Annotated in this window: 41 protein-coding genes (1 of these 41 running past the window's edge); 19 read left to right on the forward strand and 22 right to left on the reverse strand. The window is 46.0% G+C overall.

Translation table 11 applies throughout. From position 1 onward, the window contains the following. Positions 1–142: 142 nt before the first annotated feature. Positions 143–775: a LysE family translocator gene (locus IQP38_RS01385; RefSeq protein ID WP_005375522.1), complete on the forward strand. Its 633-nt coding sequence runs from the start codon at positions 143–145 to the stop codon at positions 773–775. A 79-nt stretch (positions 776–854) separates the two neighbouring features. Beyond that, the gene (locus IQP38_RS01390) at positions 855–1,277 is read left to right on the forward strand and encodes a GNAT family N-acetyltransferase (RefSeq protein ID WP_054701313.1); all 423 of its coding nucleotides are present in this window, start codon (positions 855–857) and stop codon (positions 1,275–1,277) included. A gap of 98 nt (positions 1,278–1,375) precedes the next feature. On the opposite strand, the gene IQP38_RS01395 is transcribed toward IQP38_RS01390, so the two are convergent. Further along, entirely contained in the window at positions 1,376–3,070 is a 1,695-nt protein-coding gene (locus tag IQP38_RS01395) for a phospho-sugar mutase (RefSeq protein ID WP_171344123.1), read from the reverse strand. Between the two features lie 330 nt (positions 3,071–3,400). Here IQP38_RS01395 and coxB point away from each other — a divergent pair, with 330 nt between their 5' ends. From coxB to IQP38_RS01415, 4 genes are read left to right on the forward strand one after another with little or no spacing between them, the layout of a single operon-like run. Further along, the gene (gene coxB, locus IQP38_RS01400; protein ID WP_005385208.1) at positions 3,401–4,564 is read left to right on the forward strand and encodes a cytochrome c oxidase subunit II; all 1,164 of its coding nucleotides are present in this window, start codon (positions 3,401–3,403) and stop codon (positions 4,562–4,564) included. After that, entirely contained in the window at positions 4,561–6,192 is a 1,632-nt protein-coding gene (ctaD, locus tag IQP38_RS01405) for a cytochrome c oxidase subunit I (RefSeq protein ID WP_005375510.1), read from the forward strand. The genes coxB and ctaD overlap by 4 nt, the downstream gene beginning before the upstream one ends. 20 nt (positions 6,193–6,212) lie before the next feature. Continuing rightward, the gene (locus IQP38_RS01410; RefSeq protein WP_005385211.1) at positions 6,213–6,752 is read left to right on the forward strand and encodes a cytochrome c oxidase assembly protein; all 540 of its coding nucleotides are present in this window, start codon (positions 6,213–6,215) and stop codon (positions 6,750–6,752) included. 51 nt (positions 6,753–6,803) lie between these two features. Continuing rightward, entirely contained in the window at positions 6,804–7,688 is an 885-nt protein-coding gene (locus IQP38_RS01415) for a cytochrome c oxidase subunit 3 (RefSeq protein WP_005385214.1), read from the forward strand. Positions 7,689–7,712: 24 nt separating this feature from the next. On the opposite strand, the gene IQP38_RS01420 is transcribed toward IQP38_RS01415, so the two are convergent. Continuing rightward, positions 7,713–7,949 (reverse strand): DUF2909 family protein, encoded by a 237-nt coding sequence (locus IQP38_RS01420; RefSeq protein ID WP_005391169.1) that lies wholly within the window; start codon positions 7,947–7,949, stop codon positions 7,713–7,715. Here IQP38_RS01420 and IQP38_RS01425 point away from each other — a divergent pair. Genes IQP38_RS01425 through cyoE form a run of 4 tightly spaced genes read left to right on the forward strand, consistent with a single transcriptional unit; the run spans position 7,948 to position 11,188 of the window. Further along, positions 7,948–8,739, forward strand: a complete 792-nt coding sequence (locus IQP38_RS01425) for an SURF1 family protein (RefSeq protein WP_085569294.1) — start codon at positions 7,948–7,950, stop codon at positions 8,737–8,739. The two genes, IQP38_RS01420 and IQP38_RS01425, sit on opposite strands and share 2 nt — an antisense overlap. Next, positions 8,729–9,265, forward strand: coding sequence for a hypothetical protein (locus IQP38_RS01430; protein WP_017635864.1), 537 nt, complete (start codon positions 8,729–8,731; stop codon positions 9,263–9,265). Before IQP38_RS01425 ends, IQP38_RS01430 begins: the two co-directional genes overlap by 11 nt. An 11-nt stretch (positions 9,266–9,276) precedes the next feature. Beyond that, entirely contained in the window at positions 9,277–10,296 is a 1,020-nt protein-coding gene (locus tag IQP38_RS01435) for a COX15/CtaA family protein (RefSeq protein WP_193837219.1), read from the forward strand. Further along, positions 10,289–11,188, forward strand: a complete 900-nt coding sequence (gene cyoE, locus IQP38_RS01440; RefSeq protein WP_005385222.1) for a heme o synthase — start codon at positions 10,289–10,291, stop codon at positions 11,186–11,188. The genes IQP38_RS01435 and cyoE overlap by 8 nt, the downstream gene beginning before the upstream one ends. Positions 11,189–11,270: 82 nt before the next feature. Here the strand turns inward: cyoE and IQP38_RS01445 are convergent, their stop codons facing one another. Both IQP38_RS01445 and IQP38_RS01450 read right to left on the reverse strand, forming a co-directional pair. After that, complete coding sequence (locus IQP38_RS01445) at positions 11,271–11,744, reverse strand: FKBP-type peptidyl-prolyl cis-trans isomerase (protein WP_005375638.1); 474 nt, start codon at positions 11,742–11,744, stop codon at positions 11,271–11,273. Between the two features lie 13 nt (positions 11,745–11,757). After that, positions 11,758–12,390 (reverse strand): thiol:disulfide interchange protein DsbA/DsbL, encoded by a 633-nt coding sequence (locus tag IQP38_RS01450; RefSeq protein ID WP_042521488.1) that lies wholly within the window; start codon positions 12,388–12,390, stop codon positions 11,758–11,760. A gap of 282 nt (positions 12,391–12,672) precedes the next feature. Between IQP38_RS01450 and IQP38_RS01455 the strand changes: the two genes are divergently transcribed. Beyond that, positions 12,673–13,299: an OmpA family protein gene (locus IQP38_RS01455; protein ID WP_025768460.1), complete on the forward strand. Its 627-nt coding sequence runs from the start codon at positions 12,673–12,675 to the stop codon at positions 13,297–13,299. 191 nt (positions 13,300–13,490) lie between these two features. On the opposite strand, the gene IQP38_RS01460 is transcribed toward IQP38_RS01455, so the two are convergent. From IQP38_RS01460 to IQP38_RS01475, 4 genes are all read right to left on the reverse strand, one after another. Next, positions 13,491–13,850, reverse strand: coding sequence for a glutaredoxin family protein (locus IQP38_RS01460; RefSeq protein WP_005375631.1), 360 nt, complete (start codon positions 13,848–13,850; stop codon positions 13,491–13,493). A 111-nt stretch (positions 13,851–13,961) separates the two neighbouring features. Beyond that, entirely contained in the window at positions 13,962–14,504 is a 543-nt protein-coding gene (locus IQP38_RS01465; protein ID WP_017635869.1) for a hypothetical protein, read from the reverse strand. Continuing rightward, a complete protein-coding gene (locus IQP38_RS01470; protein ID WP_005375627.1) occupies positions 14,491–15,036 on the reverse strand; it encodes a YaeQ family protein in 546 nt (181 codons plus the stop codon). Before IQP38_RS01470 ends, IQP38_RS01465 begins: the two co-directional genes overlap by 14 nt. A gap of 89 nt (positions 15,037–15,125) precedes the next feature. Further along, complete coding sequence (locus tag IQP38_RS01475) at positions 15,126–15,335, reverse strand: cold-shock protein (protein ID WP_005375625.1); 210 nt, start codon at positions 15,333–15,335, stop codon at positions 15,126–15,128. A 365-nt stretch (positions 15,336–15,700) separates the two neighbouring features. Here IQP38_RS01475 and IQP38_RS01480 point away from each other — a divergent pair, with 365 nt between their 5' ends. The 3 genes from IQP38_RS01480 (at position 15,701) to IQP38_RS01490 (ending at position 18,911) form a co-directional block, all read left to right on the forward strand. Continuing rightward, positions 15,701–15,988: an alternative ribosome-rescue factor A gene (locus IQP38_RS01480; protein WP_017821594.1), complete on the forward strand. Its 288-nt coding sequence runs from the start codon at positions 15,701–15,703 to the stop codon at positions 15,986–15,988. 257 nt (positions 15,989–16,245) lie between these two features. Beyond that, a complete protein-coding gene (locus IQP38_RS01485) occupies positions 16,246–17,688 on the forward strand; it encodes a diguanylate cyclase domain-containing protein (protein ID WP_149191584.1) in 1,443 nt (480 codons plus the stop codon). Between the two features lie 332 nt (positions 17,689–18,020). Then, the gene (locus tag IQP38_RS01490) at positions 18,021–18,911 is read left to right on the forward strand and encodes a sigma-70 family RNA polymerase sigma factor (protein WP_017635872.1); all 891 of its coding nucleotides are present in this window, start codon (positions 18,021–18,023) and stop codon (positions 18,909–18,911) included. A 26-nt stretch (positions 18,912–18,937) separates the two neighbouring features. On the opposite strand, the gene IQP38_RS01495 is transcribed toward IQP38_RS01490, so the two are convergent. The 7 genes from IQP38_RS01495 to IQP38_RS01525 all read right to left on the reverse strand — a co-directional run bounded on the left by IQP38_RS01495 (position 18,938) and on the right by IQP38_RS01525 (position 28,490). After that, positions 18,938–19,312, reverse strand: a complete 375-nt coding sequence (locus IQP38_RS01495) for a hypothetical protein (protein WP_025768457.1) — start codon at positions 19,310–19,312, stop codon at positions 18,938–18,940. Positions 19,313–19,417: 105 nt separating this feature from the next. Then, positions 19,418–21,556, reverse strand: coding sequence for an ATP-binding cassette domain-containing protein (locus IQP38_RS01500; RefSeq protein WP_053303764.1), 2,139 nt, complete (start codon positions 21,554–21,556; stop codon positions 19,418–19,420). After that, a complete protein-coding gene (locus tag IQP38_RS01505) occupies positions 21,553–23,139 on the reverse strand; it encodes an ATP-binding cassette domain-containing protein (protein WP_193837220.1) in 1,587 nt (528 codons plus the stop codon). Before IQP38_RS01505 ends, IQP38_RS01500 begins: the two co-directional genes overlap by 4 nt. Continuing rightward, positions 23,129–24,553, reverse strand: a complete 1,425-nt coding sequence (locus tag IQP38_RS01510) for a TolC family protein (protein WP_193837221.1) — start codon at positions 24,551–24,553, stop codon at positions 23,129–23,131. Before IQP38_RS01510 ends, IQP38_RS01505 begins: the two co-directional genes overlap by 11 nt. Then, positions 24,528–26,759 carry a response regulator gene (locus tag IQP38_RS01515; RefSeq protein ID WP_193837222.1) on the reverse strand — a complete coding sequence of 744 codons (2,232 nt, stop codon included), beginning with the start codon at positions 26,757–26,759 and terminating at the stop codon, positions 24,528–24,530. Before IQP38_RS01515 ends, IQP38_RS01510 begins: the two co-directional genes overlap by 26 nt. 3 nt (positions 26,760–26,762) lie before the next feature. Next, positions 26,763–28,112 (reverse strand): HlyD family type I secretion periplasmic adaptor subunit, encoded by a 1,350-nt coding sequence (locus tag IQP38_RS01520; protein WP_005375593.1) that lies wholly within the window; start codon positions 28,110–28,112, stop codon positions 26,763–26,765. Positions 28,113–28,121: 9 nt separating this feature from the next. Then, positions 28,122–28,490, reverse strand: coding sequence for a hypothetical protein (locus IQP38_RS01525; protein WP_025998718.1), 369 nt, complete (start codon positions 28,488–28,490; stop codon positions 28,122–28,124). Between the two features lie 182 nt (positions 28,491–28,672). Between IQP38_RS01525 and IQP38_RS01530 the strand changes: the two genes are divergently transcribed. The 4 genes from IQP38_RS01530 (at position 28,673) to IQP38_RS01545 (ending at position 51,038) form a co-directional block, all read left to right on the forward strand. Then, complete coding sequence (locus tag IQP38_RS01530; RefSeq protein ID WP_193837223.1) at positions 28,673–47,350, forward strand: tandem-95 repeat protein; 18,678 nt, start codon at positions 28,673–28,675, stop codon at positions 47,348–47,350. A gap of 433 nt (positions 47,351–47,783) precedes the next feature. Beyond that, the gene (locus IQP38_RS01535; protein WP_005453713.1) at positions 47,784–48,137 is read left to right on the forward strand and encodes a hypothetical protein; all 354 of its coding nucleotides are present in this window, start codon (positions 47,784–47,786) and stop codon (positions 48,135–48,137) included. Between the two features lie 121 nt (positions 48,138–48,258). Next, positions 48,259–50,259, forward strand: coding sequence for a HAMP domain-containing methyl-accepting chemotaxis protein (locus IQP38_RS01540; protein WP_053303759.1), 2,001 nt, complete (start codon positions 48,259–48,261; stop codon positions 50,257–50,259). A gap of 299 nt (positions 50,260–50,558) precedes the next feature. Further along, complete coding sequence (locus IQP38_RS01545) at positions 50,559–51,038, forward strand: Dps family protein (RefSeq protein ID WP_005388254.1); 480 nt, start codon at positions 50,559–50,561, stop codon at positions 51,036–51,038. 108 nt (positions 51,039–51,146) lie between these two features. On the opposite strand, the gene IQP38_RS01550 is transcribed toward IQP38_RS01545, so the two are convergent. From IQP38_RS01550 to IQP38_RS01570, 5 genes are all read right to left on the reverse strand, one after another. Then, positions 51,147–51,761, reverse strand: a complete 615-nt coding sequence (locus IQP38_RS01550; RefSeq protein ID WP_005388252.1) for an HAD family hydrolase — start codon at positions 51,759–51,761, stop codon at positions 51,147–51,149. 142 nt (positions 51,762–51,903) lie between these two features. Further along, positions 51,904–52,980 carry a PQQ-dependent sugar dehydrogenase gene (locus IQP38_RS01555; protein WP_193837224.1) on the reverse strand — a complete coding sequence of 359 codons (1,077 nt, stop codon included), beginning with the start codon at positions 52,978–52,980 and terminating at the stop codon, positions 51,904–51,906. A 149-nt stretch (positions 52,981–53,129) separates the two neighbouring features. Further along, positions 53,130–54,278, reverse strand: a complete 1,149-nt coding sequence (yiaY, locus tag IQP38_RS01560) for an L-threonine dehydrogenase (protein WP_042521463.1) — start codon at positions 54,276–54,278, stop codon at positions 53,130–53,132. 333 nt (positions 54,279–54,611) lie between these two features. Further along, entirely contained in the window at positions 54,612–55,262 is a 651-nt protein-coding gene (gene elbB, locus IQP38_RS01565; RefSeq protein ID WP_154203939.1) for an isoprenoid biosynthesis glyoxalase ElbB, read from the reverse strand. A gap of 12 nt (positions 55,263–55,274) precedes the next feature. Next, a complete protein-coding gene (locus tag IQP38_RS01570; protein ID WP_017634379.1) occupies positions 55,275–55,424 on the reverse strand; it encodes a hypothetical protein in 150 nt (49 codons plus the stop codon). Positions 55,425–55,544: 120 nt separating this feature from the next. Between IQP38_RS01570 and yddG the strand changes: the two genes are divergently transcribed. Then, the gene (gene yddG, locus IQP38_RS01575; protein ID WP_005389394.1) at positions 55,545–56,447 is read left to right on the forward strand and encodes an aromatic amino acid DMT transporter YddG; all 903 of its coding nucleotides are present in this window, start codon (positions 55,545–55,547) and stop codon (positions 56,445–56,447) included. Positions 56,448–56,598: 151 nt separating this feature from the next. Here yddG and IQP38_RS01580 read toward each other — a convergent pair whose 3' ends face one another. Next, a complete protein-coding gene (locus IQP38_RS01580) occupies positions 56,599–57,492 on the reverse strand; it encodes a cation diffusion facilitator family transporter (protein WP_053303754.1) in 894 nt (297 codons plus the stop codon). 176 nt (positions 57,493–57,668) lie between these two features. After that, a protein-coding gene (locus tag IQP38_RS01585; RefSeq protein ID WP_005375568.1) for a LysR family transcriptional regulator crosses the window boundary here: on the reverse strand, positions 57,669–57,671 show its 3' portion. The gene runs 876 nt beyond the window's last position; the window shows 3 of its 879 coding nt (coding positions 877–879); its start codon lies beyond the right edge, outside the window — the gene reads right to left on this strand; the stop codon is at positions 57,669–57,671.

A 57,671-nucleotide genomic window follows, 5' to 3' on the forward strand; every position in this document is an offset into this window, starting at 1 on the left:
ATAAACAGGCGAATTGATTGCTATTTTTCAGCTGGGCAAACTATGATTTTTATTTTTTGATTTATCTTGGCTATTTTGGGCTGGATGATGTTATTTTGTTGGTATAACATTCGCCGCCTTGTTGTAGAAAAGCGGTTCCATCATGATTGATTTATCTGTACTTCCTGTTTATCTCACCGCAGTAGTGGCTTTGTTGCTGTTACCAGGGCCCGATATGTTGCTGATAGCGAGTTCTAGTATGAGTTACGGTAAGAAGGTCGGTCTTTTTGCTAGCTTAGGCAATGCGACGTCTGGTGTTATTCTTACTTTGCTTGCTGCGATGGGCGTATCTACCTTGATTGCCATGAGCCCAATAGCCCTTAAAGTCCTTCATCTATTAGGTGGCGCTTACTTGTTAAAAATGGGTTGGGACTGCTTACGAGCTGAGGCATCTTCGGCTCCAGAGCTTGATGGTCAAAACAAAATGGCATCAACTTATTATCAACGTGCTTTGATGAGTAATTTGCTCAACCCTAAAGCCTTGGTCTTTTTTGTGATGTTTTTGCCGCAGTTTGTCTCAAGCAATATCACGGCATCTTCTGGTGAGCAGATGCTAGCGCTAGGGTTATTGTTGAACGTTCTTGGCTTGTCATTCAATTTATTACTTGTTGGGTTAGCAGGCACATTGGGCAAAGGGCTGCTCGAGAACGAAAAATTCCGCACGTATCAACATAAACTAATGGGGTTAGTGTTTGTTATTCTGGCGTTGTGGATGCTGAGTAGTTTCGCCTTGTAAAGTTATCATATTCCATCAGAAAGCCAGTAATTGCTGGCTTTTTGTTTTAGGATATTGGTGTTTCCTAAGGAGAGGGTATATGAAGCTTGAATTTTGTTTAAATCCAGATCAAACAGACCTTGATTTTGTTCGTGAAGGTATTCGATCTTATAACCGACTGCATTTACCTGAAGGGGAAGTGCATGCTATAGGCTGTTTCGCAAAAGATGAGAATGGCAAGATCATGGGTGGCTTGACTGGCGAAATGTTTAAAAATACGGTGTTTGTTGAGTTTTTGTGGGTAGACGCTGAAAGTCGAACCTCTGGTCTCGGTAGTCAATTAATGTCGATGCTAGAACAAAAAGTAAAGCCTCATGGGGTTACCCATGTTTATTTGGATACCTACAGCTTTCAAGCTCTTGAGTTCTATCTCAAATTGGGTTTTGAGAAAGTGGGGCAGTACTCAGGCTATCCTGCAGAGGGCATCCACAAGTACTTTCTACAAAAGGAAATTGTAGGCTAGGGAAAGCACGGGTTAGCTTGACTTGTTCTAGTGAAAATCAAAAAAGAGGCGCGAATTTGCGCCTCTTGTTGTATCAAATATCTATGTTTCTCTTTGACTTACAAACTTTGCTGGTGCGCGTCGATAAGTTCGTTCATCTTCGCTTCTGCTGCTTGCTGTGCTTGTTCATAGCTCATATCCGCAGGGAAGAGGTTGATGACTTCGTAGTAACATTTTAGTTTTGGCTCAGTACCAGAAGGACGAACAATCACGCGAGATTGATCTTCTAGGTGATAAATCAATACGTCACTTGCTGGTAAGTCAATGGATTCTTCAGAGCCGTCGTCAAACATGCGAACCGATGTTTTAAGATCTTCGGTTACTGCAACTTTTTTACCAGCAATCTCTGTTGGTGGATTGGCTCGGAGTTTGTCGCCGATTGGTGGAGAGTTCGGGTCGAGAGCGATGCTGCGTTGTGCGTTGAAGTAGAAACCGTGCTCGCGGTACAGCTCTTCCAGTTTATCCCACAGTGTTTTGCCTTGCGCTTTAAGCTTGCCTGTTAGCTGTGAAAACGCGACGATTGCAGATAAACCATCTTTATCCCACACCTTGTTACCCACGGTATAACCGAGCGCTTCCTCATAAGCAAACAAGAATGGGTTGGTTTCTGTCTCTTGTTCCATGGCAACGTTAGTAAGCCATTTAAAGCCAGTTAATGTTTGATAGTATTGTGCGCCATGCGCCTTAGCGATGCTGCTCAGCATTCTTGAGGATACGATGGTGTTGCCAACCAAAGCGTTAGGTTGCTGTTCCAGCAAGTAATCGCCAAACAGTGAGCCCACCTGATCACCTGTTAGCATTTGATACTCGCCATCTGGGCGTTTAACTGCCACGGCAAAACGGTCCGCATCTGGATCGTTCGCGCAAGCGATATCGGCATCTACGGACTTACCTAATGCCATCACCATATCCATTGCACCGGCTTCTTCAGGGTTTGGGAAGTTGACGGTTGGGAAGCTTCCATCAGGTTCGCGCTGTTCCTTAACACTTGCCACTTTTTGGAAGCCTGCGTCGGCAAGTAGCGTTTCCGCCATATTCGCGCCAACGCCATGCATTGCGGTGTAAGCAATAGATATATCGGTATTGTTGTCAGGAGTAAGCAGCGCGTTTTCATTCATTGTCTTACGGTAAGTTTGGTAGTAGTCGTCTTCCAACCAAACTAACAAACCGTGCTGTTTTGCATCATCGAGAGACATTAAAGGTAATGGCTTCGTTGTTGCGTCATCAATTTTCGCTGCGATTCCAGAGTCGTGCGGAGGAATAATCTGTGCGCCATTTTCCCAATATACTTTAAAGCCATTGTATTCTGGTGGATTGTGGCTGGCAGTAACAACAACAGCGGCCGCAGCATTCAATGTACGGACACCAAACGCAACAATTGGGGTTGCCGCAACTTCATACGTTAGGTAAACCTTGATACCAAGGGCCGTCAGTACGGATGCGGTATCATGCGCGAATTGTTTTGAATCGGGACGACCGTCGTAGCCAATAACGACACCACGACTCGCGGCATCTTTGACTTGCTCAAGCAAATAGTTCCCTAAACCAGTGGCGGTCTCTTGAATCACCAAGCGGTTCATTCGGTTTGGACCTGCGCCCACTTTGCCACGTAAGCCTGCAGTACCAAAGGCAAGGCGTGAGCCAAAGCGATCAGTAAGTTCTTGTTCATTGTTCGTATCGACGAGGTGTTGTAGCTCTTCACGAGTCTTAGGATCAGGGTCTCGTTCTAGCCATTGCGTAATTAGTGCTGTCATATCAGTCATTCCTTAGTAGGGGGAGCCTACTTTCTTGGACACTTCGTTTGGTAAGTATCTCAATGTTTTCTTTTAAATCAATGTAAATGGTTCTCAATTACATTTCAAAGAGGGCAATCGATAAACCGAATTAATTTTTCTTATCCGCACAAAATTTAATCATATTTAATTTCTTGAAGAACCTTGGAACTATAACTAGCCTTTTAACATAAATATAACAAACCGTGTCGAAATCGTAGTTTTTGTGATTTTTAGTAAAGTTGTTCGATATTTGCATCGGGACGCAAGGAAGCTCGCGTAGGCGTAGCGGCTGAGCAGAGGAGAGATCTTTTGAAAAGATTAACGACTACTCTAGCCTTATCACTGAATGTGATTTTAATCACATTTTCCTCTTTTGGTTGGTCAAAGGAAAATGACTACAACATGACAAAAGGGGTCACAGAGATAAGTGGGCAAGTGTATGAATTACATATGCTGATTTTCTATATCTGCTGTGTAATTGCTTTGATTGTTTTTGGTGTGATGTTCTATTCCATCTTCCGTCATCGCAAGTCAAAAGGAGCAGTTGCCGCACATTTCCATGAAAGTACAAAAGTGGAAATTATTTGGACGGTCATACCCATCATCATTCTTGTCGCTATGGCGATTCCCGCAACAAAAACTCTAGTAGCAATGGAAGACACAAGCCAATCGGATATCACGGTCAAGATCACAGGCTCGCAATGGAAATGGCATTACAGCTATTTTGGCGAAGATGTTGAGTTTTTTAGTTTGCTTGCCACCAGCCAAAAACAAATTGATGGAATCGAAGCTAAAGGCGCACATTACTTACTGGAAGTAGATAACCCTTTGGTGTTGCCTGTGAATCGCAAAGTGCGTTTTTTGATGACTTCTGATGATGTCATTCACTCTTGGTGGGTACCGGACTTTGCCGTCAAGAAAGACACCATTCCAGGTTTTATTAATGAAGCATGGACAAGAATTGATGAGCCAGGCGTATATCGCGGCCAATGTGCGGAGCTATGTGGTCGTGCACACGGATTTATGCCAGTGGTGGTGCATGCGATGGAAGAAGAAAAGTTCGATGAATGGCTAGCGAGTAAGAAAGAAGAACTCGCACTTCAAAAAGCGGCGGCACAAGAAGCGCTCTCTCAAGACTTATCTATGGACGAATTGATGTCGCAAGGCGAATCGATATACACGGCGCGTTGCGCTGTGTGTCATCAGGCAAATGGTGAGGGGATTCCGGGTGCATTTCCCGCGATTAAAGGCAGTCCTATTGCAACCGGAGATGTTACTGAGCACATAGATATTATTGTCAACGGTCGCCCGGGCACCGCAATGCAGGCTTTTTCTAATCAGTTAAGTGACAAAGAAATTGGCGCGGTTATCACATATCAACGAAATGCATGGGGCAACGATACTGGCGATACAGTGCAAGCATCCGATGTGAATGCCTTTAAGGCACAAGGCAGTGCTAAGGAGGAAATATGAGTAAGCCAATAGATAAGGCAGTGAAGTCTGCGCCAGCAGAAGCCAGTGCGAACAGTACCATTGCGATTGATGATGGTCACGAGCATCATGCCCCCCAGGGCATCACTCGTTGGTTGTATTCTACAAGTCATAAAGACATAGGCACCCTCTACCTTTGGTTTAGCTTTGCGATGTTTCTAACAGGTGGTGCGATGGCTATGATCATTCGTGCCGAACTGTTCCAGCCAGGGCTACAGCTAGTCGATCCGCAGTTTTTTAATCAAATGACCACGGTACACGGTTTAGTAATGGTATTTGGTGCGGTGATGCCAGCATTTACGGGTCTTGCTAACTGGATGATCCCGATGATGATCGGCGCTCCAGATATGGCGCTACCGCGCATGAACAACTTGAGCTTTTGGATCTTACCTTTTGCATTTCTCATCTTGTTGAGCTCGTTGTTTTTACCTGGCGGCGGTCCTGATTTTGGTTGGACGTTTTATGCTCCGCTGTCCACGACTTATGGCCCGGATAGCACAGCGCTGTTTGTATTCTCTGTGCATATCATGGGTATCAGCTCCATTATGGGCGCGATTAACGTTATCGTGACGATCGTAAATATGCGAGCTCCGGGAATGACTTGGTTCAAGTTACCAATGTTTGTTTGGACTTGGCTAATCACCGCTTTCTTGTTGATCGCGGTTATGCCGGTACTAGCGGGTGCGGTGACCATGGTTCTTACTGACAAATATTTCGGGACTAGCTTCTTTGACGCAGCTGGTGGTGGTGACCCGGTAATGTTCCAACACATCTTTTGGTTCTTTGGTCACCCAGAAGTGTACATCATGATTTTACCGTCGTTTGGAATCATCTCCGCCATTCTGCCTGCTTTCAGTGGTAAGAAGCTGTTTGGTTATCATTCGATGGTTTACGCGACGTGCAGCATTGCATTGTTATCTTTCCTTGTGTGGGCGCACCACATGTTTACCACGGGGATGCCAGTTTTTGCTGAGCTCTTCTTCATGTATTGCACTATGCTGATTGCGGTACCAACGGGGGTTAAAGTCTTTAACTGGGTTGCCACCATGTGGCGTGGAGCTCTGACATTTGAAACGCCAATGTTGTTTGCCATTGCCTTTATTGTGCTGTTTACCATTGGTGGCTTCTCGGGACTGATGTTGGCGATTGTGCCGGCGGACTTCCAATATCATGACACTTACTTCGTGGTTGCCCATTTCCATTATGTGTTGGTATCTGGTGCGGTATTCTCGATCATGGCAGCGGCATACTACTGGCTACCTAAGTGGACGGGTAATATGTACGACCACAAGCTGAGTTTATGGCATTTCTGGTGCTCAATTATTTCCGTCAATGTCCTGTTTTTCCCAATGCACTTCCTAGGCTTAGCGGGCATGCCAAGACGCATACCGGATTACGCCATTCAGTTTGCTGATGTTAATCAAATAGTATCAATTGGTGGGTTTGCATTTGGGTTGTCACAACTGATCTTCTTATGGTTGGTGATCAAGTGTATTCGTGGCGGGGAAAAGGCTTCTGCAAAACCGTGGGAACGTGCGGAGGGCTTAGAGTGGACAGTGCCAAGCCCTGCGCCACATCATACGTTTACTACACCGCCTAAGATTGACTAGCAAAGAGTGGGGTGAGTGACATGAAACCGAATCCATCAAACAAGAAGCTCACAGTGAAGTTACTTTTGGCGACCCTGTTAATGTTTGGCTTCGGCTATGCACTGGTTCCACTTTATGACGTGATGTGCGACGCATTGGGAATCAATGGAAAGACAAGTGAAGTGGCCGCCATTCAACCGACAGGTATGCAACCGGACATGAGCAGAACTGTTCGCGTGGAGTTTATGGCGCATGTCAGCCCAGATATGCCTTGGGAGTTTAGACCCAAAGTGATTTCGATGGATGTTCACCCAGGTGAAGTCGTACAAACCGAATACCTTGCATTTAATGAAAGCGGGCAGAAGTTGGTGGGGCAAGCCGTTCCTTCTGTTTCTCCCGGGACTGGAGCTGCTTACTTCAATAAGATTGAGTGTTTTTGCTTTAACCAGCAGCCTCTGGATGGTAAACAGCAAGCTCAAATGCCGTTGATTTTTTATATCGAACCGGACTTGCCGGAGTCTATACACACGTTAACGCTGTCTTACACACTCTATAAACTTCCCCCTCCTACAGGCTCTTAGCCACTCAGGGAGAGAGATACAGACCAAGGTTGGTCAGTAAGGAGAGAAACTATGAGTAACAAGCCAGGAACATATTATGTTCCCGCTCAAAGTAGCTGGCCGATCATCGGTGCATTTGCTCTGTTTTTGGTTGCTGTTGGCGCAGGCATGACCGTCCAGGGGACACAAAGTGACGGTGCAGTGGGAACCATTGGTGGCATTGTGCTAGCGGTGGGCTTCTTGTTCTTGCTTTACATGTTGGCTGGTTGGTTTAGTAATGTGATTACTGAATCACTGAGTGGAAAATACAGCTCGCAAATTACTCGTTCTTTTCGCCAAGGAATGAGCTGGTTTATCTTTTCTGAAGTGATGTTTTTTGGTGCCTTTTTTGGTGCCTTGTTCTACGCCAGAATGATTTCTGTGCCTTGGTTAGGTGGGGCAGATAATAACTTCATGACTAACGAAGTCCTGTGGCCAACCTTCGAAGCGATGTGGCCACTCACACTGACGCCGGGAGGAGAAACAACACAAGCTATGCCGTGGCAGGGCATACCCCTTACCAACACTATCTTGCTGCTATTGTCGTCTATTACGCTACATATGGCGCATATAAGCCTTGAACAAGACAAAAGAACGGCACTGATTGTTTGGTTAGAGATAACCATCGTACTTGCTGGCTTTTTCCTATATTACCAAGCGGTTGAGTATGTTCATGCTTATCAAGACATAGGGCTCACGTTGCAGTCCGGTATTTACGGTAACACGTTCTTCATGTTGACGGGATTCCACGGTTTACACGTTTGTCTTGGGACTATCTTCTTAATCGTGCTGCTGTTCAGAATCGCTAAAGATCACTTTTCGCCAAAGAACCATTTTGCCTTTCAAGCGGGCAGCTGGTATTGGCATTTCGTGGATGTGGTTTGGTTATGTCTGTTTGTGTTTGTTTACGTACTTTAGGCTCATTGTGAACTCTTGGTCCGACTAATAAGGGCGAGGGTTTGGCGCTAGCCAACCCGAGCTGAGCGCAATAAGCAGAAGGATGACCACCAAAGCGGAGAACATGACTCGACGGCCTAAGTAATGACTCATGGGTTTGTCTCTTTTTTCAGGATTATCTGGGTCTTCACGAACCATTTCGATAAGCGCTTTTGCGAGGTTGAAGATAATGAAAAGCAGCAAAAGGACAAGCGTCAGTTTGAATAGAAATACGGTGGACATGGCACCTCCGGTTTCATCATTGTTGTTATCAAGACAATTATGGCTATCGAAACGGTTTTGGGTTGCAGTTGGTTTAACTGTGGTTGTGTTTTCTCTTTTGGTCAAACTGGGTTTTTGGCAGTTTGAGAGAGGGCAAGAAAAACAAGCATTGGAACAAGCCATTCTCGCGCGTGCGGATAGTGCGTACCAAGCACTAAGCGTCGTTCTTGAAGACAACGACTGGCGAGAGGAAAGTATCCTCGGGAAAAAAGTGGAAGTTAATGTTGTTCCTCAGGCGTTTCCCGTAATTTTGTTAGATAACCAAACGCATCAAGGCAGTGTGGGATATTTAGCATTTCAGATTGTATTGACGAGCGATGAGCCTAGTGCCTATGCGTTATTGGAGCTTGGTTTTGTCGAGGGAAGAGCAGAACGCTCAGTGTTACCAACGGTCACCAAACTCGATAATTCGACTTTCATCACAGGACGCCTGTACCGAAAATCTACTAATCCACTGAGCTCAGAGTTAATGCCGGAAGTTGGCGATGTTATTCGCGTGCAAAACCTAAACATCGCGCAATTGAATCAGCTACTGAATATTGAACTTATGCCCGCAGTCTTGCAGCCAGACAATTTAACTCGTTGGCCCTATGACTTTCCTTGGAATCCATTGCCACTCAATAGTGCCAAACATTTTGGCTATTCGATTCAATGGTTTTCGATGGCAGGTGTTTTCTTATTACTGACTTTAATTGTTTTTGTTCGTTGGCAAAAAAAGTTGCGTCACATGGAGGTGAAGCATGACATCTAAAGTAACCAAAGGACGACTAATGTTGATTGCGCTGGTTTGTACGTTCGCGCTTCCCGCTGTCATTGCAAAAGTCATTCTTACACAAGGGTGGTATCAAAGCGGAGTGACCAATAGAGGCGAGTTAGTCGAACCATACACGACGTTAGAGCAGCTTGGTCAAGAGTCACCTCTCAAAGACCATGGTTGGCAACTCGCTTATGTATTGCCTAACGAATGCACTGAACAGTGTAAACAGCAGCTTTACCTGCTTCAGCAAAGTCATGTTGCTTTAGGTAAGTATCAAGAGCGAGTAGTGCCAGTCGTTTGGCAGACTGAGCATTCAGATCCCATGGAAGTATCGATGTTAGCGATGCAAATGAATGAATTGGTTACCGCTAAAGTGAAACCTGGGCAAATGTTGATCGTTGATCCTCTTGGGCAACTGGTGATGTCTTACTCGCCGAAACCAAATGAGGACTTAGTCCTATTGAATAAAGGTATGTTGGCGGACTTACGCAAGCTCTTAAAACTGTCACGAGTCGGTTAGAGGAAGTGCATATGAAATTAATTCAGTTGGTTAGATTCAGTTTGCTCCTAACTTTCGTGGTGATCATGTTAGGGGCATATACTCGCCTTTCAGATGCAGGGTTAGGTTGCCCGGACTGGCCTGGTTGTTATGGGCACTTTTCTGTGCCGCATCAAGAAGAAGACGTCATACGTGCTAACCTGAACTTCCCCGAGCGGGCAGTAGAGCATGAGAAAGCATGGCTTGAGATGATTCATCGCTATTTTGCAGGAACGTTAGGTTTAGTCATTTTTGCGATGGCAGCGATATCAATAAGGTCTGAGCGTGTAAATTCAACCATTCCGATGTTGCTCAGCGTATTGGTGATTGGGCAGGCACTTTTGGGAATGTGGACAGTTACTCTTAAATTAATGCCCGTCATCGTGATGCTTCACTTGCTCGGTGGTTTTGTTTTATTGGCGTTACAGGCGATTTTTTACTGCCAATTAAAAGCGCAAAACAATCTCTATTTCTCTCCATCTTCTAGCTCTCTGAGAGGCTTTTCATTGTTGGTTTTTCTGGTTGTTTTGGTGCAAGTGCTCCTTGGAGGATGGACTTCGTCAAATTATGCAGCGCTGATGTGTACCACACTGCCGATTTGTGAGGGAGACTGGATGAGCCATCTCTCATGGAAAGAAGCGTTTTCTTTCTGGCAAACTGGATTCGAGAATTATGAATTTGGTGTCTTGGAGTATCCGGCAAGAATGACTATACACGTCACTCATCGTATAGGCGCTATTGTTACCGCCACCGTGGTATTGGCTTATAGTATTGGGCTTATGAGGCAAGATTCTCATCATTCACAGAGAATCGGAGGGTGGTTGTTATTCACTCTGGTGTGCCAAATTATGCTGGGTGTAAGCAACGTAGTATTTCAACTTCCTATCTATGTCGCGGTGGCGCACAACCTTGGTGCCGCTGTTATGTTGAGTCTCGTTTGTGTTAGCCAGTTTTACTTGTGGCAGGGTAAAACGGCTTGGAATTACACCGCGAAAGGAGTTCGCTATGAGTAAAGAAATCGCGCTGTCGTTAAATGGGCGAAAGCGACTAAGTTCCGTTTATTTGAAGTTAACGAAACCTAAAGTGGTGGCGTTAATGTTGGTGACGGCAGTAGTAGGGATGAGCTTAGCCCCGGTTGATGATTTCCCCTGGTTGCAGGCGGTAGTTGGCCTAACGGGGATTGGTCTGATGGCAGGGTCTGCGGCAGCGTTTAATCATCTAATTGACCGCCGAATTGATGCGAGAATGGCACGTACACACAAACGACCATTGCCATCGGGTGAGACTAAACCATCATCGGTGATAGCCTTCGCTACAGTTTTAGGTGTCTTAGGGTTTGTACTTCTCTATGCGATGGTCAACCCGCTGACGGCATGGTTGACTTTGATGAGTTTGCTCGGCTATGCGATGGTATACACAATGTACCTCAAACGTGCTACGCCCCAAAATATCGTCATTGCAGGGATTGCCGGTGCGATGCCGCCTCTTCTCGGTTGGACTGCTGTAACAGGGCAATTACATGCGAATGCTTGGCTGCTCGTAATGATCATTTTTATCTGGACGCCACCACATTTTTGGGCTCTGGCTATTCATCGTGTCGAGGATTACCGCAAGGTAGATATTCCCATGCTGCCAGTGACACACGGCATTGAGTACACCAAAACTTCTATTCTGTTGTATACGGTGCTATTGACTTTGGTTTGTGTCCTACCGGTTTTGGTTGGTATGGTCGGCGTGGTGTATCTTTTTGCCTCGCTACTACTCAATGCTGGCTTTATGTACCATGCATGGAAGCTAAAATATGCACCAGAGCCAAATACCGCGATGGAGACGTTTAAATTCTCTATCTATCATCTTTTGGCGTTGTTCATTGCATTGCTTTCGGATCACTATATTGGTTTTTAACCTCTCTTAAAACAGAAAACGCCGCGTGGTTCGCGGCGTTTTTGGTTTTGATACTTTGGCTTTAAGACAAAGCTTTCTAGATTTATTGAATTTCTAGCAGTTCAACATCAAAGATCAAAACACTTGCTGGTGGAATTGGGCCAGAGCCACTCTTACCATAGCCAAGCGTGCTTGGTACGAAAAGGCGGATTTTCTCACCTTCTACCATGTATTGTAGACCTTCTTGCCAGCCTTTAATGACTTGGTTAAGACCAAATGAAATAGGCTCACCACGATTAACAGAGCTATCGAATACCGTGCCATCAATCAAGGTGCCGTGGTAGTGTACTTTTACTTTACTTGTTGCCGTTGGGTGAACCTCACCTTCGCCTTTTTCAAGAACCATGTATTGAAGGCCACTTTCTGTTGTGATGACGCCTTCTTTTTTCGCATTTTCTAGTAAGAATGCTTGGCCTTTGGCAAAGTTTTCATCTGCTACTTTATGGTTTGTCCAAGTACGGTAAATGAAAAAGCCCGCCAAAATAAAAATAATAAGAGGAAACAAAAATTTAGACACGTAATCTCCTTGTCTATTTAGGTTGTTTTAGCAAAAAGTTGATGGTTTCTGCCATGGCTTCAACGCTGTCATGACCACCAGTAATTACTTGATATTTTCCGTTTACGATAAAGGCTGGAACGGAGTTAATTTGGCCTCGCGTGGTGATCGCTTCTGCCTTAGTGATGTACTCAAACAGCGCTTTTTGCTGTGCTTCATCTAAATGGTAAGGGCTGATAAGGTTGCGAGACTCAAAGGCTTTCTCAACAGCGATTTGGCGTTCCTCAGCCGTTGCATCGGCACCCATTTGCACAGCAGTAAAAAGATCTGCCATAAACGCTTTATCTGGTGTTGATTCAAGCTGCATTACGGCAGTATAAAAGATGATGGCGCTCACTTGTGCACTTTCATTGAACGTTACATGCATTTTTTCAACGCTTTGATCGGTCAATGATTCAATTTGAGGGACAAACTCTTCCATTGAGCGGCAGTGGCCACAAGTTAAAGAGAATGCTTCAGTCAGGGGAGCTAAATCATATTCTTCAAGGGATACTGGCAAAACTTCGTATTGTTTGCCTTGCTGAGGCTGACTCTTGCCGCTATCGCATGCCGACAAAGCCATTACGGCAACAACAACAGCAAAGCCTTTCGATATGGTTTTTAACATAGTAGTGCTCTAAATGAGAAATTTGCGTTAGTTTATCGGTTAACGATAGTGACTAAAACCATTAAATAACAATAAAGTGAGACCATTGGTAACAGACTTAGCCTGACGTATGGGCTGTAAGGGTAGGGTATTTTAGTGTTGCTTTTTATTTGAGAGATGATTTGGCATTGACTCCAGTGGCATGAACGCTGCATAGACAAACCAATCGGTGGACAAAAGCGCTAAAGATTCGGCGTGTTTTGTCGACACAATGAACAAGAGTTTTTCTACGTTGGTAATGGTATGAAGCATTGGTTTTTAATTGTTTGTGGCATTCTGGCCGGGTGCAGTAGCCTCGATCAAGATATGGTCCCAGGTGGGAACATTTTAGATACAGCTCCTAAATCAAACACTGAGCTGAGACACCCAGAATGGGGATACCCGAGCGCATCCAATGTGGCTTCTTCCCCTCGTTCATATCAAACGGCGAGGGCGTCAGTAAAAAAGTCGCAAAACGTGACCTCTCTGGAAATGTTCCTGAGCAGGCATAACATTCCTCACGAGACGCTCAGTGGTGGTCACCTGATGATACGTTTGAAAGAGCAAGTGCATTTTCAAACGGGCTCTGCACGGTTATCTGCTCAATCTCAAGACTGGATTCGAAACATTGGTCACTATCTGGCGGGAAGAACTGATGTTGATGTCGTGATTGATGGTCATGCGGATAGTACGGGAGCTGAAAGTTTCAACGACACGCTATCTGAAAAGCGAGCTCGTGAAGTAGAAAAACAACTATTGGCGACGAGTATTCCACGTCAACGAGTGTTTTCTAGAGGCTTCGGAGAGTATGTACCGAAGTGCAGCAATGCGACAGCGAGTGGTAAAGCTTGCAATCGGCGCGTAGAGCTAACATTGATCGTGGATGAATAACGCAGACGTTAGGCGGTAATCTTCGTTGTGTTGTTCTCACATACCCGTTATTTGCTTAGTGGAGTTTAAGTTCGGAGTTGAGCAAGAAGACTGAATAAGGAAAGCTCGCACGGCAACATTTAGCTAGAAAAAATAGAAAAGAGGCACCGTTAGGTGCCTCTTTTACATCCGCCAATGTTCATAGGGGGAACTTAGGCAAATTCTTTTTCAACGTAAGCGACGATGTCAGATGACTCGTATAACCACTGTGTTTCGCCATCTTTTTCGATACGAAGGCAAGGGACTTTAACTCGCCCACCACCTTGCTCTAGTTCAGCTCGATGAGTCGGGTTATTTTTTGCATCACGTAGCTCAATGTTCACCGATTGACGCTTCATTGCACGGCGGACCTTTACGCAAAAAGGGCAGGCTTCAAATTGGTAAAGTGCGTATTGTTTCGCTTTTTCATCAATACGTTGCTGTTCTTCTGCGGTGCGCTTAATACCACGAGGTGAGAACACCGCGTTCAGCAATAAGATAACCTTGCCTAAAATCCAACGGATAAACTTCATAATGATCCCTTGATGTTCATTGGGTAATTGTCCTTTAAGAATGCAATCATGATGCTTGTTGCACTGAGCGTGAAGTCTATCAGTTGTTTGAAATGGATAAAACCATGTATTTTATGCGGAAAATAGACGTTTAAACCAACCCCAAAAGCCACTTGCTGAAGCCGGACGGGCTTCTTTACCTTGATAAAAACTTTGCATGAGTTCGGTTCTGAATGCATCAACGTCCATGCGTTTCATGACAAGTTCGTGCTGCAATGTATTTTGAGTCTGCTCGGCATGATCGTGCGCCAAGCTGAAATCCATATTTAAATAGCCTTGCGTGTATAACCAAAGGTGGGTGACTAAGATTAGGTCTTCAGCAGATTGGTTAGTAAACTTATCCGCGTGCTCATTACCCAAGGAGTCAGTCAGAACTTGCTGCATACGCTGGGTAGAGTGAGCATGTTGCTCGTAGTTAGCACTTGCTTCAATATGTGATTTGGTCAAAAGGCCAAGCAGGTGAAGAGTAGGTGCTGTTGTGGGTTTGTTCTCACAAACTTTTGTAAATAGTTGTGACTGTTCTTTTAACCAACGTCGCTTTGCTGCTTTATGTTCTTTAACAAAGGGGATTTCTTCAAATCCCATCTCTTGACTCAGTTCACTAAGAGACGTCATGGTTTTTTAGTTCCTTCACCGTTACTTCGATATGTTGATCATTGATATCAACAAAAATTGAGCTGCCAGTAATCATAACAGAAAGGCTAGTACCTCGGTCAAGATGCTGACAAATCAAGTCGATAGCGTCATAGTCAAAGCTCTCTACGTTGACGGGAAGCATTGAGAACTTTCCTGACATTTTGTCCCACCAGACAGCCGCTTTGGTGTTATAAGTGTAAACTTTTACATGCTTTGCGAGGCGAGAAGCTTTCTTAATTCTGTCTGGTTCTGGTTCGCCAATTTCAATCCAGTGAGTAATGCTTTGATCATCGCCAACATGCCATAAATCAGGCTCTTCAATCGTAGAGAGTCCTTTTGTAAACTCTAGATTGCTTTGAGCATTTAAACAGTAAGCTAGAATGCGAGCCAACATTCGTTGCGGCTTTTCAGAAGGGTGAAGGGCGATAGTTAGATTTTTAGAATCGTAATAGTCATTATTCATATCGGAAATGGCGATACGAAATTTGTAAATGGTTGGTTTAAGAGCCATAGATTTATATCGTTTTGTTGGCAAAATAAGTTTTAGGCAAAAAAATAGCCAGCTTTAAAAGCTGGCTATCGTATCAAATTCTTTAAGAATTAAAGTACTTTGATTTGCTCTGCTTGAGGGCCTTTTTGACCTTGAGAGATAACAAATTCTACTTTCTGGCCTTCAACTAGAGTACGGAAGCCGTCACCAGTGATTGCAGAGAAGTGAGCAAATACGTCAGGACCGTTTTCTTGTTGAATGAAACCGAAGCCTTTAGTTTCGTTGAACCACTTAACTGTGCCAGTAGCTGTGTTAGACATGTCTATTTCCTAAATATCTAAATAATGTAATCTTTCGCCTCAACGGCGCTTATAGCGTGGAAAAATAAATTGCTATTGCGTACCACAGGACGACGGGTTACAAGTAATCCAACGAAATGTGAAAACAAAGAACTTTCTTTCTAGCCGTGTTTGAGTCTAGGTTAATTCCACGAAGAGTCAACATATATTAGTGCTTTATGGACAAATATTTGTATTTAGTCACTATTTAACCAGCATGTTTTTGATTAAATTTCAAATAAATGACGGTGATGTGAAGTTTTTTAGCATAAAATTCAACTAAATCTATAAATTTGACTTATTTACATAATTATTGTCCAATCTGGTTCGACCATTAAGGAGGATTTATGGCAAAGCGTAAAATCAGTCCTCAACCGAGTGGCTCACAACATGAGACCGACTTCGGCAGAGGTGAAATCAAAGACAACGCGTTAAAAGCGGTTGTTACCAGTCAGCTGTTCCAAACACGAGTCGTTAAAGCGAAAAAAGGTAAAGGTAGCTTCAGCCGTAAAATGAAGCATAGAGGCAAAGAGCCCTATTCAAAGTTCTCCCCAAGGTGGATTTTGAATAGGGCTTTTTTATTGGTACTAGGTGTTTGCAAAACTGATGATATTCAATTTTTTAGTACCAGATAAGTTTTCCTAATTTATTATGTACTGCTTCAACTGCTTCAACTGCTTCAACTGCTTCAACTGCTTCAACTGCTTCAACTGCTTCAACTGCTTCAACTGCTTCAGCGAACCAGGCGTTGAAAGTACCAATTAAGTACTAAAACTTACTAAGTTAGATTCATATCAATAAGCGTCACTTCCTGTCTTATGCAACTCTACTATATCTTTAGTCTAATCAAACAGCCGAGATTATGGTTTAAAAAGACTGGTGAGAAGTAGGTATGTCATCGACGAGTTATGGTACTTATGGTTGCAAATGTAAAAAAGCGTGTGCTTCTTTATTACTAGTGTGGCTGTCCATTTGTCCGATGGCGCATGCGCACAAATCAGAGTCTCATTCTTTAATTGTTGCTAACTCCAAAGCGTGGAAGCCGTTCTCTTACCTTAGCCCAGATGGTGAACCTAAAGGTATTTTAATCGACTTTTGGAAAGAGTACGCGGCGAACAACCAAATCGACGTTCAGTTTCTCCTTTTGGATTGGGATGCTTCTTTGCAAGCCGTAAAAGAGGGTAAGGCTGACTTTCACGGAGGACTTGTCTACTCGCCCGAAAGAGCGAAGTATATGGACTTTGGCGCCGTCATAATGCCTATCCAAACCAAATTGTACGTAAATAAAGATGTACTTTCGGTTGATATCAGGAGTGTTTTAACTGGAGAAATGACGCTGCCAATTGGCGTTGTTAAAGGAAGTTACGAGTCTGAGTTTGTTCAGACGAATTACCCGAATGTACCTATCGCAGAATACATTAACAATGATTCGATGATACAAGCCGCCGTCGATAAAAAGGTGCTGTACTTCGTTGCAGACCTGCAAGTTGCTAACTTTTATATGGCAACCACGCCGGGAGCGGGTATGTTTGTCCCGACAATTAGCTTATATAGTAAAGATCTTCGGATTGCAGCAGGAATGCACAGTGCAACTTCCATTTTAGAGGTATCACGAGCGTTTGAAAAAGTCATCGATACGGATCGTGAGCGGATCCTCACCCGTTGGAGTGTGGTGAAAACGGTTTATCCACTTTATCTTTTCCCTATTGCTATTTTCATTATGGCGGTCGCAACGCTTTATCATATTTTTGCTCTCAAACGTATGGTTGCTCTTCGGACAAGGCAATTAACGATTGCCAATCAGCAATTGCTGGAGATGACGTTGACGGATTCTCTCACAAAGCTATACAACCGTAGACACCTGATTGAGCAATTGGCGCTACTGAATCATTTGAAGCGAAACTTAACGGTGATGGTGTTTGATATTGATGATTTTAAATCAATCAATGATCGATATGGCCACCTTGCTGGAGACCGAGCAATAGTTGCCATCGCAGAAGCCGCTAAGTCGATGACTGATGACCGAATGACATTGGCGAGAATTGGAGGAGAAGAGTTCGCACTTGTTACGTCTTCTCTGTCAGAGCGAGAAGCGCTCAATTTTGCCAATATGCTTTGTAAAGCCGTTTACGATCAGCCTGTTATACTGGGCGGACAAGCAATTCATTTGAGTATCAGTTTGGGCTGTGCTTACTATCCTGAGTTTACCCACATCGTGAGCTTGCAAGATGCTGACGAGTTGATGTATCAAGGTAAGTCTGAAGGAAAGAATCGTGCAGTTTTCCAAGTTATAACAGACTGTCAGCTTCAACCTGCGCTTCGTCAAGTGAATTAGGTCTCGCTAATTCAACTGATACTTCAAACCATCCTCAAGCCTCAAAGGTTTAGTCAGAGTAACGTGGTAAGCGTTGACGATTACGTTGCGTTGTTTTCTTTGAGGCCAATTTGCGTACAAATATTCGCACTTTCATATATATAACCCCCGCCTGCTCACGTTTTTATCATAGAAGCAGTAATTGTTTTAAAGTGATAAGTGATTTCTTGGTAAAGATCAGAACCCCTGTCTACACTCAGTGTAAAGTAATGCATATAAAGCATGATGCATACAGTGTTGTACAAAAACAATTAAAGAAGATAAGAAATAAGTTGGCTTGAGAAGGACGGGGAATGAACAACGAATGCTTTGCTAGGTTCCGAGCTGTCACGGATGAACTGTCAATGAAAGAATCGTTGTCAGTTGGGAAAGACCCTTATGCTCACTATCTCAAAGATATTGTGGGCATTGATTTGTTGTCTCGTGAAGAGGAGTTGCATTACGCCAAACTTAATCGAGCTGGTGATGAAGAAGCGCGCGAAATGTTGATTGAGTCTAATCTTCGACTTGTTGTGAAAATCGCAAAAGGTTACCTCAAACGGCCAGGCAATAACTTTACTCTGCTCGATTTGATAGAAGAAGGTAACATTGGTTTGATAAAAGCGGTCGATAAGTTCGATCCTGAGCCAGGCTACCGTTTTTCTACTTATGCGGTATGGTGGATTCGCGAGAATATAGAAGCGGCATTAATGAACAATGGCCGCACAGTACGTTTACCTGCTCATGTGTGCAAAGAGATAAATAGCCTGGCTTTAAAAAAGCTCGATGCGTCAAAAAGTGAGAGCAAGGAGTTGTCTATTTCTGAACTCTCACGCTGCTCAGGGGTGAAAGCAGAGCGTATAGATGAACTTGTTGCTCTTAGTGGTTTTATTGATGTATCTACCACTGCGGACCTACATCGTGTTCCATTTGTTCTTGAACTGTGTGAAAGTGAGTATACGCCAGATCCACAACAAGACTGTGAAAACCAGTGCTTTACTCAAGCTATTGAAAATATTATTAAAACCTTGCCAACTAAGTTGCAGAAAGTCTTAATCCATCGATTCGGATTATTTGACCAGAGAGTGAAAACCTTGTCGGAAATAGGCCTGTTGTTAAACGTGTCTAACGAGCGTGTTCGTCAGATGCAGATAGAGGCGGTTGAACGCGTGCAGAAACGTCTCCGATTCGATGGTTGGGTTTAAGATTTTTAGCCCCTTATCCTAGCCGATTAATTTACTGGCTTGCTACTCTGTTCTTCCGTAAGTAACAGCAGCTCAAGCTGTGCTTTAGCTGCTGCCTCCAATCTCCATACACTCAATAATCGGTTAAGTGCTGCGCGATAAGCACGACTTTTGAGTAAAAAAGCGAGCGTACTTGTGTAGTTGTTTACGACTTGCGCTTGTGTCTCGACTAATGCGGTTTTGTTTTCGATGTCGATGTGTTGAAGGTTAAAGTCAGGAAGAAACGCACACTCATACCATACCTCTACAATTTCACGAATTTCGAGTTCTTCTTCAGGCACGTCGAAGTCTTGTAACTGGTAGTTTTCTGGTATCGTTGATAAATAAACCACATCCAATTTGTCTGCAACAAATGTATACATCGGATTCCTTAGTGTACGCGCTTACAGAGTAAATAGTCTCATCGTTTACATTTTTGTCAATGACCGTGCTCAAGTATGAATGATGAACCACACCACATTCCGAACTTAACTTAGACTTTTTAAGTACTTATCGGTTAACCCGAAATATTTCAGGTTGCCATCTGGCTCCAAGACTAAGCTCATGTTGGATGTAGAGATCATGCCCGGATCATTCGTTGAGAAAATAACGGTCTTATTGAGTAGTTTGTCGCTAAATAACCGCTTGAAGTAGTGCGAGTTTTCTTGCTCAGCACCATTAAATGGCTCGTCAATGATAATCAAAGATTGTTCGCAGTTACCTAGCCCTAATGCGAGCCGCAGTCTTTGTTGAATACCATTTGGTAAACTTTTACAGATATCAACGCTCAATTGAGTGTCCAGGCCTTGTGGCAACCATGTATCGAGCTCAAAGAAACTCACCATTTCACGCATTTTTTCTGTTGGGATTAACCCATTATGCAAGATGAAGTTAGTCTCCAAGGAGCCTTCAAAAATATGCAGGTTAAACGGGACGTAGTTAATCGAGGTTCGATAGCGGTAACTGTTGAATTGTTTGATGTTATAACCGTCCACCGAAACTGAGCCTTGATAGCGTTCCTCTAGCCCAGCGATAATAGAAATGAGCGTCGTTTTACCGCAACCTGTTGGTCCACAAATCACAACTTTTGCGCCCGGTGGAATTTTAAAACCAAGATTAGTTAAGCCTGTTGCCGCACCACTATAACGATGGCTCACACCAGAGCCGACGATACTACCTTGAAATAGGCGAATAGGGGGGCTTTTCTCTAACGTTAGCTTATCGTCATTCATCGCCATAAGGTTGTTGATTTGCGCAGAAGACGCCTTAATGGATTGGAACTTAGAAATAGAGTTGTAGATGCCCATAATAGGCCCCAACGCCTTCCAGACTAAAATTACGGTAGCAAGCATTGCACCTGCATCGGAGGTGCCGTCCATCACGCCGATAACGGCCGCGACGATACTTGCGGTACCAATAACCTGAATCAAACTCCCGCCTGCTGCCTGAACCCTGCTATTAGTCACTGAAACATGTTCTGCATCGTTGGTGCTTTGTAAATGCGATGCGCTAAAGCGGGACTGGATAACACGCAACAATGGCAAGCCTTGGATGGTTTTTATACCACGAAGAATCTCATTCCATTGGTAAGAAACCATGGCGTTGGCGCGAGAGCTCTTGGACGTGGCTTGCGAGTAGATGTAACGAGAATAAACACAGAACACCAACATTAGAATCAACCCCGCCATAACGACTAGCGCCGCGGTACCAGACATAAGAGCAATGGCAATAATGAATACGATAACAAACGGCATGTCGAAGTAGCTTAATGTTGACTCTGCGGTTACCAAACGGCGGAAAGTGTCGATGTCTTTCAAACGTGCTAACTGAGAAGAGACACCAGCGGTAGATGTCATCGAATAAGGAAGCCACAACAGTTTGGATATTACGTTTTGAGAAATATGCACCGCCAAATCCTTCCCTGATGTGGCGATGATGTTGACCCGCATTTTCTTGAAAAAGTATTCCGAAAACCCAACAATCACGGCAAACAACGTGAGCCAATAGAGCGTGGCTTGCGAGCTAGACGTCAAGGCGAAGTTGTACACACTCATAATAAAAAAGGGCTGGAGTGCGCCGAGAATACTGACCACGAAGCTGAGGATAATCAGGCTCTTGAGTTCATTGTTGTAGCGATAAAACGCGTATTTAATCCAGTTACTGCGGTCTTGAGATTCAGGTGGCGGCTCTCGGAACAAGCGCGAGTATTCGCTGATCGAGACCAACAAACATGGCTTCTTGCAGAGCGGGTATTCAATGGTGTTGTTATTGGTGTAATCAAACAGGATCAGTTTGCCGTCTTTGGTGCCCAAGAAAATCGCAGTGAGGTTTTCGATCTCGATAAAACAAGGATGAGGGTGCCCCTCGATGTGTTCCAACGTTTTTAATTTGGTGACGTCACAACGGTAACCAAGGCGTTCAATCGTGGCAACAAAACTGTCGCTGTCTTTTGGTTTAGGGATAAAAGCGTCACTGAGGATAGAAGGTGTGCCTTCCCATTCAAGCGCAATGAGGGTGTAAGCTAAACCACGAATCAAAGGTGACTGATTGTATCGCTCGTCATAACTGCGAGCCTCAAAGTCCAACAAGCGCTGAGGGACATTATTAAAATCAACCAAAATACTCATTGGTCACCTCCGGTAAGTTTGACGCGTTTGAGGCGATGATTGAGCCTGTCCATCTTATTGCTGACGATGATGAGTATTTTGTCGTTGGCGCGATAGGCAGTACTGGTCAAAACCAATCGAGCAAAGTCGTCATCATAAACACAGTCGATGTCGTCGAAGATCAACACACGTTTGTTCGCGAGTAAGGCACGCACCAACAACAGGGCATAAGCGACTTGGCGAGAGAATGGGTTGCGTAAATGTCCTTTAAGCTCGGTGTAAAAACCAGCGGGAAGGGCATCGATTTGTGCTTTGATGTTCATGGTTTCGCAAAGCGCAAATGCCGTGTTATTTAAGCTTGGGCGGAAACAAGTCAAGTTGTCGATGATGGTGCCTTCGACGAACGAACTGGTTTTGTCGACCATGAGCACGCTATTACGCCAGACGTTGTAGTTGACGTCATCGAGTGGTGTCTCGTTGATCTTAATGTCCAGTTTGTTGTCGGTGTTTTGCCGCGTAATGCAATTGGCAAGATGGGTTTTGCCTGCGCCGCTTTTCCCCGTCAGCAAGTAAGCCTGACCACGTTCAAACTCGATGCGTTGCTTTTCCGAATACTTCACCGAGATGCGCTCGACTTCTGTCGTATCATTTTGTTGTTCTACAGATGCCGCAAGCTCAAGCAGCTCGGCGATACGTTGAATATGAAGCTTGTTCAACTCCCATCGACTCACCGTGCGCATTACTTGCTGGTATGGCGCGAAGTAGCGGTTGGTAAGCATGATGATGGCAGCCATGATGCCTTGGCTCGATTGCATGTTGATAACTGCCGTTGCCAAAACTACCACCACACAAGCAATGGAGAGCTGTTGTATGAGCGACAAGATAAGGCTGAAGTTCGATTCAATTTGCTCGTATTTGATGTTCTCGACTTCACGCTCTTCCACCATTTGTGTCATGAGGCTCTCAACGCGATATTCCATATTGCGCGCTTTGATATCGAGTGGGCTAGAGATGATCTCGATGATTTTAGAAGTAGTTAAGCCTTCGATGTCGGATTTGTTTTCTAAGCTGTTGATTTTCTGCTTAGATAGGCTCAGTGCGAACACCGCCAAAATGATGGAGGCGAGCAAGATGGTCACTCCCGCCCAAATGTTGATCACACCGATAATCAGAATGGTCAGTATGCTGACGGCAAGGTTGATCAATGCCCGTACAGATTCTCCGCCAAAGAAGGATTTAATCTCGGGAATGGTGGCAATACGCTCTAAGTATTCACCGGGTTCTAGGCGACGAAACTTCGATATCTCAGCCAAACAGATGGATTGAAACACTTTGTTGGTTAAGTTGGTTTCGAATTGCTTCATGATCACCGACGAAATCTTCTCTTCCTGATTCTTTAAGTGATAGTCGAGGAAGATGGTGATCAAGATAATGGCAAACAGAAGAAACAGCGTGTCTTTAGCTTGGTTAGGTAAAACACGGTCAAAGATAATCAGAATCGAAAAGGGCAACACTAAACCAAACAGTGTTGAGATGACCGTTGAGAAAGTCAGATAACACTTGTCAGCAAAGTTAATCTTCTGGGAAAAATGCTCAGTTTGCATTGCGACCTCCTTTCTTAATCGATGGTTTGGAGAGAAGGTGTTTTGGAACTAAGTCTTGATTGCTTCTGCCTTCGATATCGCTCATCAACTGCATGATGCTTTCGATGGATTGCACCGACAGCATGCCTTTGATTTGCTCAAGATTGATCGATTCAATGATGTAGTCATAACGCGCGCTCTCGTAATCACGTAGCGCGCTAAACAGTTTACTTTCTGCTGCCAGTAAGTCGGTAATGGTTCGCGTACCAAGCTGGTAAGCGCGCTGAATGCCTTTGTAGGAGGCGTAGTTAGCTCGGATGATATTCTCGTAACTGCTAATAGCGCGGGAGAAGTCATTAATGTTGAGTACCGAGGTGTTAACGCTATTGCGCGTCGTGAACAATGAATCTTGGTACAGTAGCTCGGTTCGCTCGATGGCAGTCGACGATTTTTGATAACCGTAGTAATCCGAACCGCCGGAGAAAATCGGCACATTCAAGTTCAAACCGACGCTGGTGGAGTTACTGTCCCCTGTTGCGGTGGGGTCGGTTCGGTCATAGTTGTTCGCATCGTCATAACGGTAACTGGCAGAGAGTGACACGGTCGGCACAAAGTTTGAACCGCTTTCTTTCAACCCTCTTCGGCTGCGTTCTACGGTTTTCTTCGCAACCAATAAATCGTTATTGAGCTTCAAAGCTTGTTCAAGAATCGCGCGTTGTTCGGATTCGCTGATTTCCGCCAAGGGCACGCTTTCGTAGATGTCCTGCGATGGGGTGACTGGATATTGAACTTGAATCTCTAAACCGTTCAAAATCACACGTCGATCTTTCTCTAAGGTTCTTAAGCGGTTGGCAATGCCTTCTTTCTGAGCAATTACCTCATACAACTCGCTCGCCGCAGTGTTGCCAAGCTCCACGTTGCGACGCATTTGGCGCTCACGTGTTTCAGACGATTTAAGTTCTACTTTGGTGGCTTTGATTTGCGCGTTGTTTTTCAGGTACTCGAAATATTGCGTCGCGATTTCAGAAATGGTGCTCTGGATTTTGTTCTCGTGTTTGATTTCCTCAATGTTGAAATCCAGCTTAGCGGTGCCGTATTTGAAGATGTCGCCAAGGTTAAACACCGATTGCGATAAAGACACGCTGTAGCTATTTGAGTTGTAGCTTGAACGTTTATCTGGTGTTCCCGTTAATATGGTCTCGTTTTCATTCCATGTTGTATCAGCGGCACCGTTTAAAGAAGGCAGGAACTTAGAACGGCTAATGTCGATGTTGTATTCGTTTTCTTCCACGCCTTTGTCACTAGCGCGCAGAGATAAATTGTTTTCCAAGCCGAGTTTGACCGCCTCAAGCAAGGTGGTCGCCATTGCCGAAGGAGCATTGCTCAATGTAAGCGCTGCCAATACGCAGCTAGTTAAGTTTCTGTACCGCCACATACTTGTTGATCACCTTGATGATTTCGTCGTTTTTATAAGGTTTGCTGATCACGTAATCCATTCCAGCTTCGATACAAGCTTGGTGTTCATTACTGCTGGTCAATGCTGTCGCGCCTATGATGGTGCAAGGGTTTTGTCCGCTCTCTTGTTCGTATTGTCGAATGCGTTTGGTTGCTTCAATACCGCCCATGCCAGGCATGATGCAGTCCATAAAAATGATATCCGAGCGCTGATTCATGAAGTGCTGAACGGCGTCTGCGCCATCGCCAACGGTATCGGCTTCGTATTCTTGCTTGCTCAAAATACGTTTGAGTAGAATCTGTTGAACACGGTCATCCTCAACAATCAGGAATGAGCTGTTCTCCATCTGATCTTCTGAGGCTTCCGCTTCCATGATTGCTAAAAGATTGGGGATGAACTCATACGGAATCGCAGGAGAGTTCAGAATCTTGTCGACAAAGGTATGGCTCTCTTGTGCTTGCTGAGTGCTAGTGACTGAAAGCAGCAATTTAGTATTCGGGTGATTGCGCAGTTGCGATTTCACCGTTTTGCTCAGTGAGGGCAGCTTGTTTGGCTCGAACGTGTCGGTCAGCATGATGGCGTCGTATTCGCCAAAGGTTTTTGCAGTAGAGAAGAGCTCGTTCGGTGTGCGAATTGGCGTAATCTCTAAGCCCAAGTTGACGAGCATTTTGTTCATCACATCAATGCGCAGCTGAGAGTTGGCACACAGTAATAGGCGCTTATTGTCGAAGCGAGTTTTCTCGGTGTGGAAGCTCTTGGCTTTCAAATCGAGCTGAATTTGAAAACGTTCCTGATTGCCCGATTGATACCAATGGCTCTCGTAATAGCCGTAATCTTTCAGTACGCTTTTCGCCAAATCGTCTTTGGTTGCAGTGTGCTGTTTATGGTCGCTCCAGTGTAGAGTATTGAGCTTGGCAAACGGCACATCCAGTGTGGTTAAGAAGTTTAGATTGATGGTCAGGCGAGTGTTTTCAATGTCTGACGCCGCGCCCGATTCAATGGTGACAAACAGTTTCTTATCGGCTTTGAGTTGGATGGCATTCGATAGCTGTAGGAACAACACCCAGAATAAGCTGGTGGACTGTCCTTCAACACGATTTGGTAGGTTATCCGAGATAAAGCAGTCTATCTCACCTTCATTTCGCTGCACTTTTGAACTGATGTGAATCATCAATTCAGACAGTACATTCAGCAGTGAAAACTCTTTCGATTTGCTCTCGGTCCCTTGTGAAATGAGTCGGTTGTAGTTCTCTGCCAATTCAGACAGGGTATTGGCAGCCGAGGTTATATCTTGCGCCATCAACACGCCGCTCTCATCGGTCTCTTGAACGAGATATTGCACGCCGCCGTTAATGGTGTTGGTGATGCCACGAATCTCGTAACCAATCAGAGCATAGAGCTGCTTGTAGAGATCGTTATTGCGTTTTTGCTCTTCGAGGTTGCTGAAAATCAGTTTTAGGTGTGAGTAGATCTGACGCTGCTTAGGATTGATGCTCACTTCATTCAGCAACTCTTCCAACCTTTGCAAATCCAGTAGTTTGAGTTCTTGATAAAGCTCATCGAATTCTTGGTCAATGTCACGCTCATTCGAGCTGGATTTTTTCAGTTTAAGGATTGCCACCAAGTTCGATAGCACTGCGATACCAACCAGTACGACAACGACCACAAACAACCAAATGAAGAACTCGTTTTTCTCCATCATTAGGTCGCTCGCATGGTTGTTAAATATGGTCCGGTAGTTGTCGTCCATTTGTAGGTAGTTATTGGTGAGCGAGAGGTACAGTGCCAACACATCGTCGCGTGTTTTTTGGCTGTCTGAGAACCGATTGATTGCCAGTTCAAGCTGCGTGTATTCGGTCGCGCCCACCAAGCTAAACTCGGTTTTGTTGAGTGACGCGAGCGACTTAAATTGGTCAATTTCGTCTTTCAGAACCTCAAAATCAAGCTCTGTTGTACTGCAATAACGTGCGCTTAAACAGCGTTGAAGCGTTTGAATATCAAACTCGATAGTTTGGTTGAGCTGTTGAGCTTGAACCAAAAGAGGCGCATTTTGCACTTTCTCGACTGAATCCACTTTTTCCCAAGAGATATACAAATAAAAGGCGAGGGCAGCCAGCATCAAGCTGAAAGCAATGCTTAGGCGCATAACAGGAACGGAAATATTGTAAGAAGGTTTGCTACTCATCCATCACCTCTCATCGAATGCGTCTTCGATAGCCGACATAACCGGCTTCGCTGCGTATTCGATAACCCGGCGTGAACCTGTTTTCACGTCTGCGGTAAACTCCATATAAGGGGACAGCTTGTATTGTGTGCCTCCGCGCTCTAGATAGTTTTGACTGATTTGGATTTCCGCGAGGTAGAATTCAGCGTCTTCTTCTTCATAAGAAGAACGGCTGATCGATGCAATTCGACCTTCCAAAAATCCGTATTTGGCAAAGTTGTAGGTATCCATCTTCACTTTGACCGCTTGTCCGATTTCTACAAAACCCATGTCTTTACGCGGGATCTTCGCCTCTCCATGAAGGGCGTTATTGATCGGTGCAATGTCCGCGATGCTTTCACCTGGCGGTATCACAGCGGAGCGGAAGTTGAAGTGCACTTTATCTACTACACCGTCAATAGGGGCGTAAACCACGAGGCGATCCACTTTATCTGAGTGTTGAGGACGCAATATACGTTTCAACTTTAAGTCCTTGTTTGCTTGAATGATTTGCGCTTGATACTCGGCATTACGATTCTCCACCAAGTCTCGGTACTGCTTCTCTAATTTGTCGAGTTGGAAGCGCTCATTCATGACCGACTCATCAAGGTTTTCTATCTCACGCACCATGTTTGACTCTTGAACCTGCATATTCAGAACATCGACGTAAGACGCCATTTCCTCTTTGTACAAGGTGTTCTTAATATTGAGCTGCTTGCGTATCAAGGAGAGCTGGTTCTCGGAGCTTTTACGGCGCTTGAGCATTGAATCAATAAGCGAATTCTTATGTTGGATATCGTGAGTGATCAACTCTTCATTGGAACGGTTTTTAGAAAATTCTTGCTGCCAGGTATTCATGTTGACTTGCACTAATTCTGGGTACTTTTCGATGTAGGCAGAAAAATCGGGTTCCACCATATCGCGCAGGCTTTCGTAACGAATCTTGTCTAGCTCTAGCTGAATGATCTCTGTGTTTACCGTATCGAGTTGAGTGTTTCTATCCAGAGAGCGAAGGCGTGCAATAGGCTGACCTTCGTAAACTACTTCGCCTTTGCGCACTAGCATTTCTTCTAGAATACCGCCTTCAAGGTGTTGCACTTTTTCGATGTCAGATTCGAGCAATAGCTCACCGCGCACCGACACCACAATGTCGATACGAGCCTGAGATGCCACGGCGATAGCCACCATGGAAAGCAAAAAGATAACCAGCAAGGTTTTGTGTACGCTGGTCATTGCACTGGCTAGCACGATTGTATCGTCTGTTGTTACCTTCGAAGCTTCGTTGTTCGAAACGAGCGCCTTTTTGAGGTGATGTTCTATTTGCTTATTACTCATGAGCCACCCCTACGATTCACTACCTGTGCGGCTATCGATTGAATTTTCGATTTTTAACAGCTGGCTAATTTGTTTGTTTACGTTGTTAAGCTCGGTTTTAACGTCCTCGATCAATTCATTAGGAGCAGGGAAATGGTGTTTGTTTAAGTGTTCAATCTTTGCCAATTTTGGTGGTAAGTCGTCATCACATAACAAGACGAGAATGGTCTTTAGTCTTTTTGAATAACATCTGAGTGCTTCAAAACGGTTTTGTTTATGCAGCATCTCAATATCAATCCCTGCGTCACTGAAATCTTGGTAAAAATCGCCTAATAGCAATTGCAGCCCTTTATGGCTGTTGTCGACTGAGCGCAACAGATTTGTCATATTTATCATTATCCCACCGCACTAATTGCTTTAATGACAACAAGTAAGGATCTTTATACTGGGTTTTCAAATTTTTTTGTTTTTATGGAACTCGAAAGGTATGAAAAAAGTTGTATAAAAAAGTTGGTTTCTAAAAATGGTGTCCTTTACTGCCTCTAAATACGATCAGTTAGCTAAAAGCAACGGAGGCTGTAATGGCAGGCGACACTAATCAAGAAAAAGACAATGAAAAGCTTAACGATGCGGTAGAGCAAACAGAAACGAAGGATACGGGGACAAAAGAAGAAAAACAGCAGTCGACCGTCTCTTCGACTGTAGCGACTGGTGCTGAAAGTGCAGATGCTGTTGATGAAGCCAATCGTGCGATGGAAGAAAATCCTAGTGGCGCGGGTACGGAAGAAGAAGCAGTGAGCTCGGGTGGCGCAGTTCAAGAAGAGGATACTGAAAGTAGCAGCGACTCTGACGCTGCACAATCCAATGTTGTTGATAGTGTAGCTTCTAGCGGAGAATCAGGTGACGAGGCTCTGGGCAGCGGTGGTTCGGATTCTGGGGCGGGTGCCCAAGCGGTCGGTGGTGGTGATGCCTCTGGCTCTGAAGGTGGTTCGGACGCAGAAGGCAATGAAGCGCAAGGACAAGCGGTACAAACTTCATCTGCGCCAAGTGCTTCTTCAGACTCTGAAGGTTCTCAAGGTGGTGACGAGCTAGATTCAGAAACCACTGAAGAGAGCTTCGCGGTGGATGTACAAGACACCAGCGAAGAAACCACGACGCAAGTAGAAGACGATTTCGACTCCGAAACTACGAGCGAGACGTTCCAAATTAAAGTCGAAGGTGAAAATGACGCGCCAGAAGTAGGGCAAGATCTGGCATACATCATGGATGAAGATGGCACTATTACCTTCACTCAAGAACAACTTCTCGGGTACGCGAGTGATGTTGATGGCGATGATCTTGCCGCATTTAACGTGCAAGTGGGTGCTAATGCATCAGTTGTGGATAATGGTGATGGCACTTATACCGTCACACCTGAAGCTGATTTTAATGGTGAACTCGACTTAACGTTTGATATCAGTGATGGTCAAGAAACCATTTCTAGTTCGATTGATTTAACTGTTCGTCCAATCAATGACGCACCAGTGCCTGAAGATAAAACCTTTGAGGTGGAAGAGGACGGAACTCTGATCTTCACCGATGCTGACCTGCTTGCTGGCGCAACGGATATTGAAGGCGATAACCTAACAGTTGAGGGTGTGAGTTACGATGGTGGCGATGGCATCCTGACCGACAACGGTAACGGGACTTACACTTTTGCGCCAAATGAAAACTTCAATGGCGATGTAAACTTCAGCTTTGATGTGTCCGACGGCACGGATACGGTTTCTGCCAACATTGATGTCAGTGTTACGCCTGTCGATGACGCACCAGTATCTGGCAATCTTGCTTACTCGGTGGATGAAGATGGCTCGATTCGTTTGAGCCAAGAGCAGTTGTTGTCGCAAGCTTCCGATGTGGAAGGTGATGCACTGACGGCATCTAATCTTTCGGTAGATGGCAACGCGACGGTGACTCAAAACGACGATGGCAGCTTCACCATCACACCGGACGCAGATTTCAACGGTGACATCGACATCAGCTTCGATATTTCAGATGGCACGAATACCGTTCAAGCAACCGCTGATCTAACCGTTAACCCAATCAACGATTTGCCTGTTCCTCAAGACCAACAATTCAGTGTGGAAGAGGACGGCACGCTGCAATTTACTGATGCGGATCTGCTTGCTGGTGCGACCGACATTGAAGGCGATGACCTTTCTGTAACGGGAATCAGCTATGAAGGCACCGACGGCGTTCTAACTGACAATGGCGATGGCACGTATAGCTTTGCGCCAAATGAGAACTTCAATGGCGATGTAAACTTCAGCTTCGACGTATCTGATGGCACAGATACAGTTTCAGCGAATGTAGATGTGAGCGTTACGCCGGTGAATGATCCTCCGGTGGCAGGCTCAACGTCTTACACGGTTCACGAAGACAACTCTATTACCATTTCTGACGCGCAGCTGTTGGCAAACTCTTCGGATTTAGAAGGGGATGTCTCGATAGATAGCGTGAGCTACTCTGGCAGCGATGGTGTGTTGCAAATCAATGGTGACGGTACGTACACCTTCTCTCCAAATGAAAACTTTAATGGTGAAGTGACGCTTGATGTTGTCGTCGCTGATGAAGAAGGCGCAACGGATGCCACCACTGCTGGCATTACGGTGCTGGAAGTGAACGATCCACCAGTCGCAGGACCAACTTCTTACACCATTGATGAAGACTCAGTTCTGACCTTTAGTGAGTCGCAAGTGCTGTTGAATGCCTCTGATGTGGAAGGCGATGTAGAGCTTGTTGGCATTAGTTACGATGGTCCGGATGGCATTTTCACCGTTAACGATGATGGCACGTGCAGCTTCGCGCCAAACGAGAATTTTAACGGACAAGTTCAACTTGATGTGACCATTCGAGATGAAGATGGGGCAGAAGTTGATACCGTCATCAATGTGAATGTATTGCCAATCAATGATGCGCCAGTATCGGGTGATTTGGCTTACAGCGTTGATGAAGACGGTGCGATTACACTCAGCCAAGAACAGCTTCTTTCTCAAGCGTCTGATATTGAGGGAGATGGTCTGACTGCTAGCGATTTGAGTGTAGATGGAAACGCAACCGTCACAGCGAACGACGATGGCAGCTTCACGATTACGCCAGATGCGGACTTTAATGGTGACATTGATATCCAATTCAACATTACGGACGGCACAGACACTATCCAAGCAACGGCGGATCTAACGGTTAATCCGGTTAACGATCTTCCTGTTCCTCAAGACCAGCAGTTTAGTGTTGAAGAAGACGGCACGCTTCAGTTTACTGACGCAGACTTGCTTGCTGGCGCGACCGACATCGATGGCGATAACTTAACGGTTGATGGCATTAGCTACACAGGCAGCGATGGTGTGCTGACTGACCACGGTGATGGTACTTACACCTTTGCACCAAATGAAAACTTCAACGGCGATGTCAGCTTTAGCTTTGGTGTTTCTGACGGCACTGAGACCGTACCAGCCAATGTGGACGTGAGCGTCACTCCAGTGAACGATCCTCCGGTTGCGGGTTCTACGTCTTACACGGTTGATGAAGATAATGCGATTACCATTTCCGACGAGCAGCTTCTGGCTAACTCTTCGGATGTGGAAGGCGCAGTGTCCATCGATAGCGTGACCTATTCAGGCACCGATGGCGTATTCCAAGACAACGGTGACGGTACTTACACCTTCATGCCGAATGAGAACTTCAATGGTGATATCAGCCTTGATGTGATTGTGGCGGATGAGCAAGGTGCGATTGACGAAACGACCGCAGGCATTACGGTCATTGAAGTGAATGATCCTCCAGTTGCCGGTCCAACGTCTTACACGATTGATGAAGATTCAGTACTGACATTCAGTGAGTCACAAATTCTTGCCAACGCATCTGATATCGAGGGTGATGTAGAGCTTGTTGGCATCAGCTATGAAGGCTCGGATGGTATCTTTACCGTCAATGGCGATGGTACTTGTAGCTTTGCGCCAAACGAGAACTTCAATGGTCAAGTTCAGTTGGATGTGACCATTCAAGATGAGAATGGGGCAACCGTTGATACGCACATCAATGTCGACGTATTGCCAATCAACGATCCACCAGTATCGGGCGATTTGGCTTACACCATCAACGAAGACAGCTCAATTACGCTAAGCCAAGAGCAACTGCTTGCCAAAGCGGGCGATATTGATAGCGAGAACCTTGAAGCCATCAATCTATCGACAGATGACAACGCGACGATTCAATACAACGATGATGGCAGTTACACCATCACACCGGATGAAAACTACAACGGCGACCTAGATCTGACCTTCGATATCATTGATAACGATGGTGGCTCGGTACAAGTTGGTCTGGATATTACAGTTAATCCTGTGAATGACTTGCCACAAGCGCAAGATCAACAGTTCACGGTAGAAGAAGATGGCACCTTGCTGTTCACGGATGCAGACCTATTGGAAGGCGCATCGGATATTGACGGCGATGATCTGTCTATCGAAAACGTACTCTACACAGGTGCGGATGGTGTGCTTACCGACAATGGCGATGGCACTTACAGCTTCGCGCCGAATGAAAACTTCAACGGTGATGTTCAGTTCACATTCGATGTGTCTGACGGCACAGGTTCAACACCAGCATTCATTGATGTCAGCGTGACACCAGTTAACGATCCACCGGTTGCAGGTTCAACGTCGTACACGGTTCAAGAAGACGGTCAAGTCACCATTAGTGACGAGCAGTTGTTAGCCAACTCTTCTGATGTGGAAGGTGACGTAGCCTTGGCGAATGTTAGCTACTCTGGTAACGACGGTAGCTTCGTGGACAATGGCGACGGCACATATACCTTCACGCCAAATGAAAACTTTGACGGTAACATTTCTCTCGACGTTACGGTTATCGACCAAGATGGTGCAACGGATACAACAACCGCAGGCATCGATGTTATCGCGGTGAACGACGCACCAGAAACGTCAGGCATTCAAGCTGAGGTGGATGAAGATAATGCCATCACCATCACACAAGAACAGTTGCTTGCGAATGCGACAGACATTGAAGGTGATGACCTTGTTGCTAGCAATCTACAAACCAATGACCCAGATGCGACGATCGTAGCCAACGACGATGGTTCATTCACCATTACGCATACGGAAAACTTTAACGGTGAGTTGGACTTCACTTATAACATCAGCGATGGCGAAAATGATGTTCTTACCACGCTGGATCTGACCGTTAATCCTGTCAACGATGCGCCAGAAGCGGGCGACGAGATCTTTATTCAAGCAGAAGAAGACCAAACCGTAGGTGTTTCTCTGCGTGAAGAGCCTGCGTTACGTCTCGACCAAGCCCCTGAAAACGGCATCATTGAAGCAAATCTAAATGACGAATGGGTACAGCTAGAAGTCGGGCAGGAGGTTCCTGCAGACACGGAAGTGCGCTTCATTCCAAATGATGATGCATTGGCAAACGGTACGCATACGAGTCAAATTGGTACCTTTGACGACAACGCCAGCCTTGATGATTGGGGTACTGCTGTTGACCCTTACACACGTGAGTTTGTTGATGGTGATTTGAAAGTTACCGTTCAAAGTAATGATGACCCACTCGGTGCGTGGAATGGTAAAACACACATCGGTCACGGTATTGGTGATACTGACCGCCAAGGCTTGAGCGGTGATGAAAAACTGACTGTGACTGTTGAAGGTCAAGACATCAACGAAATCAGCTTCCACCTTGATGGTCTAGGCGGCTGGTTTATGGAAGAGTCTCGCCACTTTACCGAAGTCGAAATTCGCGCCTTCAACTCCGATGGTGACTTGATCGACTCGATGACTTACCACAAAGAAGATCGTGGTAGCTATGAGACGGATTACACCCTAACGGTGAACGAGCCAGTGTCTTACTTTGAGTTAGGTACGATTCAAGGTAACGGTACATACGTGGTTCAAAACATGACGGTTTCGCAAACTTGTCATGATGAAGCGGTGTTCACATCTATTGGCGTGGACGGCACGGAAATCACGGAAACGGTAGAACTGAATATCCGAGAAGGTGACAGTGAAATCGAACTGACGGCTGATCTGCCAAATGTGACCATCGATACCGAAGGTTCTACGCAGTTTGCCTCTGTGGTAATCACAGAAGAGCAGCTTCTCGCACAAGCGAGTGATATCGATAGTGATGTACTTGATATTCAAAGCCTAGAGCTGGTGGGGGATAACGCGGAGCACGCTACGTTAACCGACAACGGCGATGGTACATGGACAGTCACACCAGATGAGAACTTCTACGGTGAGATTGAGCTGGGTTACCAAGTTACGGATGGTGAACTCACTGACGACAACATCATCAACATCAACTTCGAAGCAGTAAACGATGCGCCAATCGTTTCTGGTCCGATTGTGTTATCGACTGATGAGGATGTGGGCATTACGTTTAGCGCGGACGATCTGCTTGCCAATGCAAGTGATGTGGAAGGCGATGCGCTGTCTATCTCTGATATCTCTTACAGCGGTGATAACGGTGAGCTTGTCGATAATGGCGACGGCACTTACACCTTTATGCCGAATGAAAACTTCCATGGTGAAGTCGACATCGATTACAAAGTCTTTGATGGCACCGATGAGGTCGATACCCATCTAGATCTGACCGTTATTCCGGTCAACGATGTGCCAGTTCCTGGTGCGCCGCTGCATACTCAAATGCTAGAAAACGGCACGATCATCATCGAAGCAAAAGACCTGTTATCAGGTGCGACCGATGTTGATGGCGACATTCTGCATATCGAGAATCTGCTGCTTGTTGACCAGTCACAAGGTACGTTGACAGACAACGGCGACAACACCTTTACCTTCGAACCAACTTCGAACTTCTATGGTGAAGTGAACCTGACCTTCGACATCAGCGATGGTCAAGCAAGTGCACCAAGCACTGCGAAGATCGATGTTGAGATCGTCAACGAAGGTCCGGAGGTCAGCGGCCCGGTTGATGCGGTCGTCGATGAAGATGGCTCAATTACCATCACTCAAGAAGACTTGTTAGCGAACGCGACGGACGTGGATGGTGACAACCTTGAAGCGGTGAACCTATCGACCAACGATCCTAATGCAACCATCGTTGAGAACGCTGATGGTAGCTTCACGATTACGCCGAGTGAAAACTTCTTTGGTGAAATCGAGTTTACTTATGACGTAACTGACGCGATTGAAACCGTCGCCGCGGATCTAAACCTCACCGTTAACCCAGTGAACGACCTACCAGATGTGCCTGATTTGTCCTTCACCACAGAAGACGGCGAAGCTATCACGATTACTGAAGCAGAGCTGCTGGCTCAAGCAACGGACATCGAAGGCGATGATTTATCTGTTGTGAACGTGACGAGCTTAAGCGATACGGTTCAAGTAACAGACAATGGCGATGGCACTTACACGTTAACGCCAGAGCAGGGCTTCTTTGGTAATGTTGACCTTACGTTTGATGTGAGCGATGGCACCGATGTGGTGGCGGCAAACATCGACTTGAAAGTTGAGTTCGTCAACGATGCACCAGAAGCAGCACCAATCGTGGCAGGCGTGGACGAGGATGGTTCTATTCTCGTGACACAAGAAATGCTGCTTGAAAATGCCAGCGATCAAGATGGTGATGACCTATACGCAACGGCACTAGAAACCAATGATCCGAATGCCTCTATCGTGGATAACGGCGACGGCACCTTTACCGTTACGCCTTCACAGCACTTCAATGGAGACATCGAGTTTACTTATGAAGTGAGCGACGGTGAATTGAGTGTTGCCAATGAAATGACATTGACGGTGAACCCAGTTAATGACATTCCAATTGTTGCGCCTGGCATGTACCACATTGAAGAGGATGGCAGCATCCTGTTCACGCAAGAAGATCTGCTAAGTGGTGCGATTGATATTGATGGTGATGACCTCACCGTTACCAGCATTAACTACTCGGGTGATGGAGGTACTGTAACGGACAACGGTGACGGTACATTTAGCTTCGTACCAGAAGAGCACTTCAGTGGTGACTTGCAATTCAGCTTTACGGTTTCTGACGGTACGGATGAAGTTGAGCAAGACATTAATGTCCATATCGAAGCCGTGGCAGATGCGCCAGACCTAGTCATCACTGATGGCGACGGTCGAAACGTGGATGATCAAGCAATCTTGGTTGAGCCAGGCGGTGTTGTTGAAGTGAACATCGCCGCAGCATTGGTTGACCAAGACTTGTCAGAAACGCTGACTGTGACCGTTGATGGTGTTCCAGAAGGTTCGGTGATCAGCTACGACAACGAAGGGGTACTTAACGATCAAGACAACGGTATCACCAGTTTCAACGATACTGAAATCACGGTTACGTTTGAAGGTGAAACCGCGGGTTACCAAAACACAGCGGGTTACTACAAAGTCGATGAAGATGGCAACATCACGGGTGTTGAAGTGGTGTACGAAAACGCTTCTCAAGTTGGCGGCGGCGGTGACCTCGTACCGGGACAAGATCAGTTCAGCTTCCAAATCTCGGAAGGGGAAAGCTTCAACCTATTCTTGATTCCTAACGGTCACAACTTCAATGACTTTGCGTCCATGCAAGATGGTCAGTATGAGTTCCGTGCGGCAGATGGCTCTCCTGCGAACATGGATACGGTCGACCCACAACTCGTGTTTGTGGGTGCTGATGGTTCTGAAACCGTGATTCAAAGCCAATTTGGTGATGCAGTCTTCCATGGCGGCACAAGCTCAGAGCTCAACCAAGATGGCATTGAACATACTCGAACTACTGTGAACGAAGACGGTGAACTGGTTTACGGCTTTGAAGATCTCTACGGTGGCGGCGATGCCGATTATAGTGACTTCAACTTCACCATTGATGTAGGTGAAGTGAACAGCCAGATCTACAGCGGTGAAGTAACAGTCGGTCCAGATGGTTCTGTAACGCTTCCAACCACAGCAATTGAACAAGAGCTACAGATTCAATTGCCAGAAGACTTTAACCAACAGCTAGAAATCAATGTAACGGCAACGGCGACAGAGCTATCAAATAATGATTCTGAAACCGTTTCTCAAACCATCTACGTCAATGCAACGGGTGCTCACATTGAACATACGCCTGAAGCATTGCCTGTTTCTGCTGTGGTTGAAGAAGATGGTTCAATCCTAATCACGCAAGAAGATTTGCTCGCTAATGCGCGTGACTTGGATGGAGACCAACTGACAGCACTGAACTTGGCAACGGATGATGAAAACATCACCATCACAGACAATGGTGACGGTACTTACACCTTAACGCCAGATGCGGACTTTAATGGTGACATCACCTTTACGTTCGATGTGTCTGATGGCGATGATGTTGTCTCAACCAACCTTGAGTTATTGGTGTCACCAGTTAACGATGCGCCTGAACCACAAGATCAAGCGTTCACCATTGGTGAAGATGGTGTGCTGACCTTTACTGATGCGGATCTCCTAACAGGCGCTACCGATATTGAAGGGGATGACTTATCTGTTGAGGGCGTCACTTACACAGGCGCGGACGGTGTTCTTACTGACAATGGTGATGGCACATATAGCTTCGCACCAAACGAGAACTTTAATGGCGACGTGAACTTCACTTTCGATGTTTCCGATGGCACGGATACCGTGACGGCGAATATCGACGTAAGCGTGACGCCGGAGAACGATCCACCAGTTGCAGGCAGCACGGCTTACACCGTTCATGAAGACAATTCGATTACCATTAGTAACGAACAGCTGTTGGCTAACTCGTCTGATATAGAAGGCGAAGTGGCGATTGATAGCGTGAGCTACAGCGGTAACGATGGCGTGCTGGAAATCAACGGTGATGGTACGTACACCTTCTCACCAAACGAAAATTTCAGCGGCGAGGTGAGCCTAGATGTTGTCGTTGTCGATGAAGATGGTGCAACGGACTCGACCACTGCAGGCATTACTGTGATTGAGGTAAATGACCCACCAATCGCAGGTCCTACCGCATACACTATCGATGAAGACCAAGTTCTAACCTTCAGTGAATCGCAAGTGCTACTGAATGCTTCGGATGTTGAAGGGGATGTTGAGCTAGTAGGCATCAGCTACGACGGTCCAGATGGCATCTTCTCAGTAAACGGTGATGGTACTTGTAGCTTTGCACCGAATGAAAACTTCAATGGCCAAGTACAGTTGGATGTGACCATTCGCGATGAAGATGGTGCAGAGGTCGATACTTACATCACAGTCGATGTCTTACCAATCAATGATGCACCAGTATCGGGTAACTTGGCGTACAGCGTTGACGAAGACAACTCAATCACACTGAGCCAAGAGCAGCTTCTTGCTCAAGCATCGGATGTAGAAGGTGATGCGCTGACTGCGTCTAACCTAGTGGTTGATGGCGATGCAACGGTTACGGTAAACGACGATGGTAGCTTCACTATCACGCCAGATGCGAACTTTAATGGCGACATTGATATCACGTTCGATATCAACGACGGCAGCGATACTATTGTTGCAACGGCGGACCTAACGGTTAACCCAGTTAATGACTTGCCGCAGCCAGAAGATCAAGCGTTCACCATTGGTGAAGATGGTGTGTTGACCTTCACTGACCAAGATCTGCTTGATGGTGCAACGGACATCGATGGCGATGACCTATCGGTAGAAGGTGTGAGCTACACTGGCGCAGATGGTGTCCTAACCGACAACGGTGACGGCACATACAGCTTCGCTCCAAACGAAAACTTCAATGGCGACGTGAACTTCACCTTCGATGTTTCCGATGGCACGGACACCGTGACCGCGAATATCGATGTGACAGTCACGCCAGAGAACGATCCACCGGTGGCAGGCAGCACGTCTTACACAGTGCATGAAGACAACTCGATCACCATTAGTGACGAGCAGTTACTGGCGAATTCATCAGACGTCGAAGGAGATGTCGCAGTTGATAGCGTTAGCTACAGCGGCACAGATGGTGTGTTCCAAGACAATGGTGACGGTACGTACACCTTCTCGCCAAACGAGAACTTCAATGGCGAAGTGAGCCTAGACGTTGTCGTGGTCGATGAAGACGGTGCGACGGATTCAACTACCGCGGGTATTACAGTACTTGAGGTGAACGATCCACCAATCGCAGGCGCGACCAGCTACTCAGTGAACGAAGACGAAGTCATCACCATTAGCTCTGAACAGCTGTTGGCGAACGCTTCTGACGTTGAAGGTGAAGTTGCGATTGATAGCGTGAGCTACAGCGGCTCCGACGGTATCTTTACCGATAACGGTGACGGTACATTCAGCTTCGCACCAAACGCCAACTTCGATGGCGATGTGAGCCTAGATGTTGTGGTTGTTGATGAAGACGGTGCAACTGCGGCAACTAACGCAAACATCGATGTCTTGCCAATCAACGATGCGCCAGTATCGGGCAACTTGGCTTACAGTGTCGATGAAGACAATTCAATTACGCTAAGCCAAGAGCAGCTTCTTGCCCAAGCATCGGATGTAGAAGGCGACGCGCTAACCGCATCTAACCTAGTTGTTGACGGTGATGCAACGGTCACGGCAAACGATGATGGCAGCTTCACCATCACGCCTGATGCGAACTTCAATGGTGACATTGATATCACGTTCGATATCAACGACGGCAGCGACACTATTGTTGCAACAGCTGACCTAACGGTTAATCCAGTTAACGACCTACCACAGCCAGAAGATCAAGCGTTCACCATTGGTGAAGATGGCGTCTTGTTGTTCACTGATGAAGATCTGCTTGATGGTGCAACGGATATCGATGGCGATAGTCTTTCGGTAGAAGGTGTGAGCTACACTGGTGCAGATGGTGTCCTAACCGACAACGGTGACGGTACTTACAGCTTCGCGCCAAACGAAAACTTCAATGGCGACGTGAACTTTACCTTCGATGTTTCTGACGGCACGGATACCGTGACCGCAAATATCGACGTAAGTGTGACGCCAGAGAACGATCCACCAGTGGCAGGCAGCACGTCTTACACGGTGCATGAAGATAATTCGATCACCATCAGTAACGAACAACTATTGGCTAACTCATCTGACGTAGAAGGCGAAGTAGCAATCGACAGCGTGAGCTACAGTGGCGCAGATGGCGTGTTCCAAGACAATGGTGATGGTACTTACACCTTCTCGCCAAACGATAACTTCAATGGTGAAGTCAGCCTAGATGTTGTCGTGGTAGATGAAGACGGTGCGACGGATTCAACCACCGCTGGCATTACTGTTCTTGAGGTGAATGATCCGCCAATTGCCGGTGCAACTAGCTACTCAGTCAACGAAGACGAAGTCATCACCATTAGCTCTGAGCAGCTGTTGGCGAATGCTTCTGACGTTGAAGGTGACGTCGCGATTGATAGCGTCAGCTACAGTGGCTCCGACGGTATCTTTACCGATAACGGCGATGGCACATTCAGCTTCGCACCAAACGAAAACTTCAACGGTGATGTCAGCCTAGATGTAGTCGTGACCGATGAAGATGGTGCGACGGTAGCAACCAATGCAAACATCGATGTTCTTCCAGTCAATGATGCTCCGGTATCAGGTGATTTGGCATACAGCGTTGATGAAGATGGTTCTATCACTCTCAGCCAAGAGCAACTTCTTGCTCAAGCCGGCGACGTGGATGGCGATGAACTAACCGCATCCAACCTGACAGTTGATGGCAATGCGACCGTTGTTGCGAACGATGACGGCAGCTTCACAATCACCCCGGATGCAGACTTCAATGGCGACATTGATCTGAGCTTCAACATTACGGACGGCGATGCCACCATTCAAGCCACTGCCGATCTGACTGTGAACCCAGTAAACGACCTACCAACGGTTGGTCAGCCACAGTTCGTCACGCAAGAAGACACCAGCTTCACCTTTACCGAAGAGCAACTGCTGCAAAATGCAGGTGATATCGATGGTGATAACCTAACGGTTGAAAACGTTGCTTCTGACAGCGGTACTTTAGTCGACAACGGTGACGGCACGTACACCTTTGCGCCGAATGAAAACTTCGATGGCAACGTGAACGTGACGTTTGATGTCAACGATGGCACCGCAACCGTGCCAGCAGAAGCGAACATTGATGTTCAATCTGTGGTTGATATGCCAGAGCTTTCGATTGCTTCGGACTTGGTGATTGCTTCGGACAACTTCGAGTCTGGCTCGAACGGTTGGAACGTGAGCACTGAAAGTTCACAAGGCTTCGAAACGGGCGACATGCTGGGTCGTATTGGTGGCACTGGCGGTGATGAAGCGGTCAGCAAAACCTACGATATTCCAAGCGATGTCAACGAAGTTAATATCTCGTTTAGCTTCTACGAAATCGATTCATGGGATGGCGAGTCGTTCCAAATCTTTGTGGGCGGTGAACAGCTAACGACGTTAGAGAACTCAGCGTTCCGTACTCAAGATGGTACGACAACGCTATACGACTCTGACGGTAACGAAGTGGGTGAAGTGATTCATGGAGCCTCTCAACGTGAAGGCTTCAGTGGTTGGAATGACCAAGCACACCAAGTGAACTTAACCGTTCCGGTGGAAGACGGTCAGCTTCAGTTAGGCTTTGGTTCTACGCTAAACCAAAGTATTCCTGACGAGTCATTCGGCATCGACAACATCGAAATCACGGTAGCGGACGCGGATTACCAAATCATTGGTACCGAAGATACACCAGTGCCGCTTGATATTGATGCCGCATTGACCGATACCGATGGTTCAGAAAACCTCGCTATCTTGATTGAAGATGTGCCAGAAGGCAGCGCACTATCAGCAGGTGTTGATAATGGCGACGGCACTTGGTCACTACAACCAGGCGAGCTAGAAGGACTAGAGTTTATCCCTTCTGCGGACTTCAACGGCGATGTGACGCTAACCGTGAATGCAACCTCTACAGATGTTGATACTGGAACCACAGCGACAGCGACGCAAGATGTGACGATTCATATCTCGCCGACCAATGACGCACCAGAAGTGACGGGCGATATCACGGCAGTCACCGCCGAAGACAACAGCATCACGCTGACTCAAGAACAGTTACTGGAGCACGCTGTTGATATCGATGGCGATGACTTAAGTGCAATCAACCTAAGCACCAATGATGAAAATGCGACGGTTGAAATGAACGAGGATGGCAGCTTCACCATTACTCCAAGCGAGAACTTCTACGGTGATATCGAGTTTAGTTACGATGTCACGGATGGTGAAGAAGTGGTTGCGGCTGGTCTCGATCTAACAGTAACACCAGTGAATGACGCACCAGAGCCACAAGATCAAGTGTTCACTGTGGGTGAGGACGGTCTTCTTACCTTCACAGATGCAGACTTGTTAACAGGCGCGACGGATGTAGAAGGTGACAACCTAACAGTTGAAGGCGTGACTTATACAGGCGCGGACGGTGTCCTAACTGACAATGGCGATGGTACGTATAGCTTCGCTCCAAACGAAAACTTCAATGGCGACGTAAACTTTACCTTCGATGTTTCCGATGGCACGGATACAGTGACGGCAAATATCGATGTAACAGTTACGCCAGAGAACGATCCTCCGGTGGCGGGCAGCACGTCTTACACAGTACATGAAGACAACTCGATCACCATCAGTGACGAGCAACTACTGGCTAATTCGTCTGATATCGAGGGTGATGTTGCGATCAGCAGCGTGAGCTATAGCGGTAACGACGGTGTGCTCGAAATTAATGGCGATGGTACTTACACCTTCTCACCAAACGAAAACTTTACAGGCGATGTTAGCCTAGATGTTGTCGTGGTTGACGAGGACGGCGCGGTTGATACAACAACAGCGGGCATTACCGTTCTTGAGGTGAACGATCCACCAATCGCAGGCACAACCAGTTACACCATTGATGAAGATGAAGTCATTACCATCAGTGCAGAACAGTTGTTGGCAAACTCTTCCGATATTGAAGGTGAGGTAGCACTAGATAGCGTGAGCTACAGTGGCAGCGAAGGTATCTTTACCGACAATGGTGATGGTACGTTCAGCTTTGCACCAAACCAAAACTTCAATGGTGAAGTGAACCTTGATGTTGTAGTCGTGGACGAAGATGGTGCGACCGCTTCGACGACGGCAAACATTGATGTTCTGCCAATCAATGATGCCCCAGTATCGGGTGACTTGGCTTACAGTGTCGACGAAGACAACTCAATCACGCTAAGCCAAGAGCAGCTTCTCGCTCAAGCAACGGATGTAGAAGGTGATGCACTAACCGCTTCCAACCTAGTGGTTGACGGTGATGCGACGGTTACGGCTAATGACGATGGTAGCTTTACCATTACGCCCGACGCGAACTTCAATGGCGACATTGATATCACGTTTGATATCAGTGATGGTTCTGACACCTTGGTCGCGACGGCAGATCTAACGGTTAATCCAGTTAACGACCTACCACAGCCAGAAGATCAAGCGTTCACCATTGGTGAAGATGGCGTGTTGACCTTTACTGATCAAGACCTGTTGGATGGTGCAACCGATATCGATGGCGATGACCTATCGGTAGAAGGTGTCACATACACTGGCGCGGACGGTGTTCTTACTGACAATGGCGATGGCACATACAGCTTCGCACCGAACGAAAACTTCAATGGCGACGTAAACTTTACCTTCGATGTTTCCGATGGCACGGACACCGTGACCGCGAATATCGATGTGAGTGTGACGCCAGAGAATGATCCACCAGTGGCAGGCAGCACGTCTTACACGGTGCATGAAGACAATTCGATCACCATCAGTAACGAGCAGTTATTGGCTAACTCATCTGACGTCGAAGGCGAAGTCGCGATTGATAGTGTCAGCTACAGCGGCGCAGATGGCGTGTTCCAAGACAATGGTGATGGTACGTACACCTTCTCTCCAAACGAGAACTTCAATGGCGAGGTCAGCCTAGACGTTGTAGTTGTCGATGAAGAGGGTGCGACAGACTCAACCACTGCGGGTATTACCGTTCTTGAGGTGAACGATCCACCAATCGCAGGTGCGACAAGTTACTCTGTCAATGAAGACGAAGTCATTATCTTCACGGAAGAGCAACTGCTAGCGCAATCAAGCGATGTGGAAGGCGACGTGAGCCTAGAAAGCGTCTCTTACAGTGGTAACGACGGCATTCTAACGGCGAATGACGATGGCACTTACAGCTTCGCACCAAATGAAAACTTCAACGGTGGCGTAAGCCTAGACGTAGTCGTCGCTGATGAAGACGGTGCAACAGCGACAACCAACGCGAACATTGATGTATTGCCAGTCAACGATGCTCCGGTATCTGGCGACTTGGCTTACAGCGTCGATGAAGACGGTTCAATCACATTGAGTCAAGAGCAGTTACTGGCTCAAGCGGGTGACGTAGACAGCGATAATCTAGAAGCAGTGAACTTAACCGCGGTAGCCAATGCAACCGTTGTTGAGAACCAAGATGGTAGCTTTACGATTACGCCTGATGCGAACTTCAATGGCGATATCGACCTAAGCTTCGACTTGATTGATAACGATGGTGCGAGCGTGGAAGTGGGCGTCGACCTAACGGTGAACCCAATTAACGATGCGCCGCAATCAACGCCAGTGAATATTGCTGGCACCGAAGATACCACCATTCTTATCACGCAGGACATGTTGCTTGTTAACGCGACAGACATCGATAACACCTACGACGAACTGTCTGCTGTCGACTTAGTGATTGATGAGCAATACGGTGACTTGCTAGACAACGGTGATGGTACTTGGTCATTCACTCCGGCTGAGAACTTCAATGGTGATGTGCCAATGTCGTTCGGCGTCAGCGATGGTGATTTAGTTACGCCGGTTGAAGGCAATCTAAACGTCGAAGCGGTTAACGATGCACCAGAAGCGCCAACCATCCAGATGCAAGGCGAAGAAGATGTGGTCATGGTGATTGACCCAGCTTACATCGCTGATCAAGTTACGGATCTTGATGGTGACGAAATCAGCGTAGAAAGCATCACGGTTCGTGCTCCTGCAAACGCGACATTAACCCAACAACCAGATGGTATGTACCACTTGGTGACCACTCAAGACTTCAATGGTTTGGTGGAACTGGGCTACACCGCGACGGATGGTGAAGAAGTGGTTGAAGGCTCGTTGAATGTGGATGTCATTCCAGTCAACGATGCTCCATTCAATGTGGGTAATGCCTTTATGGCAACCGACGAGGATGGCGCATTCACCTTCGACGCTGGCGACCTGATGAACTTGTTCGGCGATATCGATACTGAAAACCTAGTCGTATCACGCATTATCACCGCAGAAGGTGAAGATGGTGGTGAGGTAACAGACAACGGTGACGGTACTTGGACATTCACACCGACTGGCGATTTTGCAGGGGTTTCTGACTTGCAAGTTGTGGTAAGTGACGGTGAGTTTGAGACGGTACTTGATGTACCAGTGTTTGTTCGCCCTGTTGCGGATGGCGCAGTCATCACAACCGACCATGATGGTCCGTTAGTGTTCGGTGAGGACGAAACGGGTCACCTAGGCTTGAATGTCGGTCTAATCGACGATTCAGAAACGCTAAGTAACCTAGTGATGACTGGTTTCCCTGTTGGCTTCGAAGTTACGGATGGTGTGAACACCATTACCATTACGGAACCGGGTCAATACATCGACTTGAACGAGTGGGATATCTCAGACCTGCAAATGACGCCTCCGGCTGACTTTAATGGCGAGTTCTTCGTAACCGTGACCGCAACAACGGTGGATTATGGTGACGAGCCAGAAGAGTTCGAAGATGGTATCGATTCAGGTGACTTCGAAACCCTAGCGGGTGAACCCGTTATCCTAACCGCTGATGACCTAATCGGATTGGCAGAAAACGTAGACGCTGACGCGGGTGATGAAGTGAAATTCGTTCACCTAGCTGATCGCAGCCAAGGTGAGATAGTCGATAACGGTGATGGCACATGGACATTCAATCCAGCACCAGGCTTTACTGGTGAAGCGGATATCGCTTACGTGATTGATAAAGACGGTGTGCTTCATGATGAGCAAACAGGCGTGGTCGTGAAAGAAGACGCACCGCAAGAGAATGCTTCTCCAGAAATCGACAGTATTTCTACCACAGAAATGGCAGCGGATGGCACCTTGTCGTTCACCAATGATGACATGCTATCGACCTTGAGCGATGCTGAAGGCGACACCTTGAGCATTGAGTCAGTGAGCCTAATGGAAGGTCAAGGTGTGATAGAGACCGATAACCAAGGTAACTACCAATTCACACCAGCAGAAGGCTACACCGGAGATGTTCAAGTTGGCTTTATTGCAACTGACGGTGAAAACCGCATTGAGAGCTTCTTTAATGTCGACATCCAAGGTGAGGGTGAAACCACAACTAGCGAAGGCTACGCACTGGCTGATGATGGTTCACTAACCCTAACGGAAGCACAGTTGATTGATGAGCTTGGCATTAGCCCTTCAGCAGAAGTGTTGGATGTAGCCGATGCAAACGATGCTGGTTTCTTCGCGAAATCAGGTGATGAAGAGTGGACATACTGGCCGAACGATGACTTCGATGGCAATTTGGCTATGGATGTTCAGGTCAACGACAACGGTGAAGTATCGACTCAGAATCTGAGCATCCAAGTTGCGGACGATTCAGCGCAAAGTGACGAGCCACAAATTCAAACTGCTCAAGCATCATCAGAGCAGCAAGTTGGCGAAGCGCAACAGCCTGAAGAGCAAGCAGCAAACGGTGCAGACAGTGAAGAGGAGAGCGCAGCTGATGTGACTGCAGCACCAGGCGATACCATTTCTATCTCGGTTCCAGATGAGGTCAGTGGTAACGAATCGGTGGATTATGCAGAAATGTCCGGTCTACCTGATGGTGCATCAGTAAGCAACGCACTAGATAATGGCGATGGCAGCTTCACATTAAGTGGCAACCTGAACCAACCAGTATCGGTTGACCTACCAGAAGGTTACGAAGGTACGAGCGAAATCCAATTCCAAGGTTACGACGAATTGGGCAGCGCAGTAGAAGGTGCGAGTGGTACAGTTGAAGTTGAAGTCGATGATCAATACACCATGCAAAGTTCTGCTCAAGATCAGCAACCAGATATGGCGGGTATGGAATCTGGCGGCAGCGACTGGACAAGTGCGGGAGGTCAAGATCAAGGTGTTGACTTCACGGATGACTCTGGCAGCTTCGACTCGGATACTCAAACGGGTACTGACCAAGGCAACGATTTCGATCAAAGCTCAATGTAACCGGTCCTAGACGAGGTCAGTGTCATTGCTGCCCAAACCAAAGCCATGCAGGGCCTACTTTGCATGGCTTTTTTGTTGGGTTTCTTTCTATGAGCTGTAGAAAAAAAACTTGGAAATTGAAAAAAGTATTCTTAGCTAGTTTATACCCAAGTAACCTCGAGATGTTAGGTTCAGCGAGAATGGCTTGGTTTGTAGACGCGGCGGCGATTTAAAGGTCTAGTGGGTCTAAATCAAGAATCGACAACAAAGTATACAAACCAAGACAGCTCGCCCTTCGGGAGCGTGTCATTGACTCGGCTTCTGTATCAAACAACTTGGAAAGAGCTGACTATTACGCTGCGTTGTTTTCCTTGACCCCGAATCAATGACAACGCTCTGAATCCTGCATCTTGAAGTCACTTGGGTATAAGAGTCATTTACAAGGAGGAGCGACATGTACCGTTATGTCAGTTCACCAAAAGCGTCAAAGTACATAGTACCGCCGCCACTGCATCGTGAGTTGTCGTGTATGGATGTGCCGGAGTCAGAACTTGAGATGCGTGAAATTCTGAACAATTGGTTTGCCGATGGATTGGCGCCCATCATTCAGAATGAAGACAATTACATCTCTGCTAATGAGCAACAGCGCTTTGAGCAGCTCAGTCGCACGGTGGGCGTGTTACTGCGTAATAAAGATTACTACTTCGCCACTAAGCGGATTCTTTCGTTGTGGGAGCAAGACTGCTTAGAAACGACTTACGTTAATTATCTGATTTTACGTAGTGAGCGCATACCATACTTCGAATAAGCCCTATTTATAAGCTTAAAATAGTGGTTTACATGGTTTTCTTAGTAACTTTTGACACCTGTATTTAACATTTTTGTAAACATCGTTATATTTAAGGCTCATCGTTGTCAGGAGTTTATGGATGAACCTTACGATATCAGGGAAGTTGCAGCTCAGTTTTGTGCTGCTAGCCGTACTTTTTATGGCATCAGCGGTATTCACGTATCGCAACGTCACTACCGTAGAGCAATACGCCTCTTCGTTACTTAAATCCGATTTACCGACCGTCGACACCAGTCGCGGTATCCAACAGTCCGTTCAAGCGTCGCTGTCCTCGATTCGAGCCTACATGTTGCTAGGTGGCGATGAAGAGGCGAGCGCACGTCTGAGTGAGGACGTGCGTAATATCATGGCATCTACAGACGAGTCGCTTCCAACGTTGCAGGCGTTGATCTCTGAACAGGATTTTCAAGCGATCCAAAGCCAGTGGGACGCGGTAAAAGTTTCTCTAAACAAGCTGATTGAACTTAGCCACAGTGATGAGAACTTACCCGCACACAACCTCTTTATTAACGAAGCGGCACCCATTGCAGAAGTGGCACTTGACCAGCTTCAAAGCTTAATCAACGAAGAGTCAGGAAACCCATTCGGTGGAGACAGAAAACGTCTGTTCAAAGTTTATGCCGACAGCTATACCTCGCTCGCCAATGCACTGTCTGCACTGCGAGATTTCCTGTTATACGGGCAGCAAGATCACCTAGACAAATACCACGACTTGATTAAATACCACAATCAATCTGTGGCGGAAATCGATAGCAAACTCGACAGACTTACTGATAACGACCAATCTTTGTGGTCACTGTTTAAAGAAATGCAGCAACTGTACTTTCCTTTAGCAGAGCAGGTAATTGCATTGCGTCAATCGCCAGAGTGGAACGAATCAAACTTGTTAATGGCGAATGAACTGTTGCCAGCAGCGGATGCACTAGACCAAAGCTTAGAAACGATCGTATTGGCTCAGCAAAGTCGTGCAGATCAAAGTGGACAGGGCATTAATCAGTCGATCAAAAACGTACTCACCACCATGCTGATTGCCGCGGCATTGGTTTTGTTTGCCGCAGTAGCGATTTCAAAATACATGGGCAACACCATTGGTCGCCGAGTGAAAAACTTATCGGAGCGTGCAAAGACGATCGCTTCAGGGGACGTTTCTCAGCCTCCGTTAACTGTTGTTGGGAAAGATGAATTGGCAGACCTTACCGATTCGATTAACCGCATGAACCAATCGTTAGCGAGCATCGTGGCAGGGGTGAGTGAGAAAGCGCACCAAGTGGATACCAGTATGGGGGCTTTGTTGGAATCGGCGCAAGTCACTTCATCGAATGTAGAACAGCAACAGACCAGCATTGTTGAAATGGGAAGCCAATTGGATGAAATCGCTTTAGCCGCGCGTAACACCCTAGATCAAGCCAACCAATCAGTGCAGAAGCTTTCTGATTCAAAAGGCGAGATTGAACAAGGTCGTGATGCTTTAGAGCAAAACAAAGTCACTATGGAAAGTTTGCACGGCAGCATTGAAACCGCGAGTACGCAGGTGACGCAGTTAAGCAAAGAGAGCGAAGCCATTGGCCGAGTTACAGAGGTGATTGAAGGCTTAGCAGAACAAACTAACTTACTGGCATTGAATGCCGCGATAGAAGCAGCGCGTGCGGGTGACCAAGGACGAGGCTTTGCGGTTGTGGCGGATGAAGTACGTATGTTAGCGACTCGCACTACTCAATCGACGACAGAAATCAACGGTATCATCAATGCGATTCAACGCTCGACCAATTCGGTGGTAGAGGAGATTGAACACAGTCAATCACTTGCGGAGCAGGGCGCTGAGCACATTGAAAAAGCGGTAACTCGTTTGCTTGTTACTACTGAGCAAATAGGTTCCTTGAATGAGCAAATGGCAGAACTTGCAGCAGCGGCAGAGCAGCAATCTCATGCGACCAATTCGATCACTGGATTGATGTCCGGTATTACTCAATCAGTGGATGAAGTTTCGAATAACAGCCAACGTGCATCAGAGACATCATTGCAAGTAAAAGAGCAAGTTACTGAGCTGAATCAACAGATGGCAACTTTCAAAACGGCGTAGATAAGGTTTACATCTTTCATCGACTTTTGAACGTTAACCAAATAGTAAAAAAGCCCCAATCCTTTTTACACAAAAAGGGTTGGGGCTTTTTGTTGGATGATACGCCGATATTCGTCTGCTTGCTCATTGGATTTGGCTATTTAAATCATAGCTAAAACCAAATTCTCTTCGCCGAGCCGGAGTCGTAATATGACTCCATCGGCAGCAAATACTGCAAAAGAATTTTTAAACTTTATACCAATCCCGGTAAGAGAATCGTTCGTTACTACGATTGGTATCATCCTTCTAGGAGCAAGATTATGAACAAACAAGTAAGCCTAATTGGTCTAGACAGCGAACAATCAGCACAACTAGCTCAACAGCTAAATCAACTGCTAGCGCATTACCAAGTGTTGTACATGAACTCTCGCGGTTACCACTGGAACATTAAAGGTGCGCAATTCTTCGAACTGCACGTAAAATTTGAAGAGATCTACACTGATCTACAAACAAAAATCGATGAGCTTGCAGAGCGTATTCTAACTTTGGGTCATACGCCAGCGCACGCATTCAGCAACTACTTGGAAGCAAGTGAAATTAAAGAACATCAAAACGCGACTTCTGGTGAGGAGTGTGTACAAGGTCTGGTTCAAGGCTTTAGCGTTCTACTTCTAAAACAGCGTGAGATTCTACAAAACGCGGGTGAAGCAGATGACGAAGGTACAGCGGCATTGATGGGTGACTACATCCGTGAGCAAGAAAAATTAATGTGGATGCTTAACGCTTACCTACAAGGCTAAGCAGCGCATTACCCAAGCAATCCTTGGGAACGCATGAAACAATCGGGAATAAGTCATAAGGGGCACGTTGGTGCCCCTTTTTTTGTTTGCGTATTTTATATGTGTGCTTTATTTGCGTGGTAAGGATTCGAAACGGCTCAATAAATCACTGAGTTCATTAAGCGCCAACGAGGCTGAGTCATTGAAGGTTTCTTGATTACCATGATGCACAAGACAAGACGGCATCTGAGCGTTATACGCTGCCTGTAAGTCGTAAAGGTAATCGCCGACATAAAGCACTTCGTCCGGCATCAAACGCCACTCTTTCGCTAATACCTGCAGAGACAAAGGGTCTGGCTTGGGCGGGAAGCATTCACGAGTGATGACTCGTTCCACTGAGATTTGGTTGTGTTCTAGTTTGCGCTGCGTGGCGATTTGACAGTTGCGCGTCACGATAGCGGTTTTGATTTCATTTTGATGCAAGTGGGCGAGCAATTCATGGCAGCCAATCATTGGAGCAGACTGCTCAGCATCAGAAATCTCGTAATCAAATATCACGTTATGAGCGTGCTCTCGATGATGAGGATGCTCAAGTGCGTCGACAAAATCCAATAGATCTTCACTCTGCGGACAACCTAGCTGTTGTCGCAATTCGCCGAAGTTCATATCAGAACTCACCAAGGTGTTGTCTAAATCAAACACCACGGCTTTAATTTTATCGAGCTGTAAAGGGAATGGAATCATAATGACCTCGTACAACTTAACCGAACTATCGTTTTAAAAAACAAAAGGTTATTGTTAAGTTTAGATTCTTCTGCTTAGATTGTACGAAAATAAATCACTAGTACGTCACAAATTAAATAGTCTTAACGATTTTAGTGTTTGATTACCTTTCCTCAAGACGAAAGATTTTGCCGCTGTCGGTAGAAAAATAGATATAGCCATCGGGGCTGATGGTTATATCTCTTACTCGCTCTCCAAGACTCTCCATCAATCTTTTTGATTCGGTGAGCTTGCCATTATCAATAGAAACCACGTTGATGTGCGCCAGTTTTAATGCACCTGCGAGGATTTTCCCGTCCAATTCTGGGTATTTATCGCCTCGGTACAAAATCATGTTACTGGGTGCGATAGAAGGGATGTATACCAGCTTGGGATCTTCCATTCCCGGTAACGACTTAGCTTCCCCAACGTCCAACGGTCCCCAATATTCTTTACCATGAGAGACTTTAGCCCAACCGTAGTTCGCGCCTTTCTTGATTAGATTAATTTCATCGCCGCCGCGTGGTCCATGCTCAATCGACCACAGCTGTTTTGTTGCTTCGTCGTAAAACATACCTTGTGGGTTGCGGTGCCCGTAACTCCATATCTCAGGACGAGCTTGGGAAGGTTTGAATGGGTTGTCTTGCGGAACCGAACCATCAAGGTTAAGGCGCACAATACTGCCAGCATGGGTTTGACTGTCTTGCCCATTATCACGTTCGCCACGGTCACCGATTGAGAAGTAAACTTTATCGTCTACAAATGAAATTCGACTGCCGTAGTGGCGACCCGTGTCGGTGATGGCATCAGCAACAAAGAGATCGTTCCAACCCACAAGTTGATTGTTTTGCAATTGCGCCGTCGCTAACGCCACCGTATTACCTTTGCTCGTACGCTTGCTGTAGGTAAAGAAGAGTTGCGGGTTTTGCTTATCGGCATTCGGTGCGAGCGCAACATCCAATAAGCCGGCTTGTCCACTGGTGTTCACATCGGGAACGTTAAACAGCTTTTGAGGTTTGCCTTTGGTGATATCCAGCAACGAAACCGTACCGTTCTTTTCATTGACGATAACGCGTTGGTTATCTAAGAACTCGATCCCCCAAGGGATCTGAAATCCATTCGCCACTTCGTTGGCGCGGTATTCGGCAGTGTTGGCAGAAAAGGATAAACAAGCGAGTAGGGTAGCAGCAATCGTTCTCATGGTTCCTTCCAATATGAATCGTATTAATACTTAAAAGCTAACACTAAAAGACTATGTTTGGCAGAGATTCACTTGTATATGAATGTAAAAAATCCCCGATACGAGATCGGGGATTGAATTAAGGCTAGAGAATTGTTTAGTTAGCGAGATTACATCGCTTCTTCGAAGATCTTAGAAATTTCTTCGTGAGTTGCTTGTTTAGGGTTAGTGAAACCACAAGCGTCTTTCAGTGCGTTGTCTGCTAGTGTTGGGATGTCTTCTAGTTTCGCACCAAGCTCTTTGATACCTGCTGGGATACCCACATCTTTCGCTAGAGTAACGATAGCGTCGATTGCTGCCGCTGCACCTGCTTCAGCAGACATGCCTTCTACGTTTACGCCCATTGCTTTTGCTACGTCACGTAGACGCTCAGGACATACTTGCGCGTTGTAACGCTGTACGTGAGGTAGAAGAATCGCGTTACAAACACCGTGTGGAAGGTCATAGAAACCACCTAGCTGGTGTGCCATTGCGTGTACGTAACCTAGAGACGCGTTGTTGAATGCCATACCCGCCATGAACTGCGCGTATGCCATTTGTTCACGAGCTTCTAGATCTTCACCGTTTTTCACTGCTGTGCGTAGATAAGCCTGGATAAGCTCAATCGCTTTAATTGCTACCGCATCAGTGATTGGTGTTGCTGCGATAGATACGTAAGCTTCAATCGCGTGAGTTAGGGCATCCATACCTGTTGCCGCAGTTAGCGAAGCAGGTTTAGCTAGCATTAGCTCTGGATCGTTTACCGAGATAAGCGGTGTTGTGTGCTTATCAACGATAGCCATCTTGATGTGACGCTCTTCGTCAGTGATGATGCAGAAACGCGTCATTTCAGATGCAGTACCTGCCGTCGTGTTGATTGCGATAAGTGGCATCATTGGTTTTGCAGACTGGTCTACGCCTTCGTAATCTGCGATTTTGCCGCCGTTAGAAGCAACAAGCGCGATACCTTTCGCACAGTCGTGTGGTGAACCACCACCTAGAGAGACAACGAAGTCACATTCGTTATCAGTAAGAAGTGCTAAGCCGTCGTTAACGTTGCTGATAGTTGGATTTGGTTGAGTACCATCAAACACAACGGTTGCTACATCGCGCTCAGTGAGAAGGTCTTGAACTTGTTTGACTACACCGATTTGGTTAAGGATCTTATCCGTAACGATCAAACCTTTTTTAAAGCCTTGAGATTGGATGCTGTCTGCTGCGTCTTTCAAACAACCAGCGCCCATTAGGTTTACCGTAGGGATAAAAAATGCACTTGTCATATTGGATAGCTCCGTCGTTATTTTTAATAATCTTTCTTAATTTGCCATTTACTGTCGCACATTCGTTTCCAGATTGAAGTTGATCTGAAGCAAGTTTACCTACTTAGAGGTACTTGCAAGAGAAAAACTGTGACAGTGATCTTGTTGCACTGCGTATAAGTGCAACACTGATATAAAGTAGAACAAATATGAAACTATGGACGCAAACGATTGGCAGAAATTGACTTCTGACGCGGATATATCTCTAAATTCGACTAAAGTATAAAAAATCCCCATTAATAACTTAATTATCAATGGGGATAGAGAAGTGTTTTATAAGATAACTACTAATAATTAAGCTATTTTAATCAGCTTTGATACTAACTTTTCGATACCTGAAGCTGCTTGAGAGATATTCTCTGCCAACATGTAAGCAGGGGTTGAAAGTACGAGGTGTTTTTCATCAAAAACGATGTCTTCGACAGGGCACGTGGTGTGTTCACCGCCCATTTGATTAAATGCTATTGAGACTGCCTCATCGTTGCCTACCGTTCCTTTCACGCCTTGCTCATAAATCATCGGAATAATGACAGGAGAAATACACAGATAGCCAGCTGGTTTTTTCGAATTAGCAAACGCGCGACAAGCTTGAGCTACGTGTGTGTTAATGGAGCACTCTGCACCTGAAACGGCGAAGTCGGTTAAGTTTTTCGCGGCACCAAACCCACCTGGAAGCAGTAGGGCATCGTATTCATCGACGTTAAGTTTGGCGACATCGTCAATATTTCCGCGTGCAATACGAGCTGATTCGATCAATACGTTACGTGTTTCATCCATTTCGTCACCAGTTAGGTGATTGATGACGTGGAGTTGGTCAATGTTAGGTGCAAAGCAGTGCCAAGTTGCACCTGCCTTCTCGATGGCGTAGAGCGCCAACACTGCTTCGTGGATCTCAGAACCGTCGTAAACGCCTGAACCACTTAAAATGACTGCGACTTTTTTCATGTTTGGATTCCTTTACTCTGAACGTTCCTTAGATTGCTCTTCGCTATCTAGACCATGCGTTTCCGAATGTGTTTTAACGTTTTCACTCTCGTTGTCATCTTCATCATAGTAGCGCACAACAAAGGGTGTAAGCATAACACTAGAGGGCAGAAAATGTTTCATATCGACTCCAACGGCTTAATAGAATGATTTTTATACTGATTTTTATAAAACAGTACGTTGAACCTGATCATTTTTGAGTTAAGCTGACGTTTCCTTTGGCATTCGTGAGTGGTAGGTCACATGAAATCAGTGCAATTTCGTTTCACACTTTATGGTTGTATCGCGATTCTCTCTTGGAGTTGTCTGCTTGGCATCGCGAGGTTGGTTACGGAGAGTTTAGGTCCTGTAGGCGGGGCAGCCATGTTGTACTCTCTTAGCTCTGTTTTCCTTCTTATCGTGGTCGGTATTCCAAAGTTGTCTTACTTTTCTCCCAAGTATCTTGCGCTTGGTGGTGCGATGTTCGTCTGTTATGAAATATTTCTCGCTCTATCTTTGGGATATTCCAACTCGCGCGCGCAGGCAATTGAGGTGTCGATTGTCAATTACCTTTGGCCCGCACTGACGGTTTTATTTGCGGTCCTTGGCAGCAATAAAAAAACAAACTGGTTGCTTTATCCCGCAGTTACGCTGGCGTTTGTTGGGGTTGCTTGGACTGTGAGCGGTGAGAATGGCTTATCCATAACTCAGATCATGTCCAATGTTAGTAGTAACCCTCTGGTGTATTTTATGGCTTTCGCTGGCGCGGTTATATGGGCTTTTTATTGCAACTTAACCCAAAGGCAGCAATCTAAACATAATGCGATTACCCTGTTTTTTATTGCAACAGCTGTTTCGCTTTGGGTCAAATACGCGTTTACGGATGAGCCACCAATGACATTCAGTTGGGAAGCGATGGGGTACTTAGTGGCCTCTGCGGCTTTAATGGCTGGTGGTTATGGTTTATGGAATATCGCGATCGTTGGCGGCAATATGGTTTTTCTCGCCACCTTGTCTTACTTCACACCCATTTTTTCCGCTTTATTTTCTTCCATTATTCTTGGCGTAACTCTGAGCCATAGCTTTTGGCAGGGCGTTGTGATGGTAACGGTGGGCTCGCTGATGTGTTGGTTAGTCACCAAAGAGAAGCGCGAAGCGGCTGGGTAAGTTACCAACGAGATCAGAGAATTTAAGTGAGCAACGAACAGATCTCCCTTGCGAGCTGTATTCGAATACGAAGAAACTAAATCGAAAAAATTAAAAAAGCTCCCGAGATTGGGAGCTTTTTATTGAGTTTTAACGGCTCTTTGGTGGCACTCTAATAAGCGACGTTCAAGTGTAGTTGAAGCTTGAATCTGTGCTTCGACAGTCGCTTGATAAGCTGCTTACGAGTGTGCTCTAGTGTATCAAGCTCCAATGTGTCGTCATCAATATGTACGTCCACATTTACTCGTAGCTCTTGGCCCACCTTCGTTACGCCAGCCAGTTTCAATTGATGCTCAGTTACTTTTTCAATCTCAAGAACATCTTTGCCAACGCTCTGACACAGCTCTTTGCTTGGTGCCATCATTAGTAGTTCACGTAAGGCACCTACTAGCATATCGAACGGTACTTTGAGGAAGTAAAAGCCCATTAAAACCATCATCATGGGGTCGGCATATACCGCATACTCAGAGAATGGCGTTAGTGAAACAGCCCAAGCCGAGATAAATCCTACGGTCACCGCCACACTCAACAAAGTATCCATTTGCCACTGTTTTTTCTCCGCTTCAATCAAGCCTGATGAGAAGCGGCGGCTGCGTTTCGCCATAAACCACCAAGCGTAACCACAACCGATAACATTCACGATGCCGAATAAGGTCGCAATAGAAGCATCGACCTCGCGACCTCCAGACATCAATGCTGATATCGCAGAGTAGAGAGAGAAGCTTACAACCACTAAAATGACGGCTGCTTTTATCGCAATAACGATTGGTTCTAAGACCGCTTTTCCAAATGGGAATACAGATTTTGAAGGCTTGTTAATATAGTAAGAAGCGGCCAGTGACAATAAAGTTAACAGTAAGCTGACCAAAGAGTAAACACCGTCAAACACGATGACAATTGATCCTACAAGCAAGCCAAGTACCATACCACCAGCAGCGAACCCAGATGCCAAAAGGGCTGAAATGGTTAGAATACGGTTTTCGTTTTTGCTTGTCCTGTCACACATAAAAGATGCCTTTGAATTTTAATACCTTACTATTCTTCGCTCATAAGGTAATTTAGGCAACCACAAAGTGACCAGTAACTAATCTAAAAAATTGCGTTTTTATTTATATTCCTATAAAACAATGGTTTACTGTGATTTTTTGGTGTCAGTAAAATTGACGCTCACTGATAAAATGTTTA

This window comes from Vibrio sp. OPT41 (assembly GCF_015163595.1).
In the GTDB taxonomy this organism is placed as follows: Bacteria; Pseudomonadota; Gammaproteobacteria; order Enterobacterales; family Vibrionaceae; genus Vibrio; species Vibrio alginolyticus.

What these genes read in the sequence shown, in the direction of transcription:
- IQP38_RS01480 (WP_017821594.1), top strand. Translation starts at nt 15,701, where the DNA reads ATGGCAAAGCGTAAAATCAGTCCTCAACCGAGTGGCTCACAACATGAG.
- IQP38_RS01420 (WP_005391169.1), bottom strand. Translation starts at nt 7,949, where the DNA reads ATGTCCACCGTATTTCTATTCAAACTGACGCTTGTCCTTTTGCTGCTT.
- IQP38_RS01535 (WP_005453713.1), top strand. Translation starts at nt 47,784, where the DNA reads ATGTACCGTTATGTCAGTTCACCAAAAGCGTCAAAGTACATAGTACCG.
- IQP38_RS01410 (WP_005385211.1), top strand. Translation starts at nt 6,213, where the DNA reads ATGAAACCGAATCCATCAAACAAGAAGCTCACAGTGAAGTTACTTTTG.
- IQP38_RS01515 (WP_193837222.1), bottom strand. Translation starts at nt 26,759, where the DNA reads ATGAGTAGCAAACCTTCTTACAATATTTCCGTTCCTGTTATGCGCCTA.
- IQP38_RS01505 (WP_193837220.1), bottom strand. Translation starts at nt 23,139, where the DNA reads ATGCAAACTGAGCATTTTTCCCAGAAGATTAACTTTGCTGACAAGTGT.
- IQP38_RS01460 (WP_005375631.1), bottom strand. Translation starts at nt 13,850, where the DNA reads ATGAAGTTTATCCGTTGGATTTTAGGCAAGGTTATCTTATTGCTGAAC.
- IQP38_RS01415 (WP_005385214.1), top strand. Translation starts at nt 6,804, where the DNA reads ATGAGTAACAAGCCAGGAACATATTATGTTCCCGCTCAAAGTAGCTGG.
- ctaD (WP_005375510.1), top strand. Translation starts at nt 4,561, where the DNA reads ATGAGTAAGCCAATAGATAAGGCAGTGAAGTCTGCGCCAGCAGAAGCC.
- IQP38_RS01530 (WP_193837223.1), top strand. Translation starts at nt 28,673, where the DNA reads ATGGCAGGCGACACTAATCAAGAAAAAGACAATGAAAAGCTTAACGAT.
- IQP38_RS01580 (WP_053303754.1), bottom strand. Translation starts at nt 57,492, where the DNA reads ATGTGTGACAGGACAAGCAAAAACGAAAACCGTATTCTAACCATTTCA.
- IQP38_RS01495 (WP_025768457.1), bottom strand. Translation starts at nt 19,312, where the DNA reads ATGTATACATTTGTTGCAGACAAATTGGATGTGGTTTATTTATCAACG.
- IQP38_RS01490 (WP_017635872.1), top strand. Translation starts at nt 18,021, where the DNA reads ATGAACAACGAATGCTTTGCTAGGTTCCGAGCTGTCACGGATGAACTG.
- IQP38_RS01470 (WP_005375627.1), bottom strand. Translation starts at nt 15,036, where the DNA reads ATGGCTCTTAAACCAACCATTTACAAATTTCGTATCGCCATTTCCGAT.
- IQP38_RS01545 (WP_005388254.1), top strand. Translation starts at nt 50,559, where the DNA reads ATGAACAAACAAGTAAGCCTAATTGGTCTAGACAGCGAACAATCAGCA.
- IQP38_RS01435 (WP_193837219.1), top strand. Translation starts at nt 9,277, where the DNA reads ATGAAATTAATTCAGTTGGTTAGATTCAGTTTGCTCCTAACTTTCGTG.
- IQP38_RS01390 (WP_054701313.1), top strand. Translation starts at nt 855, where the DNA reads ATGAAGCTTGAATTTTGTTTAAATCCAGATCAAACAGACCTTGATTTT.
- IQP38_RS01520 (WP_005375593.1), bottom strand. Translation starts at nt 28,112, where the DNA reads ATGAGTAATAAGCAAATAGAACATCACCTCAAAAAGGCGCTCGTTTCG.
- IQP38_RS01430 (WP_017635864.1), top strand. Translation starts at nt 8,729, where the DNA reads ATGACATCTAAAGTAACCAAAGGACGACTAATGTTGATTGCGCTGGTT.
- IQP38_RS01500 (WP_053303764.1), bottom strand. Translation starts at nt 21,556, where the DNA reads ATGAGTATTTTGGTTGATTTTAATAATGTCCCTCAGCGCTTGTTGGAC.
- IQP38_RS01510 (WP_193837221.1), bottom strand. Translation starts at nt 24,553, where the DNA reads ATGTGGCGGTACAGAAACTTAACTAGCTGCGTATTGGCAGCGCTTACA.
- IQP38_RS01450 (WP_042521488.1), bottom strand. Translation starts at nt 12,390, where the DNA reads ATGTTAAAAACCATATCGAAAGGCTTTGCTGTTGTTGTTGCCGTAATG.
- IQP38_RS01485 (WP_149191584.1), top strand. Translation starts at nt 16,246, where the DNA reads ATGTCATCGACGAGTTATGGTACTTATGGTTGCAAATGTAAAAAAGCG.
- IQP38_RS01395 (WP_171344123.1), bottom strand. Translation starts at nt 3,070, where the DNA reads ATGACAGCACTAATTACGCAATGGCTAGAACGAGACCCTGATCCTAAG.
- IQP38_RS01555 (WP_193837224.1), bottom strand. Translation starts at nt 52,980, where the DNA reads ATGAGAACGATTGCTGCTACCCTACTCGCTTGTTTATCCTTTTCTGCC.
- elbB (WP_154203939.1), bottom strand. Translation starts at nt 55,262, where the DNA reads ATGAAAAAAGTCGCAGTCATTTTAAGTGGTTCAGGCGTTTACGACGGT.
- IQP38_RS01570 (WP_017634379.1), bottom strand. Translation starts at nt 55,424, where the DNA reads ATGAAACATTTTCTGCCCTCTAGTGTTATGCTTACACCCTTTGTTGTG.
- cyoE (WP_005385222.1), top strand. Translation starts at nt 10,289, where the DNA reads ATGAGTAAAGAAATCGCGCTGTCGTTAAATGGGCGAAAGCGACTAAGT.
- IQP38_RS01540 (WP_053303759.1), top strand. Translation starts at nt 48,259, where the DNA reads ATGAACCTTACGATATCAGGGAAGTTGCAGCTCAGTTTTGTGCTGCTA.
- IQP38_RS01550 (WP_005388252.1), bottom strand. Translation starts at nt 51,761, where the DNA reads ATGATTCCATTCCCTTTACAGCTCGATAAAATTAAAGCCGTGGTGTTT.
- yddG (WP_005389394.1), top strand. Translation starts at nt 55,545, where the DNA reads ATGAAATCAGTGCAATTTCGTTTCACACTTTATGGTTGTATCGCGATT.
- IQP38_RS01425 (WP_085569294.1), top strand. Translation starts at nt 7,948, where the DNA reads ATGGCACCTCCGGTTTCATCATTGTTGTTATCAAGACAATTATGGCTA.
- IQP38_RS01385 (WP_005375522.1), top strand. Translation starts at nt 143, where the DNA reads ATGATTGATTTATCTGTACTTCCTGTTTATCTCACCGCAGTAGTGGCT.
- IQP38_RS01465 (WP_017635869.1), bottom strand. Translation starts at nt 14,504, where the DNA reads ATGACGTCTCTTAGTGAACTGAGTCAAGAGATGGGATTTGAAGAAATC.
- IQP38_RS01455 (WP_025768460.1), top strand. Translation starts at nt 12,673, where the DNA reads ATGAAGCATTGGTTTTTAATTGTTTGTGGCATTCTGGCCGGGTGCAGT.
- IQP38_RS01475 (WP_005375625.1), bottom strand. Translation starts at nt 15,335, where the DNA reads ATGTCTAACACAGCTACTGGCACAGTTAAGTGGTTCAACGAAACTAAA.
- yiaY (WP_042521463.1), bottom strand. Translation starts at nt 54,278, where the DNA reads ATGACAAGTGCATTTTTTATCCCTACGGTAAACCTAATGGGCGCTGGT.